We start from the raw sequence: 57,671 nt of genomic DNA on the forward strand, positions 1-57,671 counted from the left end.
AAATTTTCATTTTAAATCCTTTTAACTATTTTGAATATTATTAAAAATTTAAGAATCCTTATTTTTACAAAAAACAACTTACACTCTATAAAAGCTCTAGTTTAAAATTTACTTCTTTAAATCATACTTAACAAGTATTTTGTCAAATTCGCCAGATTTTTGTAGCTCATCAATCGCTGCGTCTATCTTTTTGATAAGCTCAGTGTGTTTGCCTTTATCAAACGCCATCGCAAATCCTTCTGTGCCATCAGGAACTCTTAAAAATTCTTCCAAATCTGGATTTTGTTTTAAATATTCAACTCCTATCGGACTATCAGTTAGCACAACATCGATTTTACCAGCGTTTAGTGACATGATAGCAGCTGCTACATTTTCAGCAGGTATCGATTTAGTGGTTATGCTTTTGGCTGCTTCTTCTTGAAGTGTCCCGACTTGAGCTGAAATTTTCTTATCCTTAAGGTTGTCTTTATTTACATCTGAGCCTTTTTTGCGGATAAATAAATTTTCTGAAAAATAATATGGCTTGGTAAAATCAACCGATTTCCTTCTCTCATCAGTTGCACTCATTCCGCTTATGGCAATATCAATTTTACCGGTTTTTAATGCTGATATCAGTCCATCAAAGCTCATATTTGCAACATCAAATTTTATCCCAGTTTTTTTGGTGATCTCATTTAATAAATCTATCTCAAAGCCAACAATTTTATTATTTTCATCAAGATATTCAAAAGGTGGATAATCAGCGCTCGAGCCAACTTTATAAACTACATTTTTACTAGCTTCTTCGGCATTATTTGCTGTATTTTTTTTATTAGCGTCATCGCCACAACCTATTAAAAATAAAACCAAACTTGCCATCAAAAATTTTAAAATTTTACTCATTTCCTACTCCTTTAATGATTTAAAATTTTGCCTAAAAACTCTTTTAAGCGCTCATGTTGCGGATTTGTAAAGACATTTTTTGGTGTGTCATCAACTGCAATTTTGCCTTTATCCATAAAGAAAATTCTATTTGCCACATTCCTTGCAAAGCCCATTTCATGGGTCACCACAAGCATCGTTATGCCCCTTGCAGCAACATCTTTCATGATATCAAGCACCTCTCCGATCATCTCAGGATCAAGCGCACTTGTCGGTTCATCAAAAAGTATCACTTCTGGCTCCATCGCTAGGCTTCTAGCGATCGCAATACGTTGCTTTTGTCCGCCTGAAAGCTTGTGCGGATAGGCAAATTTCTTATCACTTAGCCCAACACTTTTTAGCAATTCATCGGCTCTTTTTTCTGCACTTGCTTTATCTAAAATTCCCGCTTTTATCGGAGCTAGAGTTAAATTTTGCAAGACGTTTTTATTTGCAAAAAGATTAAAGTGCTGAAAAACCATGCTCACTTTTTGGCGAATTTTATTTATGTCTGATTTTTTATCTAAAATATCTTCACCATTTATCTTTATGTGTCCGCTATCTGGCTCTTCAAGGCGATTTATGCAGCGTAAAAATGTACTTTTTCCACCACCACTTGGACCAATTATAGCTATAACTTCACCCTTTTTTATATCTACGCTAATATCATTTAAAACACGCAAATCGCCATAACTTTTGTTTAAATTTTTAATCTCAATCATGGCGGTTTAATCTCCTCTCAAGTAGTTTTGTCAAAAGTGTAAAAAATTTAACACTCACATAATAGACAATGCCTGTAAAAATGACTGGCTCTGGACTATAAAAGACCGCTTGCAAGCTCTTACTTTGCATCGTAATATCAACGACACTTATATAACCCACGACTGATGTCTCTTTAAATAACGATATAAACTCATTTGCAAGAGCTGGTAAGATATTTTTCGTAGCTTGTGGAAAAACTATCTCGCGCATCGAAACATAGTAGTTTAGTCCCATCGCACGAGCCGCTTCCATTTGTCCTTTATCGACGCTATTTATGCCACTTCGCACGATCTCGGCCACATAAGCAGAGCTATTTAGTCCAAGTGCGATGAGAGCTACATAAAAATTATCACTCCATGTTGCAAAAATGACAACTGAAAATATTAAAAGTTGAAGTATTACAGGTGTTCCACGTAAGATATCGATATATTCATCGATTATAAAATTTAAGACTTTAATATTTAAAAATTTAATAAACGCCAAGGTAAATCCAAGCGTTATGCCTATGGCAATACCACCTATCGTAAGTCCTAAAGTCACTCCGTAACTTTTGATATAAGCGATCTCTTGAGCCTCACTAAGATCTCTTGGATAGAAAAAATATGCTCCAAGTGAGACGATTATTATAAAAAATAGAAATTTAGCTAAATTTTGAGCCTTCAACTTCGTCCTTCTCTTTAAAATATGGCTTTAAATAATACGAAAAAATTTATATCATTTTGCTTAAAAGTGTTTAAGGATCGGCACTGAATGTTGTAATTTAAAAAAATTTATATTAACATAAGCCATTTATCTTAATTTGAAAGGAAATTTATGAGCTTTGGGTCTTATTTAGCCATCGCCATCTATTTTGGCTTTTTGCTCTTTATCGGACGATATTTCTACGATAAAAATGCAAGTATGAACGAATATCTGCTAGATAACCGTCGAATGGGTCCAGTAGTTACTGCACTTAGTGCTGGTGCTTCTGATATGAGTGGTTGGATGCTACTTGGCGTGCCCGGAGCATTATACGCAACTGGCATAGCAAATGTGTGGATGATAATCGGTCTTATCATTGGAGCTTACTGCAACTATCTATTTTTAGCAAAGAGGCTTAGAATTTATACTGAAGTTGCGAGTGATAGCATCACAATACCAGACTTTTTAGAAAATCGCTTTAAAGATAGGACTAAAATTTTAAGAATCATCTCTGGTCTTATCATTTTGATCTTTTTCACACTTTATGTAAGTAGCGGCATCATCGCTGGCGGAAAGACATTTGAGAGCTTTTTTGGTTTAAAATTTGCCTACGGAGCGGTCTTTACACTTGTTATCGTAGTCTTTTACACATTTTTTGGTGGATTTAAAGCAGTTAGTATAACTGACGCATTTCAGGGGCTTTTGATGTTTTGTGTCCTAGTCTCGATCCCAGTCGTGGCATATCTAAATTTAGACTTGCCAAGCGATACAAATTTGATAAAAGAGATAAGCAAGCTTGATGCAAATCACCTAAATCCATTTAGAGATCAAACTTTTTGGGGAATTTTAGGACTTATGGCTTGGGGATTTGGCTATTTTGGTCAGCCACACATCATTGTTAGATTTATGGCGATACGCGATTCAAAAGAGCTTGCTAAAGCAAGAAGAATAGGCATTGGTTGGATGAGCATTGGGTTGATTGGTGCGATTATGAGCGGACTTATCGGCTTTGTCTACTTTACTCAAAGAGGCGGTCTTAGTGATCCTGAAACGGTGTTTTTAAAGCTTGGTGAGCTACTTTTCCCACCATTTTTTATAGGCATTATCATCTCAGCTGTGCTTTCAGCGATCATGAGCACTATCTCAAGTCAGCTTTTAGTTACATCTAGCTCGGTAACAAAGGATTTTATCTTTGCATTCTATAAAAAAGAGATTAGTCAAAATACACAAACAGCGATCAGTCGCTATGCTGTCGTAGTAGTGGCCATAGTTGCTACAATACTCGCCTTTATCTCGACAGATAATGTTCTAAACGTCGTTGGCAACGCTTGGGCTGGATTTGGTGCGAGCTTTGGACCAGTGCTACTTTTTAGCCTTTACTGGAAGCGCATGAGTGCACTTGGAGCATTAGCTGGTATGATAGCTGGAGGTGCGACCGTAATATTTTGGATCACTTCAGGGCTAAACACTTACGTTTATGAAATTTTACCTGGCATCATAGCTTCTTGTATAGCGATCATTAGCGTAAGTATCTGGGGAGATGCGATAAATAAAATGACGAGCGAACCTCACGAGCAAGTCATAAAAGATGAATTTGAAAAGATGAAAACAAGGCTTTAAGCCTTATCTTATAAGAAATTCCTAGTATCTTGTGCTAGGAATTTCTGCTAATTGCCTCTTAAAGTTTTAATCCCTTTTTTAGTTTTCTTATCAAAAATCTAGCTGGATGAAGTTCATGAAATAGCGATCTTTCTATACAAAGTGGGCGATCAAGCACAAGATCAACTATCAAATTTGCTCCAAGTATCGCTGTGCCAAGACCTCGCGAGCCGTGAGCAAAATTTACAAAGACATTTTTTTCGTAGCTTGCCTTTGGATTGTTATCTCTATTTTTGCTCCAAAATAGCCCTTTGTAGTTTTGCTTGTAAAATTCTTCGTCATGCAAGGCGCCAATTATCGGAAACCTATCTCCACTATAGTTCCTATATCCCACACGTGAACCGATAATGGTGGCTTTTGTGGTGTCAAAAAACTCGCTTACATCGCTTAAATTTTTAGTATTATCCTCAACTTTAGGCGTATCACAAATTTCATTTCTGGCATAAGTTGCACCGATAACTTGCACGCCTTTTACAGCTGGGCAGATGTAGCCTTTTGCGCTTAGCGGCATGGTATTTTTTAGCACTGGTTTTAGGTGCGTGACTTGACCTCTGACGCTGCTTATTTGCATGTCGTAGCCCTTAAAAATTTCACTGCTCTTACTGCCAGTGCAAAAGACCAAAATATCGGTCTCTAAATTTTTACCATTTTTAAATTTAACACTTATCTTATCGTTTTGTAGATGCGCCCTACTCTCATACTCGTGATTAAATAAAATTTCAAAACTACCTGATAAAAATTTACAAATTTCTCTTGGCCTAGCGTAAGCGCCGTCTTTTATAAATATCCCAGGATATGGCTTTAAGCTCTCATCAAATTTAAAAATATCCTCTACGCTTTGATCCTGCCACGAGCCATATCTTTTAATAAGCTCATCGTCAAATGCGTAGTCGATGCAGCCATTAAATTTGATAAGGCTTTTTGGCAAAGTTGCCTTGTAAAATCTCACTGCTTGCAAAAATGCGTTTAAGTGCATGCGACCTAAATTTACCCCAGGCTTTGTAACTAGTGGCATCAAAGCACCACAGTGATTGCCTGAGCCATTTGTAGCCACTTCACCCTTTGCCTCGGCGATCACCACTTTAAAGCCATTTTTGGCTAGCTCGCCAGCTGTTGCAAGTCCAGCCACGCCAGCTCCTATAATAAGTGCTGTTTTATCTTTTGGTTTAGCAACTGGCTCGCATCTCGCAAACCAAGCATCCTTTAAATTTTCATCCTTTTTCTCTAGCACGGCGCTACTCATCTGGCGTTTTCTAGAGTAACCCTCTTTTAGGCTTAGCAAAAAGCCAGCGCTCTTTAGCCCGTCTTTTACTATTTTTGTGCACGAGTAGGTTCTAGCAATCGTGCCAACCCTGCTTAGCCTTGCGATCTGTCTAAAAATTTCTTCGCTCCAGATCGAGTCATTTTTACTTGGAGCAAAGCCATCTAGAAACCAGATGTCAGCGCTAAAATCAAGCTCAGGTAAAATTTCTTTAGCCTCGCCGTAGCAAAGATCAAGTGTGATATTTGGGGCAAAATTTATACGGTGTATGCCCTCAATAAGAGGTGGATAGAGCGAAACCAGCTTTTTAGCATAAGCTTTAAAAATGCCTAAATTTTCATAAATTTTTAAAATATCTTCTTTTTTGATAGGGCTTTTTTCGATGCTAACAAAGTGAAATTTTTTAGAACTATTTTTAAATTTCTTACAAAGTGTGAAGAAATTTAGCCCAGCACCAAAGCCAGTCTCAGCGATGATGAAGCTGTCTTTACTCTGCCAAATTTCATCAAGTGCGCTTGCAAAGACAAATTCACTCTCAAGCCAAGGTTTGTCGGTATTAAAGTAGATGTCACCAAACTCCTCGTTAAATGGAATTTGTCCCTTGAAGCTTAAATTTGCATTTTTCATCTATTTTTTACAAAATATCCATCGATGCCGTTTGCGATGCCGTTTGCAAGGGCATTTTGATATGCATCATTAAAGAGCTTTTCGCCCTCGACTGGATGCGTGATATAGCCGATCTCAACAAGAACTGCTGGCATAAGAGCGCCTACGAGTACCCAAAACGGCGCTTCTCTCACACTGCCGTCACTTGCAGCATAGACCTTTCTAGCACTTGCTAAAATTTCTTTTTGGATATCGATGCCAAGCTTGTTTGAGGCGATGATCTTCTCGCGGTTTAGCACGTTTAGAAATGTCTGCTGCGAAAAGTAGTTCATCTCTTCTATATCTGATTTGTTCTCAAGCGCAGCTGCGTTTTTACTACGTTCACTTCGTGCAGGCGATAAGAAAAATGTCTCAATGCCGTGCATGCTCTTTGCCTTTGTGGCATTTGGAGCGGCATTTGCGTGAATGGAGACAAAGAGGTCAGCCATCTTGTCGTTTGCAAATTTTGTTCTTGTTCTTAAATTTATAAAGACATCGGTTGATCTGGTAAAAAAGACCTTGTAGCCACGCGCTTTTAGTATGTCGCCAAGTTTTTTGGCTACGCCTAAAACGGCTGTTTTTTCTTGCAGTTTGCCATTTACTGCACCTGGATCAGTGCCACCATGACCCGGATCGATGACGATCGTTTTGTTGCGTGAAAATTTACCAGTCGCAACTGGTGGCAAAGGTGCTGCCACTGGCTCACTTTGTGCAGGCTGCGGCTTTAAATTTGGCTCAGGCTCTTTGTGTGGCACTTCTTCATTTTTGTTTTTAGTTTTATGAAGTGGTGCTTTTACATTTTCATTTGAGATAAAATTTTGAGCGCTGATTACAAGCAGATCACCTGTTGCATTTGCTTTTATAGTCTTTTGGGCCTTATCAGAAAAAATAACTCTAACAGTATTTTTATCATACTGCGAGATATGAATGTAATCAGATATGAAATTTTTATAAGTTAGCGGATTACCATTTAATCTACCATCGATATCCATAATGTTTTTATATGTATTTTGCTGCTTTAAAAAGGATGTTTTTAATTTTGCAGTATCAATTTTTGTATTAAACTTAAGTACTAAAGTGTCATTTACCTTGGTTGCACTAAGCAGCGTCAAAGCAGCATTACTAGGCATACTAGCGCTCTTTACGCCATTTAATGCATTTAGATCTTTTATATACCCACTTGAGTCAAAACCAAGCGATTTTGAGCTGGTTATGAGTCTTGTGAGTGCTTGTTTTTTTATATTTTTATCGTTTTTTATGATCGCGTCGACATAGATATCTTTTATATCGTTGTGAAATTTAATCTTTGCACTTCTGCTTGAGCTGGCAAAATTTTTATCAAATTTTGCAAATATCTCTGAATTTGTCGCAGCAAAAAGAAAATTACAAACAATAAAAAAGAGTATTATCGCTCGTTTCATTCACCATGTACCAGCTTGTGCATTAGCTCTTTTACGCTTATTAGCTCTTTTAGCTTATATCCATTTGCTCCCGTGAAAAATAACCCAGTCTCTTTTTTGCCACTAAATGAGTCAAACAGCCTATCAGCGATGCAATATCCAACCTCTTTAGCTCCTTTGCCCCTTTGACAAGGGCTCACACAGTTGCTTATGCACTGGATCTTTGGTCCCATCCTTTTTTCTACCAAATTTATCAAATTTGTTCTAATCCCACGAGCTGGATAGCCAACTGGACTTTTTATAAGCTCTATGTCCTTTTCCTCGGCTGCTAGTATCACTTCTTTAAAGCCAATATCTGCGTCACACTCATGAGTACCGATAAAGCGTGTGCCCATTTGAACGCCGTCTGCTCCAAGCGATATTGCTTTTTCGATATCATTCTTATCCCAAATTCCACCGGCTGCTATGAGCGGAAAATCACCCCACTCTTTTATCTCGGCCTTTACTTGTGGGATTAGATTAAATAGCGAAAACTCAGGGTCAAGACACTGCTCGTATGTAAAGCCCTGGTGTCCACCGCTTAGTGGTCCTTCAAGCACAACCGCGTCTGGCAAGCGATCATATCTTTGTAGCCAACGTTTGCAGATGATCTTTAGTGCTTTTGCACTTGAGATAATAGGAACTAGCGCAACCTCTTTAAAATTTTGTGTAAACTCTGGCAAATTCGTAGGTAGTCCAGCACCTGATACGATGATATTTATACCGGCTTCACAAGCATCTTTTACCACTCTTGCGTAGTCATTTGCAGCATACATTATATTTACGCCAAGTGGCAAATCTCCACAAATTTTTCGGGCATTCTCAATAATTGCTCTAAGACCTCTTGTTGAGTAGAAATTCTCACTTCCAAATGGCTTTGCATTTAGCTCTTTGTTTATAAATTTACGATTTTCATAATATCCTGTACCAACTGAGCTAATTATTCCAAGACCGCCTTCTAGGCTGACATTGCCAGCTAGCTTGTCCCAGCTAATGCCAAGTCCCATACCGCCTTGAAATATCGGATACTTTATCTCATATTTTCCTATTTTTAATGGCTTTAACTCCATCTATTCAACCTTTACTTTTGCAAATTTACGCTTACCAACTTGCAAGATATATTCACCTGCCTCTAATTTTAACTGCTCATCACTGATCTTTTCTTGATTAATGCTAATCGCATTTGCCCTTATGTCGCGTCTTGCTTGAGAATTTGACTCGCTTAGTTCGCACTGTGATAAAGCTTCCACTATCCAAACTGGTGCTTTTAGGCTAAATTCTTTTATATCAGTTGGGAGCTGATTTTGAGAGTGCACGCTGTTAAACTCAGCCATCGCAGCCTTTGCAGCTTCCTCACCGTGATACCTTGCTGTTATCTCGTACGCAAGGTCCTCTTTTGCTTTTTTTGGATGATACTTGCCATTTTTTACGTCGTTCATTAAATTTTCTATCTCGCCAAGGCTTTTTGTGCTTAAAAGCTCGTACCAACGCCACATTAGCTCATCGCTTATACTAAGTGTTTTTGCAAACATATCATTTGCATTTTCGGTTACGCCGATGTAGTTTCCAAGACTTTTGCTCATCTTATTTACACCATCAAGCCCCTCAAGAAGTGGCATCATGATGACAGCTTGCTCTTTGCCGACATTATAAGTCCTCTGCAAAGTTCTACCCATTAGAAGGTTAAATTTTTGATCCGTACCGCCCATCTCGATATCGCACTTCATCGCAACGCTATCATAACCCTGAAGAAGCGGATACATAAATTCACAAATTGAAATTGGGCTGCCAGCTTTTATCCTTTTTTCAAAATCATCGCGCTCTAGCATTCTAGCGACTGAAAATGTACTAGTTAGCTCTATCATTCCAGCAGCTCCAAGCTCATTTGACCATTTTGAGTTAAACATGATCACAGTCTTTTTTGGGTCTAAAATTTTAAAAACTTGCTCTTCGTAGGTTTTAGCGTTTTTTAAAACCGTCTCTTGATCTAGCTTCTTTCTGGTGGCTGATTTGCCGGTTGGATCGCCTATTTGAGCGGTAAAATCGCCTATTAAAAACTGCACGATCGCGCCATGTTTTTGAAGAAGTGCCATCTTGTTTAAAACAACTGTGTGTCCCAAGTGAAGGTCTGGAGCAGTTGGATCAAAGCCAGCCTTTACATAGAAATTTTCACCTTTTTCATAATAGTTTTTTATTAAATTCTCAACTCTTTCAAAGTCAATAATCTCGGCAACACCGCGTTTTATCTCTTGTAAAATTTCAGCTATATCTTGCATTATCTTTCTCCTAGTTATGGTATGGATCGCTTTGCGAAACGAAATCTATAATCTTATATCTATCTTTAATCTTCTCTTTTAGCTCGTTTGCATCGATATTTTCGGCTATCTCAACACTTATCTCAAATGTATCACCGCTAAGATCATTTGCTTCATTTAGCGAGATTGTAGCCAAATTTACATCTAGTCTAGCAAGATATGTTAAAAATTCAGCCAACGCGCCTTTTCGGTTCTCAAGATTTAATAAAATTTTATATCTATGTGGGGCATTTCTAGTCCATTTGACAAAGATGATCTCATTGCCCTTATCCATAAGCTTTCCGGCACGCTCACAAAGCTTGTGATGCACTGTCACATTATGTCCATTTTTAAAGCCAACTATACTATCGCCTCTTTTTGGATTACAACAATAGTCAAACTCTACATTTGAAATTTTATGATTTGAATAGATTACGATATTTTCAAATTTCTGCTTTTTAACCTGATATTTATCGCCCAAAGAGATCATAAAAGGACGCTCTTTTTTTATATACTTTTTAAGCATATTTACGACCTCTTGCAAAAATTCACTTTCAGTTGCAGCACGAAAAACTTTTTTGCCTAAATTTTCATGCTCTATCCAGTCTAAAATTCTATCTTTTGAAACGCCAAAAACTGACTTTAAAATATCAACTGCAATTTTATAATTTATATCTTTTATCTTTTGCTTGCAGTACGTTCTTATCGTAGCCCTTGCTTTACCAGTTCGAACGCTATTTATCCACGAACAGCGAAATTTTGCTTCCTCGCCAGTTACGATCCTTACAATATCGCCGTTTTTTAGCTCTGTTAAAAGTGGCATTCTGACGCGATTTATATAAGCTTCTTTTGCGTAAAGTCCGATCTCTGTGTGAATCTCGTAAGCATAATCAAGTGCAGTAGCACCGCGCGGAAGTGTAAAAACCTCACCTTTTGGCGAATAGACTGCAATATCTTCTATATAAAGACTATCTTTTGCATATTCATAAAGCTCTTCGACGTTACTTTCAGCTTCATTGTTTTGCATACCAATGTCGTTTAGCCAGTCAAGTTTTGGATTTAGTAAACTGCCCTCACCATTTTTGTATTTCCAATGAGCTGCGACACCGTATTCGGCGGTTTTGTGCATATCATAAGTACGAACTTGTGCCTCAAAAATACTCTTATTATCAAAAATAGTTGTATGTATCGTTTGATAGCCATTTTGCTTTGGAAGTGCAATATAATCCTTAAATCTCGAAATAAGAGGATTAAAATTTATATGCAAATTTCCAAGCGCAAGATAGCAATCAAGCGGTTTTTGTACAAGAATTCTAATAGCTAGCAAATCAAGCACCTCTTCAATCGAAATACCTTTTCTTTGCATTTTTAAATAGATTGAGTAGTAATGCTTTATACGTTTTTGTATCTCAAAAGTGCCCTCAATAAAGCCATTTTCAAGTAAAATTTGATTTACTTTTTCATAAAAAGCATTTAGTTTAAGGCTAAGTTGCTGTTTATTTTTATTTAAAAAGCTATCGATCTTAGCGTATTCTTCTGGCATCGCATATTTAAAACTTAGATCTTCAAGTATGTTTTTAATCGATGAAATTCCAAGCCTATGAGCGATCGGAGCATAGACCATAAGCGTCTCTTCAGCGATGCGTTTTTGTTTTTCCACCTTTAATGCATCAAGAGTTAGCATATTATGAAGTCTATCACAAAGCTTAACCACAAGAACTCTAACATCCTCAATAGAGATTAAAAGCATTTTTCTAAAAGTTAGCGCCGAGCTTGCTAGTTTTTCGTTACTACTTGAGCTTGCAAGCTTGTTTTCTCTTATAGCAACTATCTTTGTAAGCCCTTCAACCAGCTTTGCCACTTCATCGCCAAATTCAGCCTGAACTTCGCTAAGTGTAACTTCAGTATCTTCAACCACATCGTGAAGTAGTGCAGCTATAACCATACTCTCGTCTCCACCCATATTTGCTACTATTGATGCTACCAATATTGGATGGATTGCGTATGGCTCGCCACTTTTGCGGTATTGACCAGCATGAGATGTGACGCAGCTATCTATAGCTTTGTCTAATTTCTCGCTTCGTTCGCAAAGAGAAAAGAGCAGCGTTATAGCTCCTGAAACATTTTTACAAGGTAAAATTTGTTCTATTAGCTGCTCTAAAAAAAGACTATTTTCCTTCAACTATTGCCTCTAAGCCTATTTTGCCCTCAGCTACTTCAAGTAGTGCAATGTCAGCAAATTTCATCTTTGAAGTATCGGCTTCTACAAGCACTACTGCTCCATTTGCTAGTGCTTCTGCACGCTTTGCTACGATAAGTGAAAGTTTATATCTATCATCACCAACTTGTTTTAACGCTCTTGCTGTTATTTGTTCTGTTCTCATATTTATCCTTTTTAAAATTTATTTTACTACTGAATATAGGGCCGCTTCTTCTTCATTTATTATTTTTAATAAATTTCCAGCCTTAAACATATTACAAACCAAAATCGGTAGTGAGTTATCTTTTGCTAAAGCTATGGCAGTATCGTCCATAACCTTGATATCATCGCTCATTGCCTTTTCATAGTTTAGTGATTTTAAAAGTTTTGCATCTTTGAATTTTTTAGGGTCTTTATCATAAACACCATCAACTTTTGTCGCTTTTATGATCATATCTGAGCCAATCTCAATAGCTCTTAGCGTAGCTGCTGTATCAGTTGTAAAGAATGGATTACCAGTACCTGCAGCAAATATAACGACTCTACCTTTTTCCAAATGGCGCTGCGCACGTCCCACGATAAATGTCTCACAGATCGCTTCCATCTTGATTGCACTTTGTACTCTTACCTCTAGCCCACTTCGTTCTAAAGCTTCACGCATTGCGATCGAATTTATAACAGTTGCTAGCATGCCCATGTGATCGCCACTCGTTCGTTTGATGATACCATCTTTTGCGGCACTCACACCGCGTATAATGTTGCCACCACCGATAACGATGCCAACCTCGATACCATTTTCGACAAGCTCTTTTATCTCATTTGCTATAAATTTAAGCACCGCCGTATCTATGCCAAAACCATTCTCTCCCGCTAAAGCTTCGCCTGAAAATTTAACTAATACGCGTTTTCTTTTACTCATTGTCTTGCTCCTTAAAATTCACGCATTCTAGCCAAAAAGGCTTTAAATTTAGTTAATAGTACTTGCAAAGCGGCTATTTTGAGATCATCTCAAGTGGATCGATATGGTAGTTTCTTTGCGTCACTTCAAAGGTTAGATCATTTCTAACTCGGCCTATAACGTAGCCTTTTTGCACGACTGAGCCGACTTTTACAGTCGGTGCGATCTGGCTTAGGTGAGCATAGATCGTGTGTATACCATTTTCGTTTTCTATAATGACTACATTTTCAAGCATTGGAGTTGCTTTTGCAAAGACCACTTTGCCATTTAGTACGCTTTTGACCTTGGCATCTGGCGTTGTTGAGCGAAGTGTGACTGACTCATTAAAAATTTTGATGTTATATATTGGATCTACGTAATTTCCAAATTTTTGCTTTACAGTGTAGCTATCAAGAGGAGCGATTGTCTTTGCACCTGAATACTTTTTGACCGAGCTTGTTTGATAGCCTCCACCCATTGGCTGGCTCTTCTCACCTTTTTTACTACCTTTGCTTGCAGCTGCTTTTTCTTGTTTTTCTCTAGCAGCACGTGCGGCTTCATCTTCTTGTTTTTGCATGATAGCAAGCTGCTCTAGCGTCTTTCTTAACTCATCTTGCTGGGCTTGAAGCTTAGCTAGCTTTTTGCTATAAATTTCTTTATCTCGTTTTAGTCCGTTTATAGTATTTTTTTGCGTACTTTCTAAATTTTGCAAGTCGCTTTGCTTGCGTCTATAATTTTTTATGCTCGAGTTTATCTCGTTTATCTTATTTGATTTACTTTTTATCTTCTCGATTGTATCTTCATAGTTTTGACTAAGTCTCTCAAAATCCTCTTTTGCAATGGCATTTAGTTTGGTTAAAATTTGAGATGAGATGATACTCTCCTCGCTTTGCTTGCCCTCGGTTGCAGACATCAAAAGATCAAACGATAAATCTTCTGCGATGATCCTTATCATGTTTTGCTCAAGCTCTTTTTGCGTACGCTCTAGCTCTTTGTTTTGCTTAGTTAGATCATCAAGCTCAATAAGTGCTTTTGAAGCATTTGTCTCAAGAACTGAAATTTGACCCTTTAAATTTGTGATATCACCACTTATACCTCGAAGTTTTTTCTCGCCACTTACGATGTCACCAGCCAAATCATCTAGCTTTTTACTAAGCTGCTCACTCATCGCCTGACTTGACCTTAATGAGTTTTTGGAGTCTTTGATCTTCTCTTTGGTATTTGACGCAAAAGCTAGACTAAAAGCTAGCAAAAATATAAAAATTCCTTTTCTCATATCGTGCTTTTTCTAGCCTTACTCATCACTAAACTAACAGCAAAAATACTTAAAAACATAGCCACGCCAAATAAAATAAAAATATCCCTTGAAGGATCAAGACTAGGCAATACCACATCAATACTTGCGGCATTTTCTCTAAAAATTTCAATACCAGGCAAGAAAAAGAAGAATGCACCAACTGCAACGGTAGCGACTAGGCTATCAACCATAGCCGATTTGTAAAGCATAGCTGATTTTAGCCAAAAAGGTGCTCCAAAAAGCGTCATAATCTCGATGCGTTCTCTGTGCTCAAATAGCCAAATTTTAGCCTGCTTTAGCATAAGCATAAGACCTATTACGCAAAGTATCGCCATAAATGCGTACGATATGCTTTTGGCTAAATTTAGTATTTTAAAAACCTTATCATGAGTCTTTGAAAATGTCTCAACCTTTGTGATGCCATCAAATTTTAAAAGTTTTTGCTTTAGCTCATCCATGTACTGCGGTGTCGGAAATTCGCTAAGTTTTAGTGAGTAAAATTTAGGTAGCGCATTTTGCAGTATGGACAAATTTTTAGCAGAGATGTCATTTGAGAGGCGGTCGATGATCTTTTGTGGACTTAGTGGCTCGAGGCTAGCTAGATTACTCACAATCGGCTTTAGAACGGGCTCACTTAACTCTTTGCTTGAAACTATGACGATGTTGTAGTCATTTCCCATGAGTCTTTCATAATCTCTCACAACCTTATCAGCAGTTAGGCTAAACTGCACGGAAAACAAAAGCGCGATCAGCGGCAAGATAAATCCAAGATGATTTTTAAGCGATCTCATGCACACCTCCATTTTCTATGACGAAGTGACGGTATGGGATACGAAGTGTCGATGGGATATGGTGCGTGACAACTACTACGCTCGTGCCTAAAAATTCCCTAGCTGATTTTAAAAGTGACCAGATGACGTCGCTTGAGTATTCGTCTAAATTTCCAGTTGGCTCGTCACATAAGAGCAAATTTGGATTGTGCGCTAGAGCCCTTGCCATGGCAACTCTTTGCTGTTCACCACCGCTTAGCTCCATTGGATATTTGTCAGCTTTATGAAGCATATTTACATGTTTTAAAAGTTTAGCCACTTGCTTTTTGCTCACATTTTGATTGATGCCTTTGATAATGAGGGGCAACATAACGTTTCTTTCCACATTCCATTCATTTATCAAACGATAATTTTGAAATATAATGCCAACTCGCTGTCTAAGTTCACAAAGCCTTTTATCGTCGATGTCATCCATTTGTGTCATGCAGACATTTAGCTCTCCAGCAAGAGGTGAAATTTCTCCATAAAATGATTTTAAAAGCGTGCTTTTTCCACTTCCGCTCTTGCCTGTGATAAAGACAAAATCATTTGCATAAATATCTAAATTGACGCTATTAATTACGATTTCATCGCGTTCATAAGCTAGGCTCAAATTCCTTGCACTAATTATCTCTTGCATCAGCCAAATACTCCTTCAAAAGCTCGTGTGCAGCTAAATTCTCACGAATTAAGATCGGTTTTTTTATAAAATATTCGCTTTTCTCATCGCTTATTTTGATAAAACATTGCTCAGGTTTATTAAATGCTCCAAAAGCAACTTTTAGCAAAATTTCACCCTCATTTATGGTGTAAATTTCTTCAAAATGTAAAAAATAATCCTCTTTTTTGATGATGAAATTTTTGAAATTTTTAATGATATTTTTTACGCTTGTCTTTTCTTTAAAGCTAAAATCTCCAGCTAAAACACTCTCGCTACTTTCAACCTCGCAAGTATAAATGACATCATAAATATCCTTATCTTGGCGTCTCCAGCGGTCTTCGTACTTACTAGTTACCTCTAAATTTCTATTTTTGAAAGCTTCTATTTTTGAGTTTGTAGGCTCTAAAAATTTACTTAAACTAAAGTCGCAATACTCCTTGCTATCAGTCCTTAGCTCAAATTTACCGTCTACTTTTAGTATCCTCTCGCACTCAAGCGCAAACACCGATGAGACCACACGTCTATGCTCTGCTTTATCCCACGGCACTGGAAAGTGTAAAAAGACTCTATCAACTAAATTTGAGCCAATAAGTGAGAGTAAAAGTCTGGCGTCAGTATTGATTAGACGTACGTTTTCTAGGCCATTTGCCCTAGCTAGCTTTGCTACTTGCTCGATGCTTGGTTTATAGACTTCTATTCCGATAACTAGGGCATTTGGATTGTTTTTAGCTTGATAAAGCAAGTGTCTGCCAGAACCAAAGCCGATCTCGATAAAAATCTCTTTAAATTTATCTTTTAGCTCGCAAAATGCTGGCACAAATTCTTCAAGGCTTAAAATTTCACTCACTTTTTTAGTCAAATTTGTCTTTTTTACAGCAAATGCTTGACTGATTACGTCATTGCAATTTTGCTCTTTAAAAAGCTCCAGTGCCTCTTGCAAAAGACCAACTTTAGCTGGCTTTGTAAGCTTCTCTCCCTTTACAACAACGCCATTTTTACCGGGCTTTACAACTAGAAAAAAGCTCTCTTCTTCATTTTTTGTGTAGATGAGCCTCTCGTTTCGCCCATTTGCCTGCCAAAGAAATTTGACTTTGTCATTACCAAATGGAAATGAGAGCTCTTTTAAAGACGAAGCGATGAAATTTGGCATTATTTTATGCTAACTTCTGCTTTTGATGACTTATCAGAGGCGATGCCGTACTCATCGATAGCTACGACGCTGTAAGAATAGCTAGCTCCTTTTTGCACGCTATCATCTCTAAGTCCAGTACCATCTATGCCACTAAAAATTTTCTCACTTGCACCACTTCTATAAACCGTGTACGAACTAGCTCTATCAACTACACTCCAATTTACATTTACTCCGCTACCATCGTAGCTAGCACTAATATTTGGAGTCTTTGGCGCACCAAGTGTTATCCCCACGATTGGCTCTTCTTGTTTTAAACTCTCAAGGCCGTCTTTATCGACTGCTGTGACTATGTAATACCTCGTCGCTGCATTTGTATTTATGAGATCTTCATAGGTGTTGCTAGTCGTTTTTGCCAGATATGTGTAAGGCAAAATTTTACTCACTGTCCTATAAACCTTAAAATAAGCAAAATCCTCAGCTGGCGCGTAATCCCAAGTTAAAATTATCTTTTTTGGTGCATTTTTGGTTGCTTGAAGATTTGTTACCGATTTAGGGTAACTCCTTTGTCGTTGCACTTATGTTTTGGCTTGGTTTTGAAACAACACCTGAAGAAGTTTTAACTAAAATTCTATACTCATAAGACTTACCAGGTTTTACCTCAGTGTCGATATATTCGGCATTTAGTCTGCCATTTACCTCTGCAATTTGGCTAAATTTATTAGCTCCGGCATCACTTCTTTGAATGATATAGCTTGCCACGGTGCTATCAGGATGTGGTCTCCAGATCACTTTTACACGTCCTGGAAGCCCTGTAATAGCTTGTGAAAATGGTACTGAGTCAAGTAGTGGCTTTGTAGTTGCTGTTGCGATTGTGCCAGGTTGAGAGATGGCGTTACTTGAGTAGGTTCTCATTTGGTACGAGTAAGTTGTCTCTGGAGCTAGATTGCGGTCCACATAGTGCGTAGCAAAGCTGTCTTTTATGTTTGCAACTAGTTGCATTTTTGAGTTTGCATCATTTGGATTTGAACGGTAAAGATAGTAGCCAATGACGCTCTCATCGGTCACTGGATTCCACTCGAAGCCAACTTCTGTCATATCTGAAATAGTTTTTAAACTTGTAATCGTAGGCAGTGACATACTTTGCTGAGTCGGTACGCTAGAGCCGCATCCCGCTAAGAAAGCTGCTAAAAATGGTGTCAATATGCGTAGGGCAAATTTTTTCATCAAAAATCTCCTTGGGAATTTTTTTGTAAATTATCTGGTTAAAGTCATCATACGTTTTTGCGGTAAATTCTACCCTTTTGCCAGTTCTTGGATGGATAAAATAAAGCATATAAGCGTGAAGCATAACCCTGCTTATTTTATCGCCTTGGCTCTTAAATCCGTATAAATCATCGCCTAAAATATGGCGGTTTATGCTAGCAAGATGCACTCTTATCTGATGAGTCCTGCCTGTAAAAAGTTTTGCTGCTATTAAATTTATGCCATTTTCACTTAGTAAATTTACAAAGGCGCTTTTTGCAAATTTAGCATCCGCGACGATCGCTTTTTTTAGGCGATTGTTTGGATTTCTGCCGATTGGCTTGTCGATGATGACGTCCTCTTTTAGAGGTAGGTCTGTGAGCGCTAGATAGATCCGCCCCATGCTCTTATCACCTAGCTGCTCGCTTAGTTTTGCGTGAGCGAAGTTGTTTTTAGCGACGACGATAGCGCCACTCGTGCCCTTATCTAGGCGGTGGACGATGCCAGCTCTTACGTCGCCGTTTAAATTTGAGAGCATAAAGCCCTTTTTGTTTAGCCACTCGACAAGTGTCGCCTCTTTGACACTTGGAGCTTGGTGAACGACGATTTGCGGGGGCTTGTTTAGCACTATGAGATCGTCGTCTTCATAGATGATTGGGATGTCAAAATTTACTTCATACTCGTTTTGCACCTCTTTTTTTGGGGCAAAATTTACGCAAACTTCATCATTTTCGCTTAGAGCAAAGCTTGGTTTTGAGACTGGTTTTAAATTTACGCTTACGAGAGAATCTTTTATCAAATTTAAAGCTTGATTGCGTGAAATTTGAAGCTCTTTGGCTACTACAACATCGAGTCTTGAGCTGTTTAAAACGTTAAATTTAACCAAAATCAAAGCCTTGTTTGTGATATAATCTAGCCCAAAAATTAAGGTTTGCTTCTTGATAAAACTAGATCGGCGTATTTTAACACATTTTGATTTTATTCAGCCGTTTTTAATAATCCCAATCATCATAATTTCATATATCCTGGTTTCCGAGGCAAACGATATTTTAGCAAACAAACAACTTATATATTTTGGCATAGGTTTTGCATCATTTTGCGTAGCATTTTTACTGCCCATTAGACGTATCGACTGGATCATTCCGATGTTTTACTGGGTCTGTATCGTGCTACTTTTAAGCGTCGATCTCTTTGGCGTTAGCAAATTAGGCGCTAGGCGCTGGCTAGAAATTCCCTTCGTTCACTTCACACTTCAGCCCTCGGAGCTCATGAAGCCAGCCTTTTTGCTGATGTTAGCCTATCTCATCAAACAGCGTCCTCCAGAGGCTGATGGATACGGAGTAAAAGATTTTTTAAGACTTAGTTTTTATATACTTTTACCATTTGTGCTCATCATGAAAGAGCCTGATCTTGGCACTGCGCTAATACTTTTAATAGTTGGCTACACCATCCTTTTTGTAATCGGCGTAAATAAGAAAATTTGGATCACTATCATCCTTGCGATAGGCTTTTTGGCGCCGGTTTTGTATGAAAATTTACATGGCTATCAAAAAAAGAGGATTCACGATTTTATAGCTGAAGAGCCAAGCTATCACGTCAAACAAAGTATCATCGCCATAGGTAGCGGCGGACTCAAAGGCAAGCCAAAGGACGAAGCGACGCAGACGCACTTTAAATTTTTGCCAATCGCCACTAGTGATTTCATCTTTGCCTACAATATCGAGCGTTTTGGTTTTTATGGTGGATTGTTTTTGCTTGGACTTTATGGAGCACTTATAACACATCTTCTAAGTTTAAATTACGGACTAAAAAACGACTATTTTACACAAGTTACTACCACGGGGATTGCTGCACTTATTTTCGTTTATGTGGGTGTAAATGTCTCAATGACGATCGGTTTTGCACCAGTTGTAGGCGTGCCGCTGCCATTTTTTAGTTACGGCGGAAGCAGCTTTGTTACATTTATGGTGCTTTTTGGAATTTTGCAAAATTTGCTAACTTTTAGATTTGATAGAACTTATAGCTTTATAAAAATTCACTTCTAAAATTTTCTCCACAAATGTCAAGCATATAGTTTTACCCTATCCTTCTTTGTGTTTTTTGATGCAAGAATTTATAGCATTTATAAGATATTTTATATCCTCTTTTGTATGCGTATAGTGAATGCTAACACGTACCCAGCCAGGTTTTGCGTCAAAAATGGCATTATCTTTTAAATTAAGCAAATCATGTCCATACGGCCCAGCGCAATCACAGCCTGCACGCGTTTGTATACCAAAATCACTACTTAGGCTCGCAGCAAAATCATAAGGCGAAATGCCTTTTACATTAAATGCAAAAATGGGCAATCTGTCTAAATTTTCAGGGCAATAATTTATCACCTCATCTATCTTTTCTAGCTCTTTGCAAAACATCTCGCCTAGCTCACATTCAGCCACTTTTATATTATTAAGTCCGATTTCATTTCTTAGCTTGTAGGCTAAATTTGTACGCATTAGCTGCATTATCGGTGGCGTGCCACCCTCTTCTAAATTTTCAACTTCACTAGTAAAAATATGTGATGTCCTGCTTACGTACTTGACTGTGCCTCCTGCTGCAAATGTAGGCAAATTTTTACAAAGCTCTTTTTTGATAGCCAAAAGCCCACAACTCCCAACTCCACCAAGCAGCTTGTGAGGTGAGAGAAACAGTGCGTCAAAATATCTGCAATCAACATTTTCATAAGCACTAAGAGTGGCCACGTCAAGTGCCAAAATGCCATTATATTTTTTAATCAGCGAGTAAATTTTTTTATAATTAGTTTTAACGCCAGTAACGTTTGAGGCGGCACTAAAGCTAGCTATTATCTTTCTTTTTGCATTTTGCTTTAATGTATTCTCAAGCATCGCATAGTCTATCTCATTATTTTCATCAAGCTCTATACGTTTTATATCACAAAGTCCTTCTCTTAAGCTAACTTCAACAGAGTGATGCTCATAAGGGCCAATGATCGCTAATGGCAAGTTTAAATTTCTTAAATTTGCTTCACCGATCAAGGCTCTTGTAGCTGGTGAGATATAAATTCCCATTATTTCCTGAAATTTCTTTATCGCAGCCGTTGCTCCTTGACCAGTCGCGATAAGATAAAAACTATCATCAAGGCCCAATAAGCTTTTTAGCTCAGCCCTTGCGTTTTCATAGCATTTTTGCGTTAGCACTGCGCTTGAACTACTATCTGAGTGAGTATTTGCGTAGGTTTTTAAAAATTTTAAAATTTCATCTTCAATGGGCTTATAAGCAAGACCTGAAGCCGTGTAGTCAAAATAATAAAGACTCTCTTTTAAAATAATATTTTTTCTTACTTCATCGATATTTAGCAATGTTTTCCTTTTTTTAAAGCAGGGATTATAATTAAATTTTCATAAAAAATCTTGCAAAACAAGTATCTTTTAAGGCAATAAATTTCTTTGTAAATTTTCTATATTTTTCTTTATCGTGCCATCTTTATAGATAGCAGATATTAAGGCGATCATGTCTGGCTTTACTCTAGCGACACTTGCAATGTTGCTAGAGTTTATGCCTCCTATGACACACACATTCATTCCCATTTCTTTTGCTTGTGATACAGTTTGAGCCTTGCAAAGTGGCGCATTTGGTTTTGTTGGACTTTTAAACATCGCTCCAAAAGCCACATAGCTAGCACCATTTTGTTTTGCCTTAGTAGCAAGCTCCAAGCTATCATAGCAGCTAACCCCCACGTAAGCGTCATCTCCTAAAATTTCAAACGCCTCTTTTATGCTCGCATCATCTTTTCCCAAATGCACAGACTTCGCCCCTATACGAGATGCAAATAAAACATCGTCATTTACGATAAATCTAGCCCCAAATTTCTCACATAAATTTAAAATTTCACTAGCCAGTCTCTCATTTTTAGGTATTTTTTTAGAGCGAAATTGAAAAAATTTCACCCCACACTCTAAAATTTCTTTAGTGTATTGCAAGGCTAAATTTTCAGGCATCAATACATCGTCGCTAATCGCGTAAATTTCAATCACTTATGCCAACTTTATGATTTAGTAGACGTTTGCCAAATTTTGTCGTAATTGCATTTTTAATAGCATTTAAAATGTATTTTTTGGCTAGTCTTATGGCCTCTTCTTTGGCGTGTCCATTTGCCAGCAAGCAGGTCAGCGCACTTGCAAAGCTACATCCAGCCCCATGCATGATCTCTGGTTTTATTAGTGGCTCTTTAAATTTAAGCACGTCACCATTTTTTTTAAAAAGAGTATCTTCACAAATTTCTGCAACCGTGCTTCGCTTTAAGATCATATCGCAAGGTAAATTTTTGCTATCAAGTTCCAAAACTTTGGCTTCATCGATATTTGGCGTAATAATGTCTGCGAATTTAAAAAGCTCTTTTAAGCTTGCTATCGCGTCATCCTCAAGAAGCTTTGAGCCTGATTTTGCTACGCAAACTGGGTCTATTACTATTCTAATGCCTTGCTTATGAAATTTTTCAAGCCAAGAACCAACGCAAGATATAAGCTCTTTATTAAAAAGCATACCAACCTTTATGGCATCTATGCTTAGCTCTTCGTCTACCATTTTGATTTGTTCATTTAGGTTTGTAGCATTTGTAGCAAAGATATTGCTAACGCCATTTGTATTTTGTGCCGTAAGAGCCGTGATAGCCGTCGCTGCGTAGCAAGAAAATACCTCGCATGTCTTAATATCAGCCTGCACGCCAGCACCACCAACACTATCACTTCCTGCAATGATTAATATATTTTTCATCTATCTCCCATACAACCTGAAATTTTATCAACACTAAAAGGATCATCGACCTTCCAACTACTTGAATACTTCTTAATGCTATTTTTTAATGCATCTACTAAATAATCCACGTCTTGTAGCGTATGCGTATAGTGGAGTCCAGCCCTTACCCAGCCTGGCTTATGGGTAAATAGTGCATCTTCTTTTAAATGAAGCAAATCATGTCCATATGGCCCAGCGCAAGAACATCCTGCACGCGTTTGAATGCCATATTCTTTGCTTAAAACTTTGGCTAATTCATAAGGCGAAACACCAGTCACATTAAAAGAAAATATCGGCAAACGCTTTATGTTATTTGGATGATAGCACGTAAGCTCAGGAATTTCTGCTAGTCTTTTTTCCAAATACTCTCCAAGCTCACTCTCGTTTTCATATATTGCCTCAAATCCTATCTCATTTCTTAGCCTATAAGCCAAATTTGCCCTTATAAATCCTAAAATAGGCGGAGTGCCAGCCTCTTCTAGCTGCTCACTATCTTTTACAAATATAGCATAGTTTTTGCTGACATAACTTACCGTTCCACCACCAGCAAATGTCGGCTCATCTGAGTTTGCAAGTATCTTTTTTATAGCAAGAAGCCCACAACTTCCAACTCCACCAAGCAATTTATGTGGCGATAAAAAAAGAGCATCAAAATAGTCACAATCGATATTTCCATATGCGCTAAAACTTGCAGCATCAAATGCCACAATGCCACCATAAGATTTTATAAGAGTATAGATTTTTCTATAATCGCTCAAAACCCCAGTCACATTTGAAGCCACGCTAAAAGTTGCGATGATCTCACGACCAACATTTATCCTTAAAATTTGCTCCAAATGATTAAAGTCTATCCCCCCATTTTTATCAAGCCTGATACGCTCAACCTCACAAAGTGCTTGCCTAAAGCTTATCTCATTTGAATGATGCTCATAAGGGCCAAGCACCACAAGCGGAGAATTTTCATCTGGCTTTAATGAATATCTTTTTTTTAATGCTGGCGGCGCATAAATTCCTAAAATTTCTTGAAATTTCTTTATCGCACCGGTAGCTCCATTGCCACAAGTAAAAAGATAAAAGCTCTCATCAAGTCCTAGCAGGCTTTTTAATTCACGTCTTGAATCTTCATAAATTTGAGCAGTTTTATAAGCATTTGATGAGCTGATAGAGTGCGTATTTGCATATGTTTGAAGCATTTTTGCCATCTCATCTTCGATAGGTTTATAAGCTAGCCCTGAAGCTGTAAAGTCAAAATAATAAATACCATTTTTTAAAATTATATTTTCTCTAATATGCTCTAAATTTATCAAACCACAACCCTTGTTTTTTGCGTATCATTATAGATTACTTTAGCTAAAATATACTACAATGCCCAAATAAAGGAGCCAATATAAAAGCTTTGAAATCAACATTTGAGCGAATGAAACACCTTGATATAAATGAACTTATTAAATTTCATCTCGTCTTTGATGAGTTTGATTTAAAGCACTCATATTATGATGTTTTTGAAGCAATCGAGGCTGAAATTTTAAACAACTTCTTAGCCTTTATGCCAAAATTTTACTTCGAGTCCGATACAAACAATGCTATAAAATCTGCCCTCATAAAACTCGCACGAAGTGATAGAAAAAAATTTAGCATAAATAAAATTTTACCTCAAAGCTTAGCTAGCAAAGTCTACGCAAAGCTTTTTGAAAAGAATTTTTTACTGCTTGAGAAAAGCAGAGAAGTACTTCCAAAAAGATCAAAAAACCAAATGCTAAAAAAAGAAGAAAGGGGCTATAAAGTTGAGGATAAAATACATTTTAATAGCCATTTTTCAAGGTTTTGGTTTAGATTTATAGAGCCAAATTTAAGCTTGCTAAAAGCTGGTAAAAATGATGAAATTTTAGCCATTATAAAAAAGGAATTTGACGAATATGCAAGCCTTGGATTTGAAATTTTATGCGGTGAACTCATGGCAAAAAAATTTATGATTAATGGCATATTTTTAAGTAGCTTTTGGAGCAAGAATATAGAGCTTGATATGCTATTAAATATAGGCGGCAAGATCATAGTCGGCGAGGTAAAATACAAAGAGAGAAAGGTTTGTAAAAACGTGCTAAATTTACTATTAAAAAAATGCGAAAAACTAAATATCAAGCCAGATATTATCGCTCTTTTTTCAAAGAGTGGATTTAGTAGCGAGCTAAGAAATCTAAAAGATGAAAGGCTAAGGCTTTATGAAATTAGCGATTTTGAGGAACTTTTAAAATGAACGAACACGATATCCAAGCTGGCTTAAAAAGCCTGATAGAGCAGACTTATCTGATAGAAAACGAATATAAAAATTTAACATCATCTTACGCAAACTTGCAAAATTTCATTAAAGATATTGTAGAAATTCTGCCAAATGCTATCTGGGTGTTAGATGAAAATGATGAGATCTTTTTACAAAACTCAGAAGCAGTAAGACTTGGTAAAATTTTTAAAGAGATACCAAAAAAAGAGGGTGAGATAAATGTAAATGGGCAAATTTATCTTTTTAAAACAAGCTCTAAAGACAATAAACTAATAATCTCTGCAACAAACATAACAGTAGAAAAACGCACCGAGCGCCTTGCCTCTATGGGCCAAGTAGCAGCTCACCTAGCCCACGAGATCAGAAATCCAGTAGGCTCTATCTCACTTTTAGCTTCAACTCTACTTAAAAGAGCTGATGAGCGCACAAAGCCTATCGTAAATCAAATACAAAAAGCTACATGGCGAGTCGAACGCATAATCAAAGCCACTCTACTTTTCACAAAAGGCCTTAACATAAATGCACAAATTTTTGACTTTTCACAACTTAAAAAAGAGTGCGAAGAGGCTATAAATTTTTATGACTATTCAAAGGATATTAAATTTAGCCTAGAATTTCCAGATGGCAAATATATGGGCGACCTTGATCTACTTGCCATTGTTTTCCAAAATATTTTATTTAACGCCATTGATGCCATCGAAGAGAGCGATGATGATGAGGGAGAGATCATTTTAAGCTATGAAAAAACACCAAGTGAACATAAATTTATCATTTATGATAGTGGCGAGCCTATCAAAGATAAAGCCATAGTCTTTGAGCCATTTAAAAGTAGCAAGCTAAAAGGAAACGGCCTTGGACTGCACCTTTGCTTGCAGATCATAGAGGCTCACAAAGGTAGTATCGAGATCACACTAAATCCAAAAACATTTTGCATAAATTTACCAATAAAGGAGAAAGAATGAACATACAAAACGAACTTGAGGCTTTTAAAAAATCTCTTCAAACGCTTGATTTAAGAGAAATTTCAAACGATGGAGCAAAAAACGTTGCATTTATCTGTATCGATATGATAGAGGCTTTTGCTGGTAGTGGTGCGCTCGCTAGCCAAAGAGTAGCTGCCTTATCAAAAGGGATCGCAACACTTTTTGATAGAGCGTGGAAAGATTTTGGCTTTAGAAATTTTATCCTTATAGAAGATAGGCACACCAGTGATTCAAAAGAATTTGAAACCTTTTTACCTCACGCTATGCTTGATACAAATGAGATAAAAACTGTAAAAGAGATAGAAAATCTAAGCTTTTTTAAAGAGATCAAAGCATTTTATAAAAACTCTTTAAGCATTGCGTTTAATAAAGAATTTGAGAAATTTTTAGAAGAGCATCCAGAGTTAGACACCTTTATAGTCACTGGTGATTGCACTGATATGTGCGTTTATCAGTGCGTTAGTTATCTTAAACTACGAGCCAATGAATACAATAAAAAAGCAAGAGTTATCGTGCCGTTTGATCTTACGCAAACATATGACATACCAGGACACAATGGTGACTTTTACCACGAGATGTTTTCTCTTCATATGAAGCTAGCACTTGGTGCTGATGTGGTAAAGGGTATTAAATTTTAAAGCTTACTTGAAATATTTATGAGCCTATTTAGCTCGTCAAATTTAAAGCTAAGCTCGTTTTTATTCGCTACGATCTCATTAGGACTTTCGCTAAATTTCATATCACAGCTTAGCAAAAGTCCTTTGACAAAGATTTTGCGATCTAGTTCGTAAGTGCTTAAACACTCATTTACTACGCTCAAAAGCTCATTTGCTAGCACTGGCTCTTCAAAGACCACATCTGATCTAAAAGCCACATACGCCGCTCCGCCCTCGTACTCTATCCTGTAATAATTTTGCTCATCAAAAGCGGCGCAAGCAACCATACTAATCGTGTGGCCATTAAAATTTTCATCTAGCTCAAATTGTGGCGTGCCAAATACACTAAGTCCAAATTTCTCGCCAAACTCACGTGCTTTATTTGCAAGCTCGAGCAACCGATCATCAAAGCCATTTATGTTTTCATAACCCCAAAGCCACGTATTTGACGAGAAGCTTTCAGAGCCAATAAACTGCATGTCAAACTCGTGCTCATCAAAGTAAATTTTGCCACTATCAAAATCAACCTGCCAGTTGCTACCTTCAACAAGTAGCTTAAATGCACGTTTTTGAAGTAATGTCGCTTTGCCAACACATGCGCTAAAAAGCTCGCTCCAGTTACTTTTATCTACGCCAAGCTTATCTAAAAACATCGCTTCACCGAGGTCTTAGCAAGCTATTGCTTGAAGTGCTTTTTCTTTAAAGCTGTCATTTACAACAAATTTTGTCTTATAGACAAAAATTTGAGCTGTATTTTCATTTTTTATCTTAATAACAAGACGCTTATCATTGTTCGTGCCACGTTTTATATGTTCGTTATAGCTAAGATTATAAAGGCTAGTTATCTTATCTTTGCTAAGCTCACTAAGGCATAAAAGTACCTCTAGCTCGGCATATTCTCTTGCTTTTTGAGGTGTGCTAGCTTCTTCATTTTTGCTAAATTTAGAGTTTTGTTTTAGCTTTTTTGTCTTAAAGTCTAAATTTTGTGCATCTTCTAGGCTATAAACCTCGTTTAAATTTGTCCTTACAAATTGATCATCTTTTGTGATATTTATCCTAAAAGCATAAGGCAGGTCGCGTTTTGCTTCATCTTTTACTATATCTTCGATGTTACCAAGCTCTCTTTCAAAGACTGCGATCTCGATATTTCCGTGAAAATCAAGCACATTTATAGTGCCCATTTTCTTGCCACTTTTGGTTATCCTTGTACTAAAGTCCTCGATCTTACCAACGACTAAAATTTCAGCGCTTTGTGGCAAGCTCTCAAATTCTGAGCTTAGAGTATATTTTATCTTGTTGATCTCGTCTTTATAATCATCAAGCGGGTGACCTGAGAGGTAGATACCAACGCTCTCTTGCTCAAATTTTAAAATTTGTTTGATGTCAAATTCGTCATTTATCGTAACAAAATTTATCTTCACATCGTTCATGCTCTCATCTTCGCCAAACAAGCTCTCAACAGCATTTTTACGGATCTGAGCAGCACTTTTGCAAGCTTCTATGATATTTTCTACATTTTGCATAAGCATCTTACGACTAAAGCCAAACTCATCAAAACATCCAGCTTTTATGAGGCTTTCAAAGACCTTCTTATTTACTTTAAATGGATCGATCCTTGAGACAAAGTCGTCCATACTCTTAAACTCGCCATTTGCTTCACGCTCAGTGATAATGTTTTCAATAGCCGCTCCACCAACGCCTTTAATCGCACCAAGCCCAAAGATAATGCCATCATGATCGCTATTTTTAACGACGCTAAATTCTTTAGTTGATTTATTTATAGATGGCGGCAAAGTATCTATATTTATGCGTTTTATCTCATCGATATAGCGAACGATCTTATCGACGTTGCTCTCTTCACTTGTAAGAAGTGCGGCCATAAATTCAGCCGGATAGTAAGCCTTCAGATAAGCAGTCTGAAATGTGACATAAGCGTATGCTGCGGAGTGAGACTTATTAAAGCCATATCCTGCAAATTTGACGATCAGCTCGAAAAGATCGTCCGCTTTTTGTCCATTTAGCCCTTTTGCCTCAGCACCTTTTACAAACTCACCCTTTAGTCTGTCCATCTCTTCTTTGATCTTTTTACCCATCGCACGGCGTACAAGGTCCGCCCCACCAAGGCTAAAGCCGCCTATGGCTTGAACGATTTGCATAACCTGCTCCTGATAGACGATGACGCCGTATGTTGGCGCAAGGATCGGCTCAAGCTCTTTAAATGAGTAGGTTATCTCCGCCTCGCCATGTTTTCTTTTGACAAAGTCATCAAGCATACCACTCTCCATCGGTCCTGGGCGGTAGAGCGCTAGCATCGCGACGATGTCCTCAAAGCAGTCTGGACGCAAGCTAGTTCCTAGCTTTCTCATGCCCTCGCCCTCGATTTGGAAAATTCCTATCGCTTGGCCGCTTTGTATCATTTTATAAACATTAGAATCGTTTTTATCGATCTGCTCCCAAATAATATCCTTGCCAGTTCGTTGTTTTACCAGCTTTATGGCATTATCGATAACCGTTAGTGTTTTTAGTCCAAGAAAGTCGAATTTAATTAAATCCACATCCTCAAGATATTTAAGGCTATACTGCGTAACATATCGATCTTCTGGGCTGTTTGGCTGACGAAATAGCGGAGTTTTATTCCACAGCTCCTCATTTGAGATAACGACACCTGCTGCATGCTGACCAGCGTTTCTATTTAGCCCTTCAAGATCAAGTGCAAATTTCCAAATTCTAGCTGCTTTTGGATTTTGGCTGATAAGCTCAGCTATCTTTGGCTCTTTTTCATAAGCATCTTTTAGCGTAATGCCTAGTTCATCAGGTATTAGCTTTGCCATCGCATCGGCTTCGGCGTAAGGCATATCGCAAACCCTAGCAACATCTCTTATAACACCTTTTGCGAGCAATTTACCAAATGTAATAACGCCAGCAACGTTAAATTTTCCGTATTTTTGCGTAACATAGTCGATAATCTCGCCACGCCTACTTTGACAAAAATCCACGTCGATATCTGGCATGCTAACACGCTCCGGGTTTAGAAACCTCTCAAAAAGTAGGTTGTATGGGATTGGATCAAGGTCAGTGATCTTTAGCGAGTAAGCGACCAAGCTACCAGCCGCAGAACCACGTCCTGGACCAACTGGCACGCCTCTACTTTTAGCCTCATTTATGAAGTCCCAAACGATCATCATATAGCCTGGGAAATTCATTTTATTTATTATTCCAATCTCTATCTCAAGGCGCTTTTTGTATTCGTCATGTAAATTTTCAGGGACAAATTTTAGCCTCTCTTCAAGCCCCTTTCTGCATTCATATTCAAAAAACACAGCATCATTTTTAAAGCTATATCTATTTTCAGGCTCTGGAAGTGTTAAATTTCTCTCTTTAGCATACTCAAGTGTAAATTTAAAATTTGGCGGAGTTGGGTTGCCAAGCTTGATCTCAAGGTTGCACTTATCCACGATCTCTTGGGTATTTTCTATCACTTCAGGGATATCTAAAAATAGCTCACTCATCTGCTCTTTGCTTTTTACAAAAAACTCATGGACGCTGTGGCGAAGTCGGTTTGGATCATCTAAAGTTTTGTTCATCGCGATACACATAAAAACCTCATGAGCGTCGGCTCGCTCTTTAAAAGTGTAGTGGGTATCATTTGTGGCGATGACCTTTATGTCAGTCTCTTTGGCGATGCGCAAAATATCATCATCAATGCGTTTTTGATCGCCGATGCCGTGACGCATGATCTCAAGATAAAAGTCATCTCCAAAAATTTCTTTATACTCAAGCGCGACCTCTTTTGCTCTCTCATAGCCCTTTGCGCCAAATTTCACGTTACGGTCACTTAAATTTAGATGCCAGCTCACCTCGCCCTGCAAGCACGCTGAGCTACAAACCAAGCCCTCGCTGTGCTCTTTTAAAATTTTTTTATTTATACGAGGATAGTAGTAAAAGCCCTCGATGTAGCTCATGGAGCTAAGATACATTAAATTTTTATAGCCAGTCTCGTTTTTGGCGATTAGTATAAGGTGAAAACGCTGCTTAGTACTCTTGTCATCAAGCTGCTCGCCATTATGCACATAAGCTTCGATGCCAATTAGCGGTTTTATCCCCTCTTTTTTCATCGCCTTGTAAAAATCTATCGCTCCAAACATATTGCCGTGATCAGTAATCGCTGCTGCTGTGTCGCCTCTATCATGAAGCACATGAGCTAGCTCTTTTATCTTGTTCGCTCCGTCAAGAAGGGAGTATTCGGTGTGTAAATGCAGGTGTGTAAAGCTAGAATTTTCACTCATTTTTTATCCTTTTTTAATGAGTGGATTTTACAAAATTTTGGCTAATAAGGCGCTTGATGAAAGCTTAATGATAGCTTTAAAATTTAGAGATTTTTTAAGCCTGTGACAAGAGCAAAGCGCATGGTTAAGCTGTCGCGCTGCGTTCGTTTTATAACAAAGAGGCTCGAGCAAATTTTAAAATTTCATAAACGAATAATTTCGGCTCTAAAATTTGAGCTAAGCGGTCAGTGAAGCCAAAATTTAGTAGTCAATTCTTGCGAGTGAATGGAATTTTAAAATCTATAAAGTGAAAAAGAATTAGATCGCGGACTAAGCCGCAATCCATTATAAATAAACTGGGATATTTGTGTGTTCTAAGAAAAATCTTGAAGTGCCACCAAGCACCATTTCCATAAGACCATTTTCACCATATCTGCTAGCAACGATTAGATCAGCATTTCTATCAATAGCTGCTTTTAAAAGCGCTTCACCAGGTATCATCGTGGTAGCGATCACTTCAAAAGTGGCTGATATGCCATGAATTTTGAAGTACTCTTCAAGCTTTTTAAGATTTAGTTCAGCATTATCGCCAAGGCTTGCTTTTGAGGTAATGCACTGAACCTTTTTTGCCTTTTTTAAAAGATCTATCGAGCCTGTTAGTGCCCTTGAGCTTTGCGTCGTACCAGTCCAGCTAACAAGGATATTATCAGCTTTAAACTCACGCATTTTTCTAGGGATTACAATCGCATTTTTACCGCTTTTTAAAACAGCTGATTCAAATGTACCAGTGATCTTTCCATCAAGCGGCACAGCAGCCACCACTAGATCGCAAAATTTACTCTCTTGCTCCACTATTGCGCTTCTTTTACCACTATGAATAGTAAAATTTGCAGTGCAAACATCTTCAATGATTTCACTAGTTACTTTTATGCCAAGCTCAGCACAAATTTTATTGAAAATTTTCTCATTCTCTTCATGCTCGACAGCTAGTTCAGATTTAGCTGATTTTAGAAATTCTTCAAAAAGCACTCCTCCACGAAGCGTCATTTTCATATTATAAACTACGCTTGGGTCAAGCTGGCAAGTCATAATTTCCATATGTGTGTTAAACCACTGAGCAACCTTTAGGGCACCATAAATTCTTGGCTCGATATCGTCTCCAGCTCCTATTGGAAAAAGCAACTTTTTGTATTTCATCATCTGTCCTTTAAAATTTATTCAACCAAAGAGAGCGAAATCTTATTTCCTTTTTGCTCGCTCACACATACTTTGACCTGATCGCCTACGTTTAATGGGGTTTTTATCTTTGAGATATGAAGCAAGCCATCAATGCCATCTTTTAGCTCGATAAACACACCAAAATCAACTACGCTCTTTACAGTTCCCAAAAACTCATCACCGATATTAAAATTTGGTTTTGAACGCTCTTTGTCGTGTTTAAAAGGCTTTTTGCCAAATGAACGTCCATTGTCTTTTGAAGTGATAGAGATGATGTAGTCTTTTGCAGCATCAACATTTTTCTTTGCTCCACCTGCGATTTTAACTTCACCTTTTTCTCTATCAAGATCGATTGAGACTTCAAATTTCTCAATGATCTCTTTTATAGTCTTGCCAGCTTGCCCGATGATATCTACGATCTTGCTTGGATCAACACTAAATAGTTCAAGCTTTGGAAGCACATCTTCATTTATTTCTATATTTTTATCCGCTTCTGCCATCAAAGATAAGATATGCTCTCTACCACGTTTTGCTTGATAAAGTGCCTCTTTTAGCACTTCTAAACTAATGCCACCAAGCTTAATATCCATCTGAAGCGCTGTGATGCCATCACTTGTACCTGCTACTTTAAAGTCCATGTCGCCGTCATGATCTTCAAGTCCCATGATATCTGTTAGCACTGCATGCTTATCGCCTTCAAATATTAATCCCATAGCGACACCTGCGACAAGTTTTAAAGTATTTACGCCAGCTGCTCTAAGTGCGAGCGAGCCACCACAAACGCTAGCCATCGAGCTTGAGCCGTTACTCTCTAAAATTTCTGAAACGACTCTTATTGTGTATGGAGAAGCTAGATCGATACTTGGCGCAAGGGCACGTTTGGCTAAATTTCCATGTCCAAGCTCGCGTCTACCAGGAGCTTTTAAAGGGCTTGCCTCACCTACGCTAAAGCCTGGAAAATTGTAGTTAAACATAAATTTCTCTACAAAAGGTACTTTTTCAGTGAGGATGTCATACATTTGAGCGTCGCTGTCAGTGCCAAGAGTAGTGACAACCAAAGCCTGCGTCTGTCCTCTTGTAAAGAGGCATGAGCCATGTGCATTTGGAAGCACATTTGTCTCAATGCTAATAGGTCTAACCTCTTCAAGACTACGCCCATCAGCCCTTACGCCCTCATTTATTATCTGCTCTCTAACGATTTTCTTTTTATATTTGCCAAGGACATTTGTGATGACAGCCTCGTCCCAGCCCTCTTTTTGTGCTACTTCATCGCTTGAAATTTGTTTTGCGATCTTGCTAAGTTCGCTCGCGCGCTCGCTTTTTGCCATTTGATTGATCGCATTTTTGACTTCAGCTTTATAAAATTTATCGATGTAAATAGCGATATTTTCATTTTCTATCTCAGGTTTTAGCTCAAGCGCAGCGTCCTCTTTCTTATGCTCTTTGAAAGCTTCTTCGTAAGCGCTGCTAGCTCTTAGTATCGCCTTACCAGCAAAATCAATCGCCTCAACCATCATATCTTCGCTAAATTCATTCATCAGCTGTTTTTGAGCCATACTATCACTTAAGCTCGGATCTATCATCGGCTCAATCGCGACCATCGGGATAAGCTGCGTAGTTTGTTGAGGCAAGCTTCTCATCTCGATCATCAAAAGCTCATCTTTTGTTCCAGCCACGTATAGATCGATCGCACTTTGTTTTAGTTCAGAGTTGCTTGGGTTGATCACAAATTTTTCATCTATATAGCCAACTCTCACGCCACAAACTGGGCGATTTACAGGGATGTCGCTAAGATATAGTGCAACTGAAGCTGCATTTAGACTTACAACTTGCAAATCAACTTCAGGATCAGCTGAAAGCACCATTACAACTATTTGAGTTGGATATGCGTAACCTTTTGGAAAGAGCGGTCTAAGAGATCTATCGATAATGCGAGCTGTTAGCGTTTCAAAGTCGCCTGGCTTTGTCTCACGCTTAACGTAACCACCTGGAATTTTACCAGCGGCGTAAGCTTTTTCGATGTACTGCACCGTTAGAGGTAAAAAATCCTCCTCAACTTGTGTGTCCTCTCTTGCAACAGTTGCTAAAACGACGGTATTTTTCACCCTTAAAAGCACTGCTCCGCTAGCTTGTTTTGCTACTTTATTAAGGTCAAAAATTTCAACCTGATTATTGACTTCTATACTATATTGCATTATTTTTATCTCCTTGTTGTTTTTGTAACGGCAAATAATAAGGGCTCTCTTCTAATATTGACATGATACGCTCACTCGTAGCTTCGATCTTTTTCTCGTAATACGAATCCACATCGATAAAATCAACGATCTTGTTTATCGTGTAAATTTCATCAACCATATCATTTAAATTTGTAAAGACATCAGTAGCAATCACTGGCGTTGCGTATGAGATGGATTTTACCTTCACATCAAGCAACGTCTTTATGCAAATGAGTGCCGTCATACCAGTCTCACACCCCTCATCGATTAGTAAAATATTTTTATCTTTTAGCTCTCCTATCAAATTTCCTTTTCGGTATTTATAAACGTTTTTTAAAATTTTCTCTTCATATTTTCTATGCGCTTCGCCGTAAATATAGTCATAGCTTATATTAAAAGCTTTTATAAGTTTATCATTTAATACTATATCTTCTGTCTCGCTAACTATTGCAACGTCGCATTCGCTATTATTTGGCGCAGGTATTGGCTCGCTAAAGAGCATCTCGTAGCTTAAATTTAAACTTCTACAAACTGCATCTGTGAGTATAACTGACTCAAGCGACATACAAACAACTATCGTCTTTTTATCTACGAGCTCTTTTTTTGGCAAAATTTCAATTAGCTTGCTAGCTGCTTCTAATTGATCCTTAAATTTAGCCGTTATCATTTAGTTGGCACTCGATTTTGTACTGCTTTGCGAAAAGTCATAGTGCAAACCGCCCATTGGATAGAAATTTATCGTGAAATAAATACCATTTTTTCTAGTTGATGCTGAGCCATTTATTGTTGTTGTTGGCTCGACATCTTGTTGATAAATTATCCCGTAATTCCAGCATTTTCTTTGATGAAGTACACCAACTCTCCAGCTTTTTGTGTAACTTCGCTCAATATCATATTGCCAGCCGCCAATAAGGCTATACTGATGAGGTAATTTTACTCCAAGACCACTTGTAAAATAGCTATCTTTTGTTGCACTATTTTTTATTTTGCTATCATTTTTCTTCATGGTGTGAAGCATATTTAGCCAAAATAGATCATTTGTGTATGAAAATCCGCTTTGTACCTTTTTAAGCTCTTTGCTCTTGTGTGAATATTCAAGCTTATTATAAAGGCTTAAATTTTCAAATGGATATAGATAGATAGCATTTTTTAAATTCGAATATTCATCTTCTTTTGTGTAATATCCTTGAGAAATACTATGTTTTATAATCTTTCTACCATTAGAGTTAAAGAAATACTGAGTCAGATAACCAGAAATTTCTTCCTTACTCTGCTCTTGAGTCAAGAAATTTTCATACTCATTTAGATTTTTATCATAAATAAACTCATCATCTAAATTTCCTTTTCTATAGCCTGGCAGTAGGTATTCGGCCCCAAAATTTAGAGTATGATAAAAGCTTTCATACGCTTTTGCAAGGTCAGTGTGAAGGGCAAATTTGTGGTAATTATTTACAAAATTTGTATGCTTATCTTCTCTTTTATCATCAAATGAATTTATCTTATTCTCGTAATTTATTCTTGAAGCGTATAGATACTCGTAAAATGAAAACGTTAAGCTATCATCAAGCAGTGGCACATGCACTGAAGCTGGAAGCGTAAATTCATACTGAGTTGCTCTAACGCCTATCTTTCTATCATATCTATGTGACTGAAGATCAAGTGAATATAAGATATTTGGCAAGACAATATCATCTGTAAATTTATGATACTGAAGCGATGGAAGCTCTTGAAGTGTGTCTTTGTTCTCATTTTTTGAGCCAATTTTTTCAGTGTCTATGTAGTATTTTGCATAAGCACCAAAGTAATGATCGTCATTTGCGATGAAATAGTTAAATTTAGAAGTTACAAGCGAATCATAATCATCATCCCTGCCCTTTAAATTTAAATAATCTATATCATTTAGCTTCGTTGCGTCTATCCAAATTCCCTCTTGTAAATCTGCTTCACTAAGGTATCTTATAAGCTTATCTCTTTCGTATTTTAGTCCGATGCCTTTATGTGTTTTATTTTTTAGTTCGGCCTTATTTGAAGTCTCTCCTTTTTGCTTGGCTTGGTAGCTGTTTTTATCAGTAAATGAGCCAAAGCTTATTTCGCCCCTTGAATCAGGCGACTCAGTAAATCTAAACGCACCATAAATTCCAGCACCTCTATTTGTTCTTATCTGCGGATCAAGCTCGAAGTCCCACTCATTATAAGGTGCAAAATAAATCGGCTGCTTGTAATAAAAACCTTCAGATTTTCCGTATCCAAGCTCAGGCGGCAAAAGACCTGTTCTTCTTGTAGTATCTGTTGAAAAACCAAAATATGGCAAGTAAAAAACTGGTACATTGGCTATACGAAAGACTGGATTAAAAAGATGTAAAAATTTGCTTTGTTTATTTAGCATAGCTGAGCTTGAGGTGATACTCCAGTCAGGATCTTGGACATTACAGCTTGAAACCATCGCTTTTTTAACTCTATAGTACTCACTATCAGAGCTACTTTCATCGCTTCTCATCCACACTTCCATGTCTTTATTCATCATAAAAAGCGATTCAAAAGCAGTATCATTATTTTTTAAATTTAGCTTTGCATAGTTTGAGCGAGAGACTTCACTCTTGCCCTTCATCATGTTGACGTTACCAAAAAGCTCGATAACCGAATTATTTTGATCATAAACTGCACAATCAGCTGTCACAAGATAATCTTGTGAATATACAACAACATTTTTATTGGCCGTTACGATGCCTTTATCTTGCTTTACATCATCGGCCAAAAGCTGTACATCTTGCACAGCTGCACTTAGATTTAAAATACATACCGGAACTAAAAATAAAATTTTACGCATTTATCACCACTGTTTTTGCTATTTTGTCTTGCCAAGTCTGCCTAGCTGGATTTGCAAATGCCCATGCGAAACCAAGATAAAAACAAGCTTCGCTAACCAACCTAAAAATCGCTCTTACCAAGCTTGAAATAAAATTTGGTCTATCTAAAATTTCTACATTAATGCACATCGTCTTTGTTAGCATTTGTCCAAGGCTCGCACCATAATACCAAACAAAAAATGCATGATAAATAATCTTTAGTGCGACTATTTGCCAAAAGAAATTTAAAGTCAAATTTCTGGCTTCATTATAGCTCATAACCGACAAAAAGGCATCCCAGTAAATGATCAAAAACAAAAAAGAAACGATACATTCATCAATTGAATAAGCTAGCACTCTTTTTGAAAATGGCGCTAGCGAAATTTCTTCTTTTTCAAGTTTTTCAACTATCTGCATACTCATTTTAATGCCTGCCAGGCAATATCTTTTCTATAATGTGCTCCGTCAAATTTTACATTTTCGCAAAGCTCATAAGCTCTATCACGTGCCTCTTTTATGCTCTTCGCAGTGGCAACGCAGACTAATACTCTGCCACCATCTGCATAAATTTCTCCATCTTGCTCACTAACACCAGCATAAGCGATGTGAGCATCTTTTACATCATTTAAAACTGAAATTTTAGCTTTTGAGCTGCTTTTATACGGATAGTCCTTACTAGCCATCACAACGCCAACTGCAAATTCATCTTTTAAACTAATAGGCTTTAGCTCGCCCTTTGCAGCATTTAGTAAAATTTCGCTTAGATTTCCGTCAATTAATGGCATCAATACCTCGCACTCAGGATCGCCAAATCTTACGTTAAACTCAAGTACATAAGGCTCATTTTTCACGATCATTAGCCCTACAAAAAGTACTCCACAAAACGGACTGCCCTCGTTTTTCATCCCTTTTAAAGTTGGCTTTACAACCTCTTCTTCAACCCTTTTTATCAGCTCTTTTGAAGCAAGCGGACTTGGAGCATAAGCACCCATGCCGCCAGTATTTGGACCTTCGTCATTATCAAGCAGACGTTTATGATCTTGTGCCACTGGCAAACTTACAAAATTTTCGCCGTCACAAATAGCAAAAAAGCTCAGCTCAAAGCCGTCTAAAAACTCTTCAACCACCACAAATTTACCAGCCTCGCCAAAGCTAGCTCCACTTAGCATGTCACTAACTGCCTCTTTGGCATCCTCTTTAGAATTTGCTATTATTACGCCCTTGCCAGCGCAAAGTCCATCGGCCTTTACAACCATTGGCGCGCTTAAGGTATCAATAAATTTAAATGCTTTTTCTTTATCGTCTGTGTTTAAATATCTTGCAGTTTTTATATTATTTCTAGCTAAAAAGTCCTTCATATAAGCCTTGCTAGCTTCAAGTCTAGCAGCTGCCTTGCTTGGTCCAAATATAAGCAAGCCCTCTTTTTTAAAGATATCCACTACACCTTCACTAAGCGGCGCTTCAGGGCCTACGATAGTTAGAGCAATATCATTTTGCTTAGCAAATTTTGTAAGCTCATAAAAGTCTTTTATCTTCAAATTCTCACCAAGGCGTGACGTCGCACCATTTCCAGGCGCAAAGTATAAATTTATATTTTTTTCGTTTTTTAGTTTTAGAGCAATGGCGTATTCGCGGCCGCCACTTCCTATTATGAGAATATTCATTTCATCTCCGTAAATTTAAAAAACCCGAGTGGGCGTCGCATAGAAGAGTGGCCCATAAACAAAGCCAATCTTGCAAATAGATGGATACCAAACGGTTGCAACTTCTCGCCTTTTCAGACTCAAACGAAGCCACATCACAAGGCATCCATACCTTTTCGCTAACAAAAAAGTGTTGGACCCCGTAAAATGCTGACTCGCTTCACTCAGGCAATAAAATTATATAAATTCTTTGCTTAAAGTAATGTTTTGGCAAGCGCGATACAGGCGTTTATATCTTGACTTTGGCTTACTATTGGCTCGGTAAATTTTAGCTCTTTTGCAGTGACCTTTCCAATGCTTATTGCTTGATAGCTCTCATCCCAGCCAAAATTATTAAGAAAATTTTTAACATTTAGTGGAGAAGCAAAGATCAAGATACTATTTTTTGGTGGTTTTAGCTCCATTTTGCAAGGATTTAAGACATTTTCATAGGCGATGATCGCTTTTATATTTACTCCGCCATTTTGCAAAATTTCTAAGAAATTTGAAGCACTATCTTTACCCTTTAGATAAAGAACCTTTTTACCTTTTAAAAGTGGCAAAATTTCTCTTGCAAAGTCATCTCCGTGAGCGTTCTTTCCGATATAAATTTCACTAAATCCAAACTCTCTTGCGGCTGCCGCACAACTATTTGCGATAGCAAAGACTGGCAAATTCATAGGTGAAATGCCATTAAATTTTAATGCATTAAAAGCATTTTTAGAAGTAGCTACCAGTACGTCATAGTAGCTTAAATTTAGTTCAAATTTTAAAAACTCGATCTTGCTAACGCTTAAATTTACAACGCTCTCATCGGCTGTTTTTGTGTTTGAAATAAGATAAATTTTACGCAACTCTTTTTAACCTTAAAAAAGACATCAAAGCAAGTAATGTGCAGGCTAAAATAACAATAGAAGTCGAATAAAATATATCACCAAGCCCAACTAGCGGAGAGACGACGCCGCCTAAGAAAAATGGGCAAAATCCAAGTATCGCTGAGGCTGAACCTGCGTATTCTCTGCCTTCGTTCATAGCTAGCGATGAAGCAGTTGGCAAGACAAATCCTGTAAAAAGAAGCAATAAGAAAAATGCGATGATAACGCCGATCACTTCAAATTTGAAACAAAGCATGAAAGCAATAAAAATGCTAGCAAACAAGGTGCCAAAAAGCCCGGTTTTGAGCGCTTTTCTCTCATTTAAAAGACTAGCAAGCCTTGCTCCTATAACAAGCCCTAAACCATTTGAAGCAAAGCAAAAGCTATAACTTACTGGACTTAGAGAATAAAATTCTTGAAAAATAAACGAAGATGACGCTATATAGGCAAACATCGCACCCATAGCAAATGTCTGAATGCTTACGAAAAGCATAAATTTTTTCTTTCTTAAAATTTTGCCAAAAACACTATAAGTCACTAGCAAAGGCATTTTTAAGCGATTTGACTGACTTAAGCTCTCTTTGAAATAAAAATTTGCGATAAAAAGCAAAATGCCAATGATAGTAAGTGCCATAAAGATGCCACGCCAGTCTGTAATTTTAAGCAGTAAACTACCACCAATTGGCGATAGTATCGGAGCAAGACCATTTACGACCATCATAAGGCTAAAAAATTTAGTCATTTCATGACCCTTATAAAGATCACTAACAACAGCCCTTGAAATAACCAAACTACCAGCGCTCGCAAGCCCTTGAATAATTCTCATAAAGATAAAAAACTGGATATTTTGTGCAAAAAATATAAAAATAGTGCTTATAGTATAGACGATGAGCGAGATGGTAAGGGGCAATTTTCGGCCAAATTTATCACTTATTGGGCCAACTATGAGCTGACCTATGGCTAAGCCCGCCATCGATGTCGTGATCGTTAATTGCGTAGCTGTAACACTTGTTTTAAACCACTCAGTAATAGCTGGAAGTGCTGGCAAATAAAGGTCTGTAACAAATGGTCCAAAGGCAGAGAGAGTGCCTAAAAATAGCAATAAAAATAGTTTGGAATTTTCTTTTTTCATAACTCTTCTTTAAATTTTAAAAGAGATTATATTATGACTTTGCTTTTTGGGTTATTAAGGGTAAATTTAACGTGATTTATAAAATATAAAAGCCCTAAAATTAGGGCTTAGTATTACATTTTGTCTTTAGTGACAATTAGGAGCATTTTAAATTTATCTTTTATCTTTAATCCGTGTGGTATTTTGCCTGGAAGCACGATGGTATCGCCTTTTTTGATATCAAAATGTTCATCACCAATAGTTAGCTTCATCTCGCCATCAAGTGCGATAAGTAGTGCATCGCCTGGAGCTGCGTGAGTTGAGAGCTCTTGGTCTGTGTCAAAACTAAGCAGCGACATCGAGCCATTCTCATTTTTAACAAGCGTTTTGCTCACGATTTTGCCTTTTTCGTATTCGACTGCATCAACTAAGCTAAAAATAGCTGCCTTAGGTAAATGATCTATCATTAAGTCCTCCTTAAAATCAATTGAAATATATTTCGTTGGTTCGTTAAAAACTAGCTTACGCCACACTTTTTTCTCTATCAGGCAAGCTTGCTCGCCACCTATATGCATCTGCTTTTCACCGTAGTATAGGGTAGCACCACCCTCTACAACCCATGCAAGACTGTCACAAAACAGCATCTCATGATCTAGCTCCTCGCCCGTATCAAAAGCAAATACATCGACATGAGCATTCTCGCAATCAAAAATTCTCTTGCTAACGACGCTTTTAGAAACAACTTTCGTGTCAGTGTTTAGATTGTAAATTTTACTCATTTTTCTTCCTTTCGTAAATTTACGCGTCATTGTAGTGAAAATTTTTGGATGATTTATTGATAAGGATTATCTGTTTTTGAAAAGCCAATAATAAAAAACAAATCATAATTTCTTTAGTATGTCAACTTCATAACTACTTAAATCTATTTTTTCAAAATTCTTTTTCACATATTCAATAATATTGTTATTGGGCATATCTTTAAACTTTTTTAACGTGGAGGCGGGAACTCCAAAATCTAAAAGTATACTTAACTTATTATCCACTCCTTCATGTTCCAGAATAGAAATAAATGCAGAATAATTAGCGGCTTGTTTGCCATTGAGATAATTTACAATACTTTCTAATACACTAAGCCTTTTAGGTATTTCGAATTTGGCTTGATTTCTGATAAAACCAAATACTTTTGAAACCGATAAGTTAATGATACTCTCTTCATTCTTACCTCGATTGGCATCTAGCGTATGCTGATACTTAATCTCATTACTTATAATAGAGTGCAAATTTCCACCCTGGATTATTTGAAGGCATTTTTGAGCTAAGAATTTATAACTATCTCCCTTATTGCCTTCCAATAAATGATCTACCATATATAATGTACTAGATAATGTTTTATAAGTAGGAACTGGTGCATCCCAGCTCAATTGATTCAATATCTTTTTTCTACCCTTCAAGCAATTATAAAGGTGCTTTTGCTTTTCAATATTATAATAGTTCGATTTAAAAATTTGCAATAAATCTGCAGGTAAATCTTTAATTAATTCTTCATATATTCTTCTCTTTTGGTCTTTTATATCTTCGTTATTTAGATTAATTAAAATTTCACTCTGCAGACTATCATCTTGAGTAACTATGGGAACATCTATATTTTCCATCTCTTGCCTTGGAGGATCATCAAAACAATATACTTTTCCAGTATAGTATTTCATCATTCTTCCGGCACGCCCCTTGATATTATTAAAATCAAAATAAGTCAGCTTGCTTGTGCCTTTGCGCATATCATATATGATAATGTTTTTTGCGACAGTGTTTACACCCTCTATTAATGAGGTAGTTGCAAATAATATATTTATTTTATTGTTATTAAAATAGTCGAGTTGAGCATTAACAATATGCCTAGGATATTGACCGTTATGTAAACCTATACCTTTTTGTAAGTATTTTTTTAAATTCCATTTTACGGAAACGTTTTCATCAATCCATTCAAAAATTGGGAAAGTATTTTCTGTGCCTTTTTTATTATCTCTAATAAATTCATTTGACAATTCTTCTGCTTGAGCAGGGGATCTAACATAAACTATAGTAGGCTCACTTAAACTATTTAATAGCTCAAATAGCTTCATTTTCCTTTCTTCCTTGGAACTACAGCTTATTTTTTCCAATTCTTGTCTTACTAATGAATACTCCGGTTTAAAGAATTTTAGACTATATTTTTTAATAAAATCACTATCAACGTTATCTACCGATGGAGTCAATAATATTAATTGCGGATTTCTAAACATTACTTTGTAAAATGCAATGTTTAATTGGCTGACTCTATCGTCGTATTTATGGTTTGATATTTTATAAAATTCATCAACTATAAATAAATCTATATTGTTAATTTTGGGTAAAATATCTAAAACTCGCTCACTGGTTAAAATAAACAAGTTGTTTGTTTCATTTATATCCTGGCTTGTATTAACCACGATATTATAAAAATCTTGATAATTTTGAAGCTTTTTTCTAGTTTCATCAATTAGTGCCAATGTCGGTTGAATAATTAATATATTGCTATATTTTTTTCTTGCTACAAATTCTTGTATTAGTAAGCTTTTACCAAAACTAGTAGGTGCAGAGATAAGTAAATTTTGTCTATTTGAGATTTTTTCCTCTAATACCTTCTGCCAGTAGTGAAACGTTACCCTATTGTTTTCAGAATCGTTTATAAATTTAGATTTGTGGTACTCGCACCTAACTAATGCAGCAGTATTAAGCAGTTCATTTTTATCTTTTAAATATGGATAGAAACCAAAACTTTCAATTAAATCAATAAAAACAGGCCTTATACTTTCATTAACACGCTCCCAGTTTTCTAAAACTAAAATCAGGCTATCCATATCTTCATTGGCAGAAATTTCTTTAGCAATTTTAAAACTCTTGTCTAAATCCAATAAATCTAAAATTTCAAACATTAATTCTGCTCTTTTTTTAATTTTTCATGTAGCTGCTTTACTAGCTTAAATTTACTTTCTACCGGAAACAAAAATAAATTTATTTTAATTCTATCTCTATTGCCAAAATCTTTAATTTTTTGTTCAAATTTTTCCCTAGTATCTTTTGCAAATTTCTCCAATATATCTTTAAAATCGTTATGCGTATTTCCTGAATCGTTAAATTTAAAATTGTCTAAAATTTTACTATCAAATAGTGCAAAAAAGCAAGCATTTATATTTGATAGTCTTTGTATAAAAGTACTAGATTTAATTAATTCTCTTATTTCATCACTCACTTCTTTATCGTCATAATAATCGCTTAATCTATTATTGATGATTGCAAATTCAGAATCAAAAAAATTAACATTAAAATGCTCAAATAAATCATTAGCTAGATCCTGTAATGCATTTGATAGGCTTTTATAAAATTTACTCTCACCTATCCAGAGTTCATTCTTCTCTTTGTCATAATGAACCGCATCAAAACCATGAACCATTCCGCTTAGACTATCTTTAAAATATATTTTGGATATAAGTTGTGGTTTATTAAATTGTCTTTCCAGTAAATAATATAATATAAGCTCTCCAAATTCGCCACGCTTTAAATATCTATCTTCTGCATCCTTATCTGCCGATATGAAATATTCGTTAGCTTCTTTAATCTCTTTAACTTTATAAAGCAACTCCATGCCGTCCCTAGTAGCTTTTCTAGGACCAAATTCCGATGAAATCTCTAAAGCTCTTTTTTTACCAAGTGCAAAGAATGGAATTTCATTAAAAATTTCCTCATTCCACTCATCTATTTTTTGATATACCCATCCTTCATCGTTTATATCAAAAACGATATGAAAGCAATACGTTCGAATACTTTCATACTCATACTTATTTGTTAGATAGTTCAAAATTTAAGCCTGACCAAATTTCACTCCCACTCAATAGTTGCAGGCGGTTTGCTTGAGATGTCGTAAACTACGCGGTTTATGCCGTTTACCTCGTTTATGATGCGGCGGCTTACATTTTCAAGTAAATCATAAGGAAGCCTTGAAAAGCTTGCAGTCATACCGTCGCTCGCATCGACCACGCGCACGCAAACAGCATTTTCGTAAGTGCGGTTATCACCCATAACGCCAACAGAATTTACATTTAAAAGTACGCAGAATGCCTGCCAAGTTTTGTTGTACCAGCCAGTGCTCTTTAGCTCATCTCGCAAGATCACGTCCGCTTTGCGAAGTAGCTCTAGGCTTGGTTTATTTACCTCGCCCATTATGCGGATAGCAAGGCCCGGTCCCGGGAAAGGATGACGGAACACTAGATCACGGCTTAGTCCGAGCTCAAGACCAAGCTTTCTAACCTCGTCTTTAAAAATTTCTCTTAAAGGCTCTATTAGCTCAAATGTCATCCAGTCAGGCAAGCCACCAACGTTGTGGTGGCTCTTTATCGTTTTGCTTGAGCCAACTACGGAGCTTTCGATGATATCAGTATAAAGAGTACCTTGAGCTAGAAATTTCACATCGCCGTGCTTTTTAGCCTCTTTTTCAAAAATTTCTATAAAGGTCTCGCCTATAATCTTGCGTTTTTTCTCAGGATCTACTACACCAGCTAAGCGGCTAAGAAAGGTCTCGCTCGCGTCTATGCTAACTAGCTCAACGCCAAGCTTTGTTCTAAAAGTAGCCTCAACTTGCTCTTTTTCGTTTGTTCTAAGAAGCCCGTTATCAACAAAGACAAGGATCAAATTCTCAGGCACGGCGGCTGCTAAAAGTGCCGCAGTCACGGAGCTGTCCACGCCACCACTAACTGCGCAAAGCACCTTGTGAGTGCCTACTGTTTTTCTTATCTCTTCTATCTTGTTTTTAGCAAAGCTTCCCATGTTCCACGTGCTCTCGCAGCCGCAAATATATTTAGCAAAATTCTTTAAAATTTGCGTGCCATACTCGCTGTGTTGCACCTCTGCGTGAAACTGGATCGCATAAAATTTTCGTTTATCATCGCCAAAAGCACAATAAGGCGAATTTTCACTAATAGCGATCACTTTAAAGCCCTCTGGCAAGTCCTTTACGTAGTCACTATGACTCATCCATACGATTTGTTTTGAAGGTGTATCTTTAAATAGCGCATGCTCTTTAATAACGTTAAGCTCGGCCTTGCCGTACTCTTTTTGATCAGCCGCTAAAACCTCAGCCCCATGTGTGTGAGCAAGTAGCTGCATGCCGTAGCAAACGCCAAGTATAGGGATATTTAGCTCAAAGACGCCGTTATCGCAAAAATAAGCATCTTTAGCGTAAACACTAGCTGGACCGCCACTTAAAATGATGCCTTTTGGCTCTTTCGCCTTTATCTCACTAAGCTTTGCATTAAATGGCAAAATTTCAGTGTAGACGCCCTCTTCTCTTAGCCTTCTAGCTATTAGCTGAGTGTATTGCGAACCAAAATCCAAAACTATAATCGTATTGTTCATTTATAACCTTTTAAAAATAGATATGAAAAATTTCAAACTGCACATACCAAACAATGATTGATACGATATATCCTAGAACCACCATCCAAGCGTATTTCATATGTGCACCAAAGGTATAAATTCCTTTTAATTTACCCATTACTCCAACACCAGCTGCTGAACCAAAGCTGATCATCGAACCACCGATACCAGCAGTTAGTGTCACTAGTAGCCACTGACTCATCGCCTCGCCCACATCAGCTCCCATTGCTGGATTTGCTTTTAAGACAGCTGACATAACAGGGACATTATCAACGATCGCTGAAAGGAATCCAACGCCGATATTTACAGCAGTTGAGCCAAATTTATCATAAAGTGATACAGCGTAATTTAAAAATCCAGCAAAATGAAGAGCGCCAACTGCAGCTAAAATTCCAAAGAAGAAAAATAGTGTGTTGTTTTCGATCTTTGACATATAGTGAAATACATGCATTGGCTCTTCATTTTTGTGAGCTTTTTTGAAATAGTAAGTATAAAGACTAAGTAGCGAAAAGCCAAACATCATTCCCCACATCGCTGGTAAGTGGAAAAGCTGATGCATCATAACTGCACAAAAGATAGTAAATGCACCTATAAAAATAACCGCTTTACCGCCTTTTTTCATAACCACTTTTGGCTCATTTGCCACATCAAAATGTGGTGCAGTACTTGGCACTACACGAGAAAGTAAAAATGCCGTTACAAACCAACCTATGATAGATGCTGGGAAAAGTGCGAAAAAATCGACAAACGGCGCTTTTCCAGCAGCCCAAGCCATAAGCGTAGTGATATCGCCAAATGGACTCCATGCTCCACCTGCATTTGCTGCTACGACGATGTTTATTGCGCCAGCCACTAGGAAATTTGTATTATTTCTATCTATTGTTAGAAGAACGGTTGAAAGAATAAGCGCTGTTGTTAGGTTATCAGCTACTGGGCTTATGAAAAATGCCAAAATACCAGTTAGCCAAAACAGCTTTCTATAAGTATAGCCTTTTGATACGAGATTATATTTAAGTGCGTTAAATACGTCTCTTTCTATAAGTGCTTCTATAAAAGTCATCGCCACCATCAAGAAAAATACAATCTGAGCGATCTCTAAAATCAGGTGATTTACCTCATGTTCAAGCGAATGCACATCCATGCCATTTATAAGCATATAAACACCGATAAGCAGGAACATAAACGTACCGATAAAGATAGCAGGTTTTGCTTTATCGATATGGAAATTTTCTTCTGCTGCTATGAAAAAATATCCAACAACAAAAATTATAAGCGATAAAATTCCTGCCCACGTAGTAGTTAAGTCAATAGCTGCGGTTTCTCCATCAGCACCAAAAGCCATCGCGAAAAACAAGCCTAGAAGTCCAAAAAACCTCATTATACTCTCCTTGTAGAATAAAAAATCTTGGTATATTACTTAAATGAGCCTAAAAATTAGGTTAGTTAAAATTATTAAGCTTACATTACATTTTTATTTAGATACGAAAATTTTACTAGATTTTGTTTATCCTGTCAGTTTTCTTTTCTTTTACTGGAGCATTTCCATAAAATGGATCATCTTTATAGCCACAACCGCTAAATGCAAAAAGAGTAAAAATTAAAATAAAAAATGATAAGATAAGCCCATGAAAAACGCTAAATTTTTGATAAATACTATTCACGAAAATCCTTTGTATAAAGAAAAATTAAGCATGGCAAATGAGTGCCAACAGCTTTTAGAGCTTATGGGGAAAGCAAAACGATTTTATATAGCTTTTTGCTACGTTAGAGAAGGTGTTTTGACCTTTGTTCTTACTCATCCCACTGGGCTTTTAGAGCTTAGGCGTGATAGTAGTATAAATGATATAAAAAGGTTATTAAAAACCTTTTGCAAATTTAATAAAAATAGCGTTTTTAACAGCATTCTTACTCCAAAGCCCATTAACGAAATCAACTATACAAAAAACAAAAAAGAAGAAAATATAAGATTTGTCGTGAGTAAATTTTTAAAATTTTTTAATCAAAAAGAGCAAAGTGCCATCTTTTATGCGCCAGCTAGTAAAGGCAAGTTTAAAAATTTATCAAAAGACGAGCAAATACACCAAAAATTTGAAGAGCTAAGAGAAATTTTGCTAAAGAAAAATGAGCAGGCAAAATGCTAATAGACGAGATAAGAACGCTTCCAAACGAGCCTGGCGTATATCAGTATTTTGACGCACAAAATAGACTCTTATATGTCGGCAAGGCCAAAATTTTAAAAAACAGGGTCAAAAGCTACTTTAAGTTTACCCCAAGCCTAGCTCCGGCTGAAAAACTAAGCCCAAGAATTTCTAAGATGATAAGCGAGGCTGTGCATCTTGAATACATCGTCACTCCAAGCGAAGCAGACGCGCTCATACTTGAAAATTCTTTCATCAAACAACTAAAACCAAAATACAACATCTTGCTTCGTGACGACAAGACATATCCTTATATCTTTATAAATTTAAACGATGAATTTCCAAGATTTGAGATCACCAGAAAGGTTGTAAAAGGCTCGAATATACGATATTTTGGGCCATATTTTAGTGGAGCAGGAGAGCTTCTTGAGGCGCTTTATCTAAATTTCAACCTAGTTCAGAAAAAATCCTGCATCAAAGGCAAAAAAGCCTGCCTTTTTTATCAGCTAAAACGCTGCTATGCCCCGTGTGAGGGCAAAATTTCAAAAGAAAGCTACGCTAAGATCGTAAATGAGGCTATCGCGGCCTTACAAAATCCAAATTTACTCATCACTCGCCTTGAAGAGCTCATGCTAAACTACGCCAAGGCCGAAGACTACGAGCAAGCAGCCGCGACTAGAGATAAGATACAAACACTTAAAAACATGCAAACAAAGGTTGAAGTTGATCTTGCTAAACTTGAGGACTTTGAAGCCTACTCGGTCGCTTGCGTGCACGATATGATCTGTGCGGTAAGATTTAGCGTGCAAAGTGGCAAGATAACTGGCGTGAAAACTGACATCACGCAGGCCAAAAACGCTCAAAAAGACGAGATAAACGAAGCTTATAAGCAGGCTATTTTAAAAAGCTTCATAGCTGGTCAGCCTATAATTAGCACCAAAATTTATGTGCATGAGAGTTTTGAAGATAGCGAGCTGGTGGAGGAAATTTTAAACGAGAGATTTGGGCGTAAATTTAGCATCACTTGCCCTAAAATTGGCGATAAGCGTAAAATTTGTGAGATCGCTACAAAAAACGCTGAAGTTAGCATCGAAAAATATCTAAAAACGCACGATAACGTGCTATTAAACGAGATAAAAGAGTACTTTGACCTAGCTCACACGCCTTACGTGGTCGAGGCTTACGACAACTCACACCTTTTTGGCGAGGCAAGTGTCGGAGCGATGGTGCGCTACGAGCATGGCGAGTGGGCAAAGCAAAACTACCGCCACATGCACTTAAACTCCAAAAACGACTACGATCAGATGAAAGAGAGTTTGACAGCCAGAGCACTTAGATTTGACAAGCTTAGCCCGCCTGATCTTTGGGTGATTGACGGGGGCGAAGTGCTTTTAAACTTAGCCTGTGAAATTTTAGCAAGCAGTGGCGCAAACGTAGATGTGATAGCCATTTCAAAAGAGAAGATCGATGCCAAAGCTCACCGTGCAAAAGGCGAAGCAAAGGATAAAATTTACACAAAAAATGGCAGCTTTAGCCTAAGCACGAGCGATAAAAAGCTTCAGTTTTTCCAAAAAATGCGTGACGAAAGCCATAGATTTGTCATCAGCTTTCACAGAAAAACAAGGCAGAAAAATGATATGCAAAGATCAATTCTAAAGCAAGCTGGCGTATCTGAAGGAAGTATCGCGAAATTAATCAGCTTTTACGGAAGTTTTGATAAAATCAACGAAGCGAATTTAGACGAAGTGGCAAAAATAACAAATAAAAGCGTAGCAGAAAAGCTTGCAGTACTCAAAGAAGGAAATTTGAAGTGATAATATATGATGAAAATTTAAAAATATCTGCGATAACGCAAGATTCACTTGAGCTATTGGGTTTTGATAGTTTGGATGACTTTTTGTTGCAATACAAAGATATAAGTGAGCTAGTCATAACAAGCCAAGAAAGTCCAAACTACAGCTTCTTGGAATTTTTACAAAATACGAAAGATAATAGTGCTAGAGTAAATTTAAAAAGAAAAGATGGTGGTGCGATCTTACTAGAAGCGAGATTGCAAAATGCTATTTTAAAAAATGGTGAGAAATTTTTTATCGTGCTTTTAGAGAAGCAAGACATAATAAACAACCAAAACCTAATAGCAGCAGTAAAAGTAAAACCTACATTGAGACTACCTGTTTTTAAACTAAACGCATGGTATCTTTTTGACACACAGACACAATCACTTATCGATGATTCATGGTTTGAAACATCGCTTAAAATACTAAATTTAAATAAAAAAGATTTTGCATCCTATTTAAATATATTTTTACGCAATGCAAGAGAAATTCTTATCCAAATCCAATCAGTCATAATCGCGAAAGATGAGATAATGCTCAAAAAATACGTAGATGAGATAAGAGAAGCTGCATTAAATTTAAAGCTTAATAACCTTGCAAATGAGCTTAACGCTTTTTTAGATAACAATCAAAATGGAAAAATGAAAGAGATGTCTCTTTTTACCAAAAGACTAATTGAGATAGAAAATATCGTCAAAAAACATAGCAAAAAGAGTATCCATGAAAAATAATAAATTTTATATATTGTTAGCGCCAATAATAATTTCAGCGATCTTTTGCGCATATAGTGGAAATGAAAGCTATAAAAAATTTACAGAACTAAAAGATCTAAATGAAAAACTATATAAACAATCCTTAGTATTTCAAACTATAAAATCCGTAATACAAGAGCACGATACGCTAATAGGCAAAAGCCAAGAAGATATAAAAAGGTTGCGGGATAATACCTTAAAAAATACACAAAAATTTATAAATTCTATAAGAAAAGACGATCGCATCGAGATACGAAATGTAAATAAATTAAAAGAATTGCTAGCAAATCTAAACCAAAATGATAAATTTGATGAACTATTTTACGAATTTTTCCAAAATATAAATGGAGAAATAGATAGCGATTTTAAACAAGATTTAGACCGAGACTTTCCGCTTATAATAAAAGCTTATGCCGCAACTTTAAGTAAAATTTACAATCAACTCTCTTTAGCAAACAACACTAAATACTACGTAAAAAATATCTTTATAAATGGCCCTTTATTTTCAATAAACAATGATATAAGAGAAAATATATATTCCGTAAAGGACAACACACCAAATCTTGATATGCTTCCAAAAAGTGAGCTAAAAGAGAATATTTACAAAGACTTTAACCAGTTTGAAGCCAACTATCAAGCTAAAAAGATAAGAGAAGCTAAAGCCAAGATCGTATTTTCTGAAAAGCTAAATATCGAAGATATTATCTTAATCAAACAGTATGAAGATGATAAATTTATACTTTTATTAAATAGTGCCATAAACATAAAAAATGAGCTACTAGAACTTACCGAGAGCGAGAAAATAAGCTATGGTATAAAGACCTTTTTTGAGTTTTTGCTTTGTGGCTTGCTCATTTTATCTTTGCTTGGTATTTCTGCTAGGTTGAAATTTTTAAAGGTGCTTATCGATAAGTCAAAATACATATCGAGTTATATCCTATCATCAAAAGAGACAAGTGCGGATAATGCGATATCAAAGCTCATAAAAACTTATGAAGATCTAAAAGAAACCTATATAAAAGATAGCAGCTTTTTTCAGATAAAAGATAGATATATTTTATCAGTGAGCAAGAAGCTAGAGTCCATTAATAAAGAAATTTTTACATCGATCGCGGCTTTAAAAATAGAAACGAATAATAGCAAAAAGCAAGTATTTATAGACACGATAGAAAAAAATGCAAATATCATGACCTCGCTTTATAACAATGCTAAAAATATCTCAAATGTTAAAAAATATAGCGAATGCAATAAAACCGAGATATTTGATCCTCAAAAAAGCTTTGAAGAAATTTTGCAAGCAAACATCGTCTATTCGCAAAGCAAAAAGATAAATTTTATAAGCTATCTTGATCCAAGCCTTACAAATGAACTAGAAGGAAATCTAAATTCATTAAAAACCGCATTTAACTCTATCTTTTTGGCATCTTTATCAATGTCTTTAAGACATCAAAATATTATCATCGCTATCAAAAAAGTTCAAAAAGAGTTTGATAGAAGCGGACTTTGTTCTGTAAGCTTTAGCATAAAAAATAGCTCAGTTGCCATGAGTGAAAAGCAAATTTCAGATATATTTTTAGATGATGAGAATAGCTTAAATAATGATGAGAGCGAGTTTTATCTAAAAATCGCTCAAATTTATTTAAAAAATTTAGAAAGCAAGCTAGAGATTAACTCGTTTCCAAGTATTGGCAATGAGTTTAAATTTGTAGTCATTTTTAAAACAACATCAAACTATAAAGACTTTGATATAAAATGCAATCACAAATTAGCATTCTTGCAAGATGTGAATATCGCTTACAACGAAGCTTTTGAGCTGACCACAAAAGACCTTGGGCTCAAAGTGGATATGCTAACAAGCACTAGTCCATCTATTACAAAAAATTATGATGCTATATTTTTAAGAAACACCAATAAGCAAGGTCAAGATATTAAAAATCCGCTTATTTTAAAAGATCCGCTAACTCCGTTAAGCATCACAAGACTACTTTGCTTGGGTGAAGCTGATATTATGAATAAAAATTTAAACGATAAACCAAAAATTTTAATCTGCGATACTAACGAAATTTACATAGATATAACAGCAAGTGGTTTTAGTAAATTTAACTGCGAAGTTGTGGGAGTTTGTAATAAAAAAGATCTAAAACAAGCCATAAAGCAAGGTGATTTTGACCTTATATTTGTTGGCTCAAAATTTTTCGAAGCTGAAAAAAATAGCCTTCAAAAAAATCTTGATCTTATAAAAGCAGCCATACAAAATGCAAAAATTCCAATTATACTAATGCTTTCAAATACTTCAAATATAGATGGAGAGAGTGTCAAAGAATACTTCAATGCCTATATAAAAACGCCAATAAATAGCGACGAACTGGCTCAAATTTTTAGAAAATTTTTACCAAATTTTGGTGAGATTGCAATAGATGAAAGCTATCTAGCAAAAAGCGAAAATATTATTTTATTTAAGAAATCGCCAATGGAAAATAAAATATTTAGCTCAGCTTTAGGAGAATTTTACAATACACTTGAAACCACAAATAGCTTTGATGAGTTATTAACAAAGATAAAGACCAAAACTTACGGTATCGTTCTTATAGATGAAAACGTAAAAGGCTTCAACTACGAAGAGCTAACAAGAGTTGTTGATAAGATAAGACAAAGCCAAAAGGTTGATACAAGAGTGCTGATATTTGGCGCACAAGAAAGAAGTGAATTTCCTTTTGTAAAAGTGCTAGCCAAAAATATCACAAAAGCAGAGCTTTCAGCTACCGTAAGGGAACAAATCGATTCTATGGGCACTAGCTACGCTAAAAGCTCTTATGAATTTATTAAGTTTAACGCCTAAAACTCTTTTGCGTTATTTTTAAATACATTTAGCACGCTTGCTCGCTTATGGCAAATTTCAGCGTACTCTCTTTCGCTCTTTGAGTCGTAAACTATACCAGCTCCAGCCCCTACAAATACATCACTAAAGCCATTTTCACTTGGCACAAATATGGCTGATCGAATAAGAATAGCAACCTGAGCATCGCCATTAAAATGTAAAAATCCAATGCCACCGCCATAGATATTTCGCTCAGAAATTTCAAGCTCATTGATTATCTGCATAGCTCTTATTTTTGGGGCTCCGCTTAGCGTGCCAGCCGGAAAGATACTAGCTAAGACATCAAAAAGATCAAGCCCTTTGGCGCACTTTCCATAGACATCGCTTACGATATGAATTACTTTTTCATATTTTTGGATATGCATCGCATTTTTTACGGATACACTTTTTGGTTCTGAAACCCTGCCGATGTCATTTCTAGCAAGATCGATTAGCATTTTGTGCTCAGCCAGTTCCTTTTCGTCACTTAAAAGCTCATTTTCAAGTGCCGCATCTGCATTTGCATCGCTTCCTCTAGGCCTTGTGCCTGCGATCGGAGCCACAAAAATTTGCTCACTTTTCATCTCAAAAACAAGCTCTGGCGAAGAGCCAACCACATCGCCATAAGGCGTAGGAAAATGAAACATATATGGGCTTGGATTTGTAAGTGAGAGCTTTTTATAAAAGTCTAGACTGCTCATATTCGTTGAAATTTCAAGCAACTCACCAAGTACCACCTGAAAGACATCGCCGCTTCTTATATACTCTTTTGCTAACTCAACCATATCCTCAAAGTGTTTCTTTTCTTTACCAAGATCAGTTTTTATACTAAATTTACTCTGCTCTTTACTTTTGCATTCAACTTTCGCATCAAGCAAAAAGTCATAATATTTATTCTTATCTCCATAAAATGTATAAATTTTACTCATCTTGTCAAAGTGTAGATAGGCCTTTGCATCGGCATAGATAAATTTTGGAAATTCATACTTTTTAGCTTTCTCTTCTCCGATATATTCAAAATATCTCACGCCATCATAAGCAAAAACACCAAATAGACCCGCAAATGGAGCTAATGATTTATTACGATTTGTATCAAAATAACTTCTAAGCCCATAAAAATCCATATCCTTTTCATCTATATAATCGCAATCAATGCCTATAATCGTTTGCGTCTTATCCTCGGCTAGGTAGCTATTTTTAAATTTTTCTCTAATCACTTCATAATAAAACAGTGGTTGTTCTAAGAGCATTTTTTTCCTTTAATTTTTTGATGATTATAAAAAAAGTTCGCTTTTAGTTTTTAAAATTTTTATCAAATTTCTAAATTTATGCCTAAATTTCACCTTTTTACTATTTTTTTAACACCACTTGGCTAGAATTTAGCACTCATAAAAGGAAATTTTATGCTTTTTGTAGAACTTTTTATAATCGGCATCGGAGTTGGCTACATCGCTGGATTTTTCGGCATCGGTGGCGGTACGGTCGTCGTTCCTATCATGGTCGCCTTTGGATATGACGTGAAAACAGCTATTGGCATAAGCGTCATGCAGATGATCTTTAGCGCGACGTTTGGCTCGTATCTAAACTACAAAGCTGGACTTTTAAAGCTAAATCGTGGCGTATTTTTAGGTCTTGGAGGTCTAGTAGGAGCCAGCTTTAGTGGCATAATCGTATCTCACACGCCCGAGCTCTTACTCGAACTACTCTTGCTTGTAACTTTTATCTTTTCACTCATAAAACTATACTTCACACCAAATAGCGACGGTACAAATGCGAACAACTCCATATTTTTACTATTTCTAGTTGGTTTTTGTATAGGTGCACTTGCCATTAGTATAGGCATAGGCGGTGGGGTTTTTATAGCTCCTATTTTAGTTGGCTTTTTACGCTATGAGCTAAAAAAAGCCGTTTCAATGGGAGTATTTTTTGTGATGTTTGCAGCTTTCTCTGGCTTTATCTCACTTTCATTAAGCGGCCATATCTCTTATCTAGAAGGTGCTTTTCTAGGCCTTGGCTCGCTAATAGGTGCATACTTTGGCACCAAAAAGACACAAGCTATGGATAAAAAAGCACTTAAAAAATGGTTTTTACTCTTTTATATCTTGATGATAATTCTAATCTTAAAAGATATAATATTTGGCTAAATCAAAAATTTAAGGCTAGGCTAGCTAGTCTTAAATTTCTTCAAAAAAGTAGGCTTCACTTAATTTAAAAGCAAGCTTACCTAGTTCGTCTTTACTTAAATTTACGCTCTTTGCGATATCTCCTAAACTAGCTTTGCCATCAAATTTTAAAGCGGCCTTGATCTCTTCATAGCTTAAATTTAACTTGCCATTTAGCTCATTTGCCAAAGAGATAACTGGTGAGCTAGCATTTAAAAAATACTCAAGATACGCAGCAGCTCTAGGCTTCAGTCTAGTTTTACCAGGCTCATAGGTAAGTGCTGCAAGTGTTGAAGAAGAAATTTTAGTGTTTTGATCGTTTAAAATTTCAAGTAGCCCTACAAAAGCTTCGTTTGCATTCTCGCCAAGTGCCGTTTTTACTTCGCTTAAATTTAAGCTTTGTGGATAGCTTTTGCTTAAAATTTCTTGCGTTTTTGTCCTTGGCTGCTCGCTAAAATATGCAAAATAAATCCTATCAAGCTCGCTCTCTCCAAGTACCACATCAAAGTCCTCAGCACCACCAAGCCTCTCCTTGTGAGCGATGAGACTTTTTCTAAATGATCTATTAAATAAAAAATCGTTTAGTTGCTCTTTTTTGATGCGAGAGTTGTAATTTTGCTCGATATGTGCGTCGAAGCGATAAATTCCAGTTGAGCTTGCAAAGATGTCATTTAGTGAAGCATCTATTACGTAGCAAAGTCCGTGTTTGTCGATATGCTTAGCAAATTTATGAAAGTAAGTTGGCTCATTGCTAGCCTCTAAAAAGTCATGCAATATATAATAATCATTGCCCTTTGCGATGATACCTTGTAAGAAATTTAGCTGTGTTAGAAGAAGCTTCATACTATCTTTGTATACGACATCACTTTGGTTTTGCAGGCTAAATTTCAAATAATCCTGCAAGAAATTTAACTCACCTTTTACGTGAGCAAGTGCTTCTTTGCTGTCGTTGCCTGAACTTACAAAAAGCATAAAATCTCTTAAAATATCAAGGCTCTTCCAGCCAGGATAGGTATTATACGAAACATAAGCGATGCCATCCTTGCTAAGTAGTGCCTTAATCGTGGCAAGCAGCGCATCTCTTACATTTGGGCTCACCCAGCTATAAACACCATGAGCGATAATATAGTCAAATTTCCCAAGCTCTTTTATATCGCTTTCGTTCATGTGCAAAAAATTTCGCTCAAGCAGAGTAAAATTTTCTAAACCTATCTGCTTTGCTACTTTGTTACCTTCAGCCACTTGATGGCTTGAGATATCGATACCAACGACTTTTGCATTTTTATGTGAAATGGCAAATGGCAAGATGTTACCGCCATATGATGAGCCAAGCTCAAGCACTCTAGCCTCTTTTAGGCTAGCTGCTTTAAGCCCCAGAAATTTAGCAACCGCTTCTATCCTAACTGGCGAGCAGTCGCTAAATGCGGCCGAGAAATAAGGAATTTCGTCGTAAGCTTTTTTTGCCTTGTTCATCAGCCGTGCTTTCTAGCAAATTCTCTCATGAACTCGCCAAGTTTCTCAACGTCGCTTTGGCTAACGGCGTTATAGATAGAGGCTCTTATGCCACCAAGATGTCTGTGGCCCTTTAGCCCTATCATGCCCTCTTTAAGCGCCTCCTCGACGAAAACTGGCTCAA

General features: G+C 36.8%; 51 protein-coding genes (2 of these 51 only partly in view). 10 read left to right on the forward strand and 41 right to left on the reverse strand.

Annotation, left to right across the window (positions count from 1 at the left end):
- The 4 genes from A3223_RS05175 to A3223_RS05190 form a co-directional block, all read right to left on the reverse strand.
- Nucleotides 1–10 carry the 5' end (the start) of a hypothetical protein gene (locus tag A3223_RS05175; RefSeq protein WP_084109422.1) on the reverse strand. 341 nt of this gene lie to the left of the window's left edge, so 10 of the gene's 351 nt are visible here — the first part of the coding sequence; its start codon is at nucleotides 8–10; its stop codon lies off the left edge, out of view.
- Between the two features lie 98 nt (nucleotides 11–108).
- A complete protein-coding gene (locus A3223_RS05180; protein WP_084109423.1) occupies nucleotides 109–882 on the reverse strand; it encodes a basic amino acid ABC transporter substrate-binding protein in 774 nt (257 codons plus the stop codon).
- Between the two features lie 11 nt (nucleotides 883–893).
- Nucleotides 894–1,622 (reverse strand): amino acid ABC transporter ATP-binding protein, encoded by a 729-nt coding sequence (locus A3223_RS05185; RefSeq protein ID WP_072595138.1) that lies wholly within the window; start codon nucleotides 1,620–1,622, stop codon nucleotides 894–896.
- The gene (locus tag A3223_RS05190) at nucleotides 1,615–2,325 is read right to left on the reverse strand and encodes an amino acid ABC transporter permease (protein ID WP_021091602.1); all 711 of its coding nucleotides are present in this window, start codon (nucleotides 2,323–2,325) and stop codon (nucleotides 1,615–1,617) included. The genes A3223_RS05185 and A3223_RS05190 overlap by 8 nt, the downstream gene beginning before the upstream one ends.
- Before the next feature lie 150 nt (nucleotides 2,326–2,475).
- Between A3223_RS05190 and putP the strand changes: the two genes are divergently transcribed.
- Complete coding sequence (gene putP, locus A3223_RS05195; protein WP_084109424.1) at nucleotides 2,476–3,963, forward strand: sodium/proline symporter PutP; 1,488 nt, start codon at nucleotides 2,476–2,478, stop codon at nucleotides 3,961–3,963.
- 58 nt (nucleotides 3,964–4,021) lie between these two features.
- On the opposite strand, the gene mnmC is transcribed toward putP, so the two are convergent.
- From mnmC to A3223_RS05265, 14 genes are all read right to left on the reverse strand, one after another.
- The gene (gene mnmC, locus A3223_RS05200) at nucleotides 4,022–5,890 is read right to left on the reverse strand and encodes a bifunctional tRNA (5-methylaminomethyl-2-thiouridine)(34)-methyltransferase MnmD/FAD-dependent 5-carboxymethylaminomethyl-2-thiouridine(34) oxidoreductase MnmC (RefSeq protein WP_084109425.1); all 1,869 of its coding nucleotides are present in this window, start codon (nucleotides 5,888–5,890) and stop codon (nucleotides 4,022–4,024) included.
- Entirely contained in the window at nucleotides 5,887–7,329 is a 1,443-nt protein-coding gene (locus A3223_RS05205) for an N-acetylmuramoyl-L-alanine amidase family protein (protein WP_084109426.1), read from the reverse strand. Before A3223_RS05205 ends, mnmC begins: the two co-directional genes overlap by 4 nt.
- Nucleotides 7,326–8,417, reverse strand: coding sequence for a nitronate monooxygenase (locus A3223_RS05210; protein ID WP_021091713.1), 1,092 nt, complete (start codon nucleotides 8,415–8,417; stop codon nucleotides 7,326–7,328). Before A3223_RS05210 ends, A3223_RS05205 begins: the two co-directional genes overlap by 4 nt.
- Entirely contained in the window at nucleotides 8,418–9,623 is a 1,206-nt protein-coding gene (tyrS, locus tag A3223_RS05215) for a tyrosine--tRNA ligase (RefSeq protein ID WP_084109427.1), read from the reverse strand. It abuts the gene before it with no gap.
- Between the two features lie 10 nt (nucleotides 9,624–9,633).
- Nucleotides 9,634–11,823: a RelA/SpoT family protein gene (locus A3223_RS05220; RefSeq protein ID WP_084109428.1), complete on the reverse strand. Its 2,190-nt coding sequence runs from the start codon at nucleotides 11,821–11,823 to the stop codon at nucleotides 9,634–9,636.
- Nucleotides 11,810–12,025, reverse strand: coding sequence for a DNA-directed RNA polymerase subunit omega (locus A3223_RS05225; RefSeq protein ID WP_021091717.1), 216 nt, complete (start codon nucleotides 12,023–12,025; stop codon nucleotides 11,810–11,812). Before A3223_RS05225 ends, A3223_RS05220 begins: the two co-directional genes overlap by 14 nt.
- An 18-nt stretch (nucleotides 12,026–12,043) precedes the next feature.
- Nucleotides 12,044–12,760: a UMP kinase gene (gene pyrH / locus A3223_RS05230; RefSeq protein WP_054196984.1), complete on the reverse strand. Its 717-nt coding sequence runs from the start codon at nucleotides 12,758–12,760 to the stop codon at nucleotides 12,044–12,046.
- Nucleotides 12,761–12,833: 73 nt separating this feature from the next.
- Nucleotides 12,834–14,054 carry a murein hydrolase activator EnvC family protein gene (locus A3223_RS05235; RefSeq protein WP_084109429.1) on the reverse strand — a complete coding sequence of 407 codons (1,221 nt, stop codon included), beginning with the start codon at nucleotides 14,052–14,054 and terminating at the stop codon, nucleotides 12,834–12,836.
- A complete protein-coding gene (locus A3223_RS05240; RefSeq protein WP_084109430.1) occupies nucleotides 14,051–14,866 on the reverse strand; it encodes an FtsX-like permease family protein in 816 nt (271 codons plus the stop codon). The genes A3223_RS05235 and A3223_RS05240 overlap by 4 nt, the downstream gene beginning before the upstream one ends.
- Nucleotides 14,853–15,524: a cell division ATP-binding protein FtsE gene (locus A3223_RS05245; protein WP_084109431.1), complete on the reverse strand. Its 672-nt coding sequence runs from the start codon at nucleotides 15,522–15,524 to the stop codon at nucleotides 14,853–14,855. The genes A3223_RS05240 and A3223_RS05245 overlap by 14 nt, the downstream gene beginning before the upstream one ends.
- Nucleotides 15,508–16,695 (reverse strand): tRNA (guanosine(46)-N7)-methyltransferase TrmB, encoded by a 1,188-nt coding sequence (gene trmB, locus A3223_RS05250; protein ID WP_084109432.1) that lies wholly within the window; start codon nucleotides 16,693–16,695, stop codon nucleotides 15,508–15,510. The genes A3223_RS05245 and trmB overlap by 17 nt, the downstream gene beginning before the upstream one ends.
- The gene (locus A3223_RS05255) at nucleotides 16,695–17,120 is read right to left on the reverse strand and encodes a hypothetical protein (protein WP_257639253.1); all 426 of its coding nucleotides are present in this window, start codon (nucleotides 17,118–17,120) and stop codon (nucleotides 16,695–16,697) included. The genes trmB and A3223_RS05255 overlap by 1 nt, the downstream gene beginning before the upstream one ends.
- A gap of 106 nt (nucleotides 17,121–17,226) precedes the next feature.
- A complete protein-coding gene (locus tag A3223_RS05260) occupies nucleotides 17,227–17,901 on the reverse strand; it encodes a fibronectin type III domain-containing protein (RefSeq protein WP_180378701.1) in 675 nt (224 codons plus the stop codon).
- A complete protein-coding gene (locus A3223_RS05265) occupies nucleotides 17,834–18,805 on the reverse strand; it encodes an RluA family pseudouridine synthase (RefSeq protein ID WP_084109433.1) in 972 nt (323 codons plus the stop codon). Before A3223_RS05265 ends, A3223_RS05260 begins: the two co-directional genes overlap by 68 nt.
- Before the next feature lie 52 nt (nucleotides 18,806–18,857).
- Here A3223_RS05265 and A3223_RS05270 point away from each other — a divergent pair, with 52 nt between their 5' ends.
- A complete protein-coding gene (locus A3223_RS05270; protein ID WP_084109434.1) occupies nucleotides 18,858–19,964 on the forward strand; it encodes an FtsW/RodA/SpoVE family cell cycle protein in 1,107 nt (368 codons plus the stop codon).
- A 36-nt stretch (nucleotides 19,965–20,000) separates the two neighbouring features.
- Here the strand turns inward: A3223_RS05270 and A3223_RS05275 are convergent, their stop codons facing one another.
- The 4 genes from A3223_RS05275 to A3223_RS05290 all read right to left on the reverse strand — a co-directional run bounded on the left by A3223_RS05275 (nucleotide 20,001) and on the right by A3223_RS05290 (nucleotide 24,020).
- Nucleotides 20,001–21,278 (reverse strand): aminotransferase class V-fold PLP-dependent enzyme, encoded by a 1,278-nt coding sequence (locus A3223_RS05275; RefSeq protein ID WP_084109435.1) that lies wholly within the window; start codon nucleotides 21,276–21,278, stop codon nucleotides 20,001–20,003.
- A gap of 69 nt (nucleotides 21,279–21,347) precedes the next feature.
- Nucleotides 21,348–21,953: a thiamine phosphate synthase gene (thiE, locus tag A3223_RS05280; protein ID WP_084109436.1), complete on the reverse strand. Its 606-nt coding sequence runs from the start codon at nucleotides 21,951–21,953 to the stop codon at nucleotides 21,348–21,350.
- Nucleotides 21,946–22,692, reverse strand: coding sequence for a hydroxymethylpyrimidine/phosphomethylpyrimidine kinase (locus A3223_RS05285; protein ID WP_084109437.1), 747 nt, complete (start codon nucleotides 22,690–22,692; stop codon nucleotides 21,946–21,948). Before A3223_RS05285 ends, thiE begins: the two co-directional genes overlap by 8 nt.
- Nucleotides 22,689–24,020 carry an aminotransferase class V-fold PLP-dependent enzyme gene (locus A3223_RS05290; protein ID WP_084109438.1) on the reverse strand — a complete coding sequence of 444 codons (1,332 nt, stop codon included), beginning with the start codon at nucleotides 24,018–24,020 and terminating at the stop codon, nucleotides 22,689–22,691. Before A3223_RS05290 ends, A3223_RS05285 begins: the two co-directional genes overlap by 4 nt.
- A gap of 110 nt (nucleotides 24,021–24,130) precedes the next feature.
- Here A3223_RS05290 and A3223_RS05295 point away from each other — a divergent pair, with 110 nt between their 5' ends.
- The 3 genes from A3223_RS05295 to A3223_RS05305 are packed head-to-tail and all read left to right on the forward strand — an operon-like array spanning nucleotide 24,131 to nucleotide 26,612.
- On the forward strand, nucleotides 24,131–24,967 hold the full coding sequence (locus tag A3223_RS05295; RefSeq protein ID WP_084109658.1) for a DUF234 domain-containing protein: 837 nt from the start codon (nucleotides 24,131–24,133) through the stop codon (nucleotides 24,965–24,967).
- Entirely contained in the window at nucleotides 24,964–25,953 is a 990-nt protein-coding gene (locus A3223_RS05300; RefSeq protein ID WP_054196996.1) for a sensor histidine kinase, read from the forward strand. The genes A3223_RS05295 and A3223_RS05300 overlap by 4 nt, the downstream gene beginning before the upstream one ends.
- Nucleotides 25,950–26,612: a cysteine hydrolase family protein gene (locus A3223_RS05305; RefSeq protein WP_084109439.1), complete on the forward strand. Its 663-nt coding sequence runs from the start codon at nucleotides 25,950–25,952 to the stop codon at nucleotides 26,610–26,612. Before A3223_RS05300 ends, A3223_RS05305 begins: the two co-directional genes overlap by 4 nt.
- On the opposite strand, the gene A3223_RS05310 is transcribed toward A3223_RS05305, so the two are convergent.
- The 16 genes from A3223_RS05310 to A3223_RS09610 all read right to left on the reverse strand — a co-directional run bounded on the left by A3223_RS05310 (nucleotide 26,609) and on the right by A3223_RS09610 (nucleotide 47,952).
- Nucleotides 26,609–27,283 carry a DUF6882 domain-containing protein gene (locus tag A3223_RS05310; RefSeq protein WP_084109440.1) on the reverse strand — a complete coding sequence of 225 codons (675 nt, stop codon included), beginning with the start codon at nucleotides 27,281–27,283 and terminating at the stop codon, nucleotides 26,609–26,611. The genes A3223_RS05305 and A3223_RS05310 overlap by 4 nt on opposite strands.
- Nucleotides 27,284–27,298: 15 nt before the next feature.
- Nucleotides 27,299–30,916: a DNA polymerase III subunit alpha gene (gene dnaE / locus A3223_RS05315; RefSeq protein ID WP_084109441.1), complete on the reverse strand. Its 3,618-nt coding sequence runs from the start codon at nucleotides 30,914–30,916 to the stop codon at nucleotides 27,299–27,301.
- A 324-nt stretch (nucleotides 30,917–31,240) separates the two neighbouring features.
- On the reverse strand, nucleotides 31,241–32,092 hold the full coding sequence (locus A3223_RS05325) for a universal stress protein (protein WP_021091781.1): 852 nt from the start codon (nucleotides 32,090–32,092) through the stop codon (nucleotides 31,241–31,243).
- A gap of 17 nt (nucleotides 32,093–32,109) precedes the next feature.
- Nucleotides 32,110–34,308, reverse strand: a complete 2,199-nt coding sequence (locus A3223_RS05330; RefSeq protein ID WP_084109442.1) for a polyribonucleotide nucleotidyltransferase — start codon at nucleotides 34,306–34,308, stop codon at nucleotides 32,110–32,112.
- On the reverse strand, nucleotides 34,298–34,996 hold the full coding sequence (locus A3223_RS05335; protein WP_021091548.1) for a hypothetical protein: 699 nt from the start codon (nucleotides 34,994–34,996) through the stop codon (nucleotides 34,298–34,300). Before A3223_RS05335 ends, A3223_RS05330 begins: the two co-directional genes overlap by 11 nt.
- Complete coding sequence (locus A3223_RS05340) at nucleotides 34,997–37,156, reverse strand: LPS-assembly protein LptD (protein ID WP_084109443.1); 2,160 nt, start codon at nucleotides 37,154–37,156, stop codon at nucleotides 34,997–34,999.
- Nucleotides 37,149–37,598, reverse strand: coding sequence for an RDD family protein (locus A3223_RS05345; protein ID WP_084109444.1), 450 nt, complete (start codon nucleotides 37,596–37,598; stop codon nucleotides 37,149–37,151). The genes A3223_RS05340 and A3223_RS05345 overlap by 8 nt, the downstream gene beginning before the upstream one ends.
- Complete coding sequence (purD, locus tag A3223_RS05350; protein ID WP_084109445.1) at nucleotides 37,595–38,839, reverse strand: phosphoribosylamine--glycine ligase; 1,245 nt, start codon at nucleotides 38,837–38,839, stop codon at nucleotides 37,595–37,597. Before purD ends, A3223_RS05345 begins: the two co-directional genes overlap by 4 nt.
- A gap of 233 nt (nucleotides 38,840–39,072) precedes the next feature.
- The gene (locus A3223_RS05355; protein WP_084109446.1) at nucleotides 39,073–39,711 is read right to left on the reverse strand and encodes a uroporphyrinogen-III synthase; all 639 of its coding nucleotides are present in this window, start codon (nucleotides 39,709–39,711) and stop codon (nucleotides 39,073–39,075) included.
- Nucleotides 39,704–40,864, reverse strand: a complete 1,161-nt coding sequence (locus A3223_RS05360) for a multidrug effflux MFS transporter (protein WP_084109447.1) — start codon at nucleotides 40,862–40,864, stop codon at nucleotides 39,704–39,706. Before A3223_RS05360 ends, A3223_RS05355 begins: the two co-directional genes overlap by 8 nt.
- Before the next feature lie 113 nt (nucleotides 40,865–40,977).
- On the reverse strand, nucleotides 40,978–41,622 hold the full coding sequence (locus tag A3223_RS05365; RefSeq protein ID WP_084109448.1) for a cupin domain-containing protein: 645 nt from the start codon (nucleotides 41,620–41,622) through the stop codon (nucleotides 40,978–40,980).
- A gap of 102 nt (nucleotides 41,623–41,724) precedes the next feature.
- The gene (locus A3223_RS05370) at nucleotides 41,725–43,794 is read right to left on the reverse strand and encodes a DEAD/DEAH box helicase (RefSeq protein ID WP_084109449.1); all 2,070 of its coding nucleotides are present in this window, start codon (nucleotides 43,792–43,794) and stop codon (nucleotides 41,725–41,727) included.
- Nucleotides 43,794–44,717: a HamA C-terminal domain-containing protein gene (locus A3223_RS05375; protein ID WP_084109450.1), complete on the reverse strand. Its 924-nt coding sequence runs from the start codon at nucleotides 44,715–44,717 to the stop codon at nucleotides 43,794–43,796. The genes A3223_RS05370 and A3223_RS05375 overlap by 1 nt, the downstream gene beginning before the upstream one ends.
- 20 nt (nucleotides 44,718–44,737) lie before the next feature.
- Nucleotides 44,738–46,270, reverse strand: a complete 1,533-nt coding sequence (gene guaA, locus A3223_RS05380) for a glutamine-hydrolyzing GMP synthase (protein ID WP_084109451.1) — start codon at nucleotides 46,268–46,270, stop codon at nucleotides 44,738–44,740.
- 10 nt (nucleotides 46,271–46,280) lie between these two features.
- Nucleotides 46,281–47,669, reverse strand: a complete 1,389-nt coding sequence (nhaD, locus tag A3223_RS05385; RefSeq protein WP_084109452.1) for a sodium:proton antiporter NhaD — start codon at nucleotides 47,667–47,669, stop codon at nucleotides 46,281–46,283.
- A gap of 115 nt (nucleotides 47,670–47,784) precedes the next feature.
- Nucleotides 47,785–47,952 carry a hypothetical protein gene (locus A3223_RS09610; protein WP_180378702.1) on the reverse strand — a complete coding sequence of 56 codons (168 nt, stop codon included), beginning with the start codon at nucleotides 47,950–47,952 and terminating at the stop codon, nucleotides 47,785–47,787.
- Between the two features lie 30 nt (nucleotides 47,953–47,982).
- On the opposite strand from A3223_RS09610, the gene A3223_RS05390 reads away from it, so the two are divergent.
- The 4 genes from A3223_RS05390 to A3223_RS05405 are packed head-to-tail and all read left to right on the forward strand — an operon-like array spanning nucleotide 47,983 to nucleotide 53,855.
- Nucleotides 47,983–48,432: a hypothetical protein gene (locus A3223_RS05390; protein ID WP_084109659.1), complete on the forward strand. Its 450-nt coding sequence runs from the start codon at nucleotides 47,983–47,985 to the stop codon at nucleotides 48,430–48,432.
- The gene (uvrC, locus tag A3223_RS05395; protein ID WP_084109453.1) at nucleotides 48,426–50,243 is read left to right on the forward strand and encodes an excinuclease ABC subunit UvrC; all 1,818 of its coding nucleotides are present in this window, start codon (nucleotides 48,426–48,428) and stop codon (nucleotides 50,241–50,243) included. Before A3223_RS05390 ends, uvrC begins: the two co-directional genes overlap by 7 nt.
- A complete protein-coding gene (locus A3223_RS05400; RefSeq protein WP_084109454.1) occupies nucleotides 50,240–50,995 on the forward strand; it encodes a hypothetical protein in 756 nt (251 codons plus the stop codon). Before uvrC ends, A3223_RS05400 begins: the two co-directional genes overlap by 4 nt.
- Nucleotides 50,985–53,855: a response regulator gene (locus A3223_RS05405; RefSeq protein ID WP_084109455.1), complete on the forward strand. Its 2,871-nt coding sequence runs from the start codon at nucleotides 50,985–50,987 to the stop codon at nucleotides 53,853–53,855. The genes A3223_RS05400 and A3223_RS05405 overlap by 11 nt, the downstream gene beginning before the upstream one ends.
- Here the strand turns inward: A3223_RS05405 and A3223_RS05410 are convergent.
- Nucleotides 53,852–55,123: an anthranilate synthase component I family protein gene (locus A3223_RS05410; RefSeq protein ID WP_084109456.1), complete on the reverse strand. Its 1,272-nt coding sequence runs from the start codon at nucleotides 55,121–55,123 to the stop codon at nucleotides 53,852–53,854. The genes A3223_RS05405 and A3223_RS05410 overlap by 4 nt on opposite strands.
- Nucleotides 55,124–55,276: 153 nt before the next feature.
- Between A3223_RS05410 and A3223_RS05415 the strand changes: the two genes are divergently transcribed.
- Nucleotides 55,277–56,017 carry a sulfite exporter TauE/SafE family protein gene (locus A3223_RS05415; protein WP_084109457.1) on the forward strand — a complete coding sequence of 247 codons (741 nt, stop codon included), beginning with the start codon at nucleotides 55,277–55,279 and terminating at the stop codon, nucleotides 56,015–56,017.
- Between the two features lie 30 nt (nucleotides 56,018–56,047).
- On the opposite strand, the gene A3223_RS05420 is transcribed toward A3223_RS05415, so the two are convergent.
- Both A3223_RS05420 and serC read right to left on the reverse strand, forming a co-directional pair.
- The gene (locus tag A3223_RS05420; RefSeq protein ID WP_084109458.1) at nucleotides 56,048–57,508 is read right to left on the reverse strand and encodes a class I SAM-dependent methyltransferase; all 1,461 of its coding nucleotides are present in this window, start codon (nucleotides 57,506–57,508) and stop codon (nucleotides 56,048–56,050) included.
- Nucleotides 57,508–57,671: the 3' portion of a phosphoserine transaminase gene (gene serC, locus A3223_RS05425; protein ID WP_084109459.1), read on the reverse strand. The gene runs 916 nt beyond the window's last position; only the last 164 of its 1,080 coding nucleotides appear in the window; its start codon lies beyond the right edge, outside the window — the gene reads right to left on this strand; its stop codon occupies nucleotides 57,508–57,510. The genes A3223_RS05420 and serC overlap by 1 nt, the downstream gene beginning before the upstream one ends.

The organism is Campylobacter concisus (assembly GCF_002092855.1).
GTDB classification, from domain to species: domain Bacteria; phylum Campylobacterota; class Campylobacteria; order Campylobacterales; family Campylobacteraceae; genus Campylobacter_A; species Campylobacter_A concisus_AI.

What these genes read in the sequence shown, in the direction of transcription:
- A3223_RS05185 (WP_072595138.1), bottom strand. Translation starts at nt 1,622, where the DNA reads ATGATTGAGATTAAAAATTTAAACAAAAGTTATGGCGATTTGCGTGTT.
- A3223_RS05345 (WP_084109444.1), bottom strand. Translation starts at nt 37,598, where the DNA reads ATGAGTATGCAGATAGTTGAAAAACTTGAAAAAGAAGAAATTTCGCTA.
- A3223_RS05325 (WP_021091781.1), bottom strand. Translation starts at nt 32,092, where the DNA reads ATGAAATACAAAAAGTTGCTTTTTCCAATAGGAGCTGGAGACGATATC.
- A3223_RS05205 (WP_084109426.1), bottom strand. Translation starts at nt 7,329, where the DNA reads ATGAAACGAGCGATAATACTCTTTTTTATTGTTTGTAATTTTCTTTTT.
- A3223_RS05180 (WP_084109423.1), bottom strand. Translation starts at nt 882, where the DNA reads ATGAGTAAAATTTTAAAATTTTTGATGGCAAGTTTGGTTTTATTTTTA.
- A3223_RS05240 (WP_084109430.1), bottom strand. Translation starts at nt 14,866, where the DNA reads ATGAGATCGCTTAAAAATCATCTTGGATTTATCTTGCCGCTGATCGCG.
- nhaD (WP_084109452.1), bottom strand. Translation starts at nt 47,669, where the DNA reads ATGAGGTTTTTTGGACTTCTAGGCTTGTTTTTCGCGATGGCTTTTGGT.
- A3223_RS05300 (WP_054196996.1), top strand. Translation starts at nt 24,964, where the DNA reads ATGAACGAACACGATATCCAAGCTGGCTTAAAAAGCCTGATAGAGCAG.
- A3223_RS05330 (WP_084109442.1), bottom strand. Translation starts at nt 34,308, where the DNA reads ATGCAATATAGTATAGAAGTCAATAATCAGGTTGAAATTTTTGACCTT.
- tyrS (WP_084109427.1), bottom strand. Translation starts at nt 9,623, where the DNA reads ATGCAAGATATAGCTGAAATTTTACAAGAGATAAAACGCGGTGTTGCC.
- A3223_RS05335 (WP_021091548.1), bottom strand. Translation starts at nt 34,996, where the DNA reads ATGATAACGGCTAAATTTAAGGATCAATTAGAAGCAGCTAGCAAGCTA.
- A3223_RS05260 (WP_180378701.1), bottom strand. Translation starts at nt 17,901, where the DNA reads ATGAAAAAATTTGCCCTACGCATATTGACACCATTTTTAGCAGCTTTC.
- A3223_RS05310 (WP_084109440.1), bottom strand. Translation starts at nt 27,283, where the DNA reads ATGTTTTTAGATAAGCTTGGCGTAGATAAAAGTAACTGGAGCGAGCTT.
- guaA (WP_084109451.1), bottom strand. Translation starts at nt 46,270, where the DNA reads ATGAACAATACGATTATAGTTTTGGATTTTGGTTCGCAATACACTCAG.
- A3223_RS05245 (WP_084109431.1), bottom strand. Translation starts at nt 15,524, where the DNA reads ATGCAAGAGATAATTAGTGCAAGGAATTTGAGCCTAGCTTATGAACGC.
- A3223_RS05365 (WP_084109448.1), bottom strand. Translation starts at nt 41,622, where the DNA reads ATGAGTAAAATTTACAATCTAAACACTGACACGAAAGTTGTTTCTAAA.
- A3223_RS05410 (WP_084109456.1), bottom strand. Translation starts at nt 55,123, where the DNA reads ATGCTCTTAGAACAACCACTGTTTTATTATGAAGTGATTAGAGAAAAA.
- mnmC (WP_084109425.1), bottom strand. Translation starts at nt 5,890, where the DNA reads ATGAAAAATGCAAATTTAAGCTTCAAGGGACAAATTCCATTTAACGAG.
- A3223_RS05370 (WP_084109449.1), bottom strand. Translation starts at nt 43,794, where the DNA reads ATGTTTGAAATTTTAGATTTATTGGATTTAGACAAGAGTTTTAAAATT.
- A3223_RS05420 (WP_084109458.1), bottom strand. Translation starts at nt 57,508, where the DNA reads ATGAACAAGGCAAAAAAAGCTTACGACGAAATTCCTTATTTCTCGGCC.
- A3223_RS05360 (WP_084109447.1), bottom strand. Translation starts at nt 40,864, where the DNA reads ATGAAAAAAGAAAATTCCAAACTATTTTTATTGCTATTTTTAGGCACT.
- dnaE (WP_084109441.1), bottom strand. Translation starts at nt 30,916, where the DNA reads ATGAGTGAAAATTCTAGCTTTACACACCTGCATTTACACACCGAATAC.
- putP (WP_084109424.1), top strand. Translation starts at nt 2,476, where the DNA reads ATGAGCTTTGGGTCTTATTTAGCCATCGCCATCTATTTTGGCTTTTTG.
- A3223_RS05405 (WP_084109455.1), top strand. Translation starts at nt 50,985, where the DNA reads ATGAAAAATAATAAATTTTATATATTGTTAGCGCCAATAATAATTTCA.
- A3223_RS05390 (WP_084109659.1), top strand. Translation starts at nt 47,983, where the DNA reads ATGGCAAATGAGTGCCAACAGCTTTTAGAGCTTATGGGGAAAGCAAAA.
- A3223_RS05225 (WP_021091717.1), bottom strand. Translation starts at nt 12,025, where the DNA reads ATGAGAACAGAACAAATAACAGCAAGAGCGTTAAAACAAGTTGGTGAT.
- A3223_RS05305 (WP_084109439.1), top strand. Translation starts at nt 25,950, where the DNA reads ATGAACATACAAAACGAACTTGAGGCTTTTAAAAAATCTCTTCAAACG.
- pyrH (WP_054196984.1), bottom strand. Translation starts at nt 12,760, where the DNA reads ATGAGTAAAAGAAAACGCGTATTAGTTAAATTTTCAGGCGAAGCTTTA.
- A3223_RS05235 (WP_084109429.1), bottom strand. Translation starts at nt 14,054, where the DNA reads ATGAGAAAAGGAATTTTTATATTTTTGCTAGCTTTTAGTCTAGCTTTT.
- A3223_RS05285 (WP_084109437.1), bottom strand. Translation starts at nt 22,692, where the DNA reads ATGAAAAATATATTAATCATTGCAGGAAGTGATAGTGTTGGTGGTGCT.
- A3223_RS05415 (WP_084109457.1), top strand. Translation starts at nt 55,277, where the DNA reads ATGCTTTTTGTAGAACTTTTTATAATCGGCATCGGAGTTGGCTACATC.
- trmB (WP_084109432.1), bottom strand. Translation starts at nt 16,695, where the DNA reads ATGCCAAATTTCATCGCTTCGTCTTTAAAAGAGCTCTCATTTCCATTT.
- purD (WP_084109445.1), bottom strand. Translation starts at nt 38,839, where the DNA reads ATGAATATTCTCATAATAGGAAGTGGCGGCCGCGAATACGCCATTGCT.
- A3223_RS05295 (WP_084109658.1), top strand. Translation starts at nt 24,131, where the DNA reads ATGAAACACCTTGATATAAATGAACTTATTAAATTTCATCTCGTCTTT.
- uvrC (WP_084109453.1), top strand. Translation starts at nt 48,426, where the DNA reads ATGCTAATAGACGAGATAAGAACGCTTCCAAACGAGCCTGGCGTATAT.
- A3223_RS05340 (WP_084109443.1), bottom strand. Translation starts at nt 37,156, where the DNA reads ATGCGTAAAATTTTATTTTTAGTTCCGGTATGTATTTTAAATCTAAGT.
- A3223_RS05210 (WP_021091713.1), bottom strand. Translation starts at nt 8,417, where the DNA reads ATGGAGTTAAAGCCATTAAAAATAGGAAAATATGAGATAAAGTATCCG.